This is a genomic window from Chthonomonas sp. (assembly GCA_016788425.1).
Lineage (GTDB): Bacteria > Armatimonadota > Fimbriimonadia > Fimbriimonadales > Fimbriimonadaceae > JAEURQ01.
Genome location: JAEURQ010000001.1, coordinates 226,069 through 282,751, shown reverse-complemented (window position 1 = coordinate 282,751; position 56,683 = coordinate 226,069). Strand labels below are relative to the sequence as shown.

The 56,683-nt window shown below is 60.6% G+C and carries 52 protein-coding genes (2 of these 52 running past the window's edge); 12 read left to right on the top strand and 40 right to left on the bottom strand.

Features of this window, described 5'->3' with window-relative positions; all coding sequences use genetic code 11:
* The 4 genes in view from JNJ45_01370 to recA are tightly spaced (each overlapping or abutting the next) and all read right to left on the bottom strand, a layout consistent with a single transcriptional unit that may run on beyond the window.
* Nucleotides 1-28, bottom strand: partial view of a TIGR00282 family metallophosphoesterase gene (locus tag JNJ45_01370; GenBank protein MBL8047308.1) — the 5' portion only. 764 nt of this gene lie to the left of the window's left edge; only the first 28 of its 792 coding nucleotides appear in the window; its start codon is at nt 26-28; its stop codon lies beyond the left edge, outside the window.
* A complete protein-coding gene (gene rny, locus JNJ45_01365; GenBank protein ID MBL8047307.1) occupies nt 25-1,368 on the bottom strand; it encodes a ribonuclease Y in 1,344 nt (447 codons plus the stop codon). Before rny ends, JNJ45_01370 begins: the two co-directional genes overlap by 4 nt.
* Nucleotides 1,358-1,756, bottom strand: a complete 399-nt coding sequence (locus JNJ45_01360) for a regulatory protein RecX (GenBank protein MBL8047306.1) — start codon at nt 1,754-1,756, stop codon at nt 1,358-1,360. Before JNJ45_01360 ends, rny begins: the two co-directional genes overlap by 11 nt.
* On the bottom strand, nt 1,753-2,808 hold the full coding sequence (gene recA / locus JNJ45_01355) for a recombinase RecA (protein ID MBL8047305.1): 1,056 nt from the start codon (nt 2,806-2,808) through the stop codon (nt 1,753-1,755). Before recA ends, JNJ45_01360 begins: the two co-directional genes overlap by 4 nt.
* Before the next feature lie 113 nt (nt 2,809-2,921).
* Here recA and JNJ45_01350 point away from each other — a divergent pair, with 113 nt between their 5' ends.
* Nucleotides 2,922-5,309 (top strand): extracellular solute-binding protein, encoded by a 2,388-nt coding sequence (locus JNJ45_01350; GenBank protein MBL8047304.1) that lies wholly within the window; start codon nt 2,922-2,924, stop codon nt 5,307-5,309.
* Here JNJ45_01350 and JNJ45_01345 read toward each other — a convergent pair.
* The 6 genes from JNJ45_01345 to rpsO form a co-directional block, all read right to left on the bottom strand.
* Nucleotides 5,251-5,943, bottom strand: a complete 693-nt coding sequence (locus JNJ45_01345; protein ID MBL8047303.1) for an ABC transporter ATP-binding protein — start codon at nt 5,941-5,943, stop codon at nt 5,251-5,253. The genes JNJ45_01350 and JNJ45_01345 overlap by 59 nt on opposite strands.
* Nucleotides 5,940-6,896 (bottom strand): ABC transporter permease, encoded by a 957-nt coding sequence (locus JNJ45_01340; GenBank protein MBL8047302.1) that lies wholly within the window; start codon nt 6,894-6,896, stop codon nt 5,940-5,942. The genes JNJ45_01345 and JNJ45_01340 overlap by 4 nt, the downstream gene beginning before the upstream one ends.
* A 36-nt stretch (nt 6,897-6,932) precedes the next feature.
* A complete protein-coding gene (locus tag JNJ45_01335) occupies nt 6,933-7,103 on the bottom strand; it encodes a hypothetical protein (protein ID MBL8047301.1) in 171 nt (56 codons plus the stop codon).
* A gap of 12 nt (nt 7,104-7,115) precedes the next feature.
* Entirely contained in the window at nt 7,116-8,375 is a 1,260-nt protein-coding gene (locus JNJ45_01330; GenBank protein ID MBL8047300.1) for a dihydrofolate reductase family protein, read from the bottom strand.
* A gap of 76 nt (nt 8,376-8,451) precedes the next feature.
* The gene (locus tag JNJ45_01325) at nt 8,452-10,791 is read right to left on the bottom strand and encodes a polyribonucleotide nucleotidyltransferase (protein ID MBL8047299.1); all 2,340 of its coding nucleotides are present in this window, start codon (nt 10,789-10,791) and stop codon (nt 8,452-8,454) included.
* Nucleotides 10,792-10,803: 12 nt separating this feature from the next.
* Nucleotides 10,804-11,085 (bottom strand): 30S ribosomal protein S15, encoded by a 282-nt coding sequence (gene rpsO / locus JNJ45_01320; protein MBL8047298.1) that lies wholly within the window; start codon nt 11,083-11,085, stop codon nt 10,804-10,806.
* 274 nt (nt 11,086-11,359) lie between these two features.
* Between rpsO and JNJ45_01315 the strand changes: the two genes are divergently transcribed.
* Together JNJ45_01315 and JNJ45_01310 are read left to right on the top strand one after the other, a co-directional pair.
* Nucleotides 11,360-11,662, top strand: a complete 303-nt coding sequence (locus JNJ45_01315) for a hypothetical protein (protein MBL8047297.1) — start codon at nt 11,360-11,362, stop codon at nt 11,660-11,662.
* Nucleotides 11,663-11,780: 118 nt separating this feature from the next.
* Nucleotides 11,781-12,569: a GTP cyclohydrolase I FolE2 gene (locus JNJ45_01310; protein MBL8047296.1), complete on the top strand. Its 789-nt coding sequence runs from the start codon at nt 11,781-11,783 to the stop codon at nt 12,567-12,569.
* Here the strand turns inward: JNJ45_01310 and JNJ45_01305 are convergent.
* The 3 genes from JNJ45_01305 to JNJ45_01295 are packed head-to-tail and all read right to left on the bottom strand — an operon-like array spanning nt 12,566 to nt 15,997.
* Nucleotides 12,566-13,198, bottom strand: a complete 633-nt coding sequence (locus JNJ45_01305; protein MBL8047295.1) for a hypothetical protein — start codon at nt 13,196-13,198, stop codon at nt 12,566-12,568. The genes JNJ45_01310 and JNJ45_01305 overlap by 4 nt on opposite strands.
* On the bottom strand, nt 13,195-14,085 hold the full coding sequence (prpB, locus tag JNJ45_01300) for a methylisocitrate lyase (GenBank protein MBL8047294.1): 891 nt from the start codon (nt 14,083-14,085) through the stop codon (nt 13,195-13,197). The genes JNJ45_01305 and prpB overlap by 4 nt, the downstream gene beginning before the upstream one ends.
* 10 nt (nt 14,086-14,095) lie before the next feature.
* Nucleotides 14,096-15,997 (bottom strand): 1-deoxy-D-xylulose-5-phosphate synthase, encoded by a 1,902-nt coding sequence (locus JNJ45_01295; GenBank protein MBL8047293.1) that lies wholly within the window; start codon nt 15,995-15,997, stop codon nt 14,096-14,098.
* Nucleotides 15,998-16,072: 75 nt separating this feature from the next.
* On the opposite strand from JNJ45_01295, the gene JNJ45_01290 reads away from it, so the two are divergent.
* Genes JNJ45_01290 through JNJ45_01280 form a run of 3 tightly spaced genes read left to right on the top strand, consistent with a single transcriptional unit; the run spans nt 16,073 to nt 19,382 of the window.
* On the top strand, nt 16,073-16,726 hold the full coding sequence (locus JNJ45_01290; protein ID MBL8047292.1) for a redoxin domain-containing protein: 654 nt from the start codon (nt 16,073-16,075) through the stop codon (nt 16,724-16,726).
* Nucleotides 16,726-17,133, top strand: a complete 408-nt coding sequence (locus JNJ45_01285; GenBank protein MBL8047291.1) for an SUF system NifU family Fe-S cluster assembly protein — start codon at nt 16,726-16,728, stop codon at nt 17,131-17,133. Before JNJ45_01290 ends, JNJ45_01285 begins: the two co-directional genes overlap by 1 nt.
* Before the next feature lie 8 nt (nt 17,134-17,141).
* Entirely contained in the window at nt 17,142-19,382 is a 2,241-nt protein-coding gene (locus tag JNJ45_01280; GenBank protein ID MBL8047290.1) for a right-handed parallel beta-helix repeat-containing protein, read from the top strand.
* Here the strand turns inward: JNJ45_01280 and JNJ45_01275 are convergent, their stop codons facing one another.
* From JNJ45_01275 to fabZ, 6 genes are all read right to left on the bottom strand, one after another.
* On the bottom strand, nt 19,383-20,141 hold the full coding sequence (locus tag JNJ45_01275) for a PspA/IM30 family protein (protein ID MBL8047289.1): 759 nt from the start codon (nt 20,139-20,141) through the stop codon (nt 19,383-19,385). It lies immediately after the preceding gene.
* A gap of 136 nt (nt 20,142-20,277) precedes the next feature.
* The gene (locus tag JNJ45_01270) at nt 20,278-20,826 is read right to left on the bottom strand and encodes a hypothetical protein (GenBank protein ID MBL8047288.1); all 549 of its coding nucleotides are present in this window, start codon (nt 20,824-20,826) and stop codon (nt 20,278-20,280) included.
* A 76-nt stretch (nt 20,827-20,902) separates the two neighbouring features.
* The gene (gene hflX, locus JNJ45_01265; GenBank protein MBL8047287.1) at nt 20,903-22,189 is read right to left on the bottom strand and encodes a GTPase HflX; all 1,287 of its coding nucleotides are present in this window, start codon (nt 22,187-22,189) and stop codon (nt 20,903-20,905) included.
* Between the two features lie 145 nt (nt 22,190-22,334).
* Nucleotides 22,335-23,435 carry a hypothetical protein gene (locus JNJ45_01260; protein ID MBL8047286.1) on the bottom strand — a complete coding sequence of 367 codons (1,101 nt, stop codon included), beginning with the start codon at nt 23,433-23,435 and terminating at the stop codon, nt 22,335-22,337.
* Nucleotides 23,432-24,217, bottom strand: a complete 786-nt coding sequence (gene lpxA / locus JNJ45_01255; protein ID MBL8047285.1) for an acyl-ACP--UDP-N-acetylglucosamine O-acyltransferase — start codon at nt 24,215-24,217, stop codon at nt 23,432-23,434. Before lpxA ends, JNJ45_01260 begins: the two co-directional genes overlap by 4 nt.
* Complete coding sequence (gene fabZ / locus JNJ45_01250) at nt 24,214-24,648, bottom strand: 3-hydroxyacyl-ACP dehydratase FabZ (protein MBL8047284.1); 435 nt, start codon at nt 24,646-24,648, stop codon at nt 24,214-24,216. Before fabZ ends, lpxA begins: the two co-directional genes overlap by 4 nt.
* A 114-nt stretch (nt 24,649-24,762) precedes the next feature.
* On the opposite strand from fabZ, the gene JNJ45_01245 reads away from it, so the two are divergent.
* From JNJ45_01245 to dapF, 3 genes are read left to right on the top strand one after another with little or no spacing between them, the layout of a single operon-like run.
* On the top strand, nt 24,763-25,368 hold the full coding sequence (locus tag JNJ45_01245) for a hypothetical protein (GenBank protein MBL8047283.1): 606 nt from the start codon (nt 24,763-24,765) through the stop codon (nt 25,366-25,368).
* Between the two features lie 37 nt (nt 25,369-25,405).
* Nucleotides 25,406-27,349, top strand: coding sequence for a hypothetical protein (locus JNJ45_01240; protein MBL8047282.1), 1,944 nt, complete (start codon nt 25,406-25,408; stop codon nt 27,347-27,349).
* Complete coding sequence (gene dapF, locus JNJ45_01235; protein ID MBL8047281.1) at nt 27,346-28,191, top strand: diaminopimelate epimerase; 846 nt, start codon at nt 27,346-27,348, stop codon at nt 28,189-28,191. The genes JNJ45_01240 and dapF overlap by 4 nt, the downstream gene beginning before the upstream one ends.
* Here dapF and uvrB read toward each other — a convergent pair.
* The 3 genes from uvrB to JNJ45_01220 all read right to left on the bottom strand — a co-directional run bounded on the left by uvrB (nt 28,172) and on the right by JNJ45_01220 (nt 33,197).
* Complete coding sequence (uvrB, locus tag JNJ45_01230) at nt 28,172-30,259, bottom strand: excinuclease ABC subunit UvrB (protein MBL8047280.1); 2,088 nt, start codon at nt 30,257-30,259, stop codon at nt 28,172-28,174. The genes dapF and uvrB overlap by 20 nt on opposite strands.
* 42 nt (nt 30,260-30,301) lie before the next feature.
* The gene (gene priA, locus JNJ45_01225; GenBank protein MBL8047279.1) at nt 30,302-32,716 is read right to left on the bottom strand and encodes a primosomal protein N'; all 2,415 of its coding nucleotides are present in this window, start codon (nt 32,714-32,716) and stop codon (nt 30,302-30,304) included.
* Between the two features lie 67 nt (nt 32,717-32,783).
* Nucleotides 32,784-33,197 carry a 30S ribosomal protein S18 gene (locus JNJ45_01220; GenBank protein ID MBL8047278.1) on the bottom strand — a complete coding sequence of 138 codons (414 nt, stop codon included), beginning with the start codon at nt 33,195-33,197 and terminating at the stop codon, nt 32,784-32,786.
* Between the two features lie 70 nt (nt 33,198-33,267).
* Between JNJ45_01220 and JNJ45_01215 the strand changes: the two genes are divergently transcribed.
* Nucleotides 33,268-34,365: an exo-alpha-sialidase gene (locus tag JNJ45_01215; protein MBL8047277.1), complete on the top strand. Its 1,098-nt coding sequence runs from the start codon at nt 33,268-33,270 to the stop codon at nt 34,363-34,365.
* 58 nt (nt 34,366-34,423) lie between these two features.
* On the opposite strand, the gene JNJ45_01210 is transcribed toward JNJ45_01215, so the two are convergent.
* From JNJ45_01210 to JNJ45_01180, 7 genes are read right to left on the bottom strand one after another with little or no spacing between them, the layout of a single operon-like run.
* Entirely contained in the window at nt 34,424-35,674 is a 1,251-nt protein-coding gene (locus JNJ45_01210) for a Glu/Leu/Phe/Val dehydrogenase (protein MBL8047276.1), read from the bottom strand.
* Nucleotides 35,675-35,694: 20 nt separating this feature from the next.
* On the bottom strand, nt 35,695-36,174 hold the full coding sequence (locus JNJ45_01205; GenBank protein MBL8047275.1) for a hypothetical protein: 480 nt from the start codon (nt 36,172-36,174) through the stop codon (nt 35,695-35,697).
* The gene (locus tag JNJ45_01200) at nt 36,171-36,950 is read right to left on the bottom strand and encodes a rod shape-determining protein MreC (protein ID MBL8047274.1); all 780 of its coding nucleotides are present in this window, start codon (nt 36,948-36,950) and stop codon (nt 36,171-36,173) included. Before JNJ45_01200 ends, JNJ45_01205 begins: the two co-directional genes overlap by 4 nt.
* A gap of 26 nt (nt 36,951-36,976) precedes the next feature.
* A complete protein-coding gene (locus JNJ45_01195) occupies nt 36,977-38,008 on the bottom strand; it encodes a rod shape-determining protein (protein MBL8047273.1) in 1,032 nt (343 codons plus the stop codon).
* A 9-nt stretch (nt 38,009-38,017) separates the two neighbouring features.
* The gene (locus JNJ45_01190; GenBank protein ID MBL8047272.1) at nt 38,018-38,302 is read right to left on the bottom strand and encodes a hypothetical protein; all 285 of its coding nucleotides are present in this window, start codon (nt 38,300-38,302) and stop codon (nt 38,018-38,020) included.
* 30 nt (nt 38,303-38,332) lie between these two features.
* A complete protein-coding gene (gene purH, locus JNJ45_01185) occupies nt 38,333-39,862 on the bottom strand; it encodes a bifunctional phosphoribosylaminoimidazolecarboxamide formyltransferase/IMP cyclohydrolase (protein ID MBL8047271.1) in 1,530 nt (509 codons plus the stop codon).
* On the bottom strand, nt 39,859-41,481 hold the full coding sequence (locus JNJ45_01180; protein ID MBL8047270.1) for a hypothetical protein: 1,623 nt from the start codon (nt 41,479-41,481) through the stop codon (nt 39,859-39,861). The genes purH and JNJ45_01180 overlap by 4 nt, the downstream gene beginning before the upstream one ends.
* Nucleotides 41,482-41,529: 48 nt before the next feature.
* Between JNJ45_01180 and JNJ45_01175 the strand changes: the two genes are divergently transcribed.
* The gene (locus JNJ45_01175) at nt 41,530-42,714 is read left to right on the top strand and encodes a hypothetical protein (protein ID MBL8047269.1); all 1,185 of its coding nucleotides are present in this window, start codon (nt 41,530-41,532) and stop codon (nt 42,712-42,714) included.
* Here the strand turns inward: JNJ45_01175 and JNJ45_01170 are convergent.
* The 3 genes from JNJ45_01170 to efp form a co-directional block, all read right to left on the bottom strand.
* On the bottom strand, nt 42,688-43,251 hold the full coding sequence (locus JNJ45_01170; protein ID MBL8047268.1) for a 5'-nucleotidase C-terminal domain-containing protein: 564 nt from the start codon (nt 43,249-43,251) through the stop codon (nt 42,688-42,690). The two genes, JNJ45_01175 and JNJ45_01170, sit on opposite strands and share 27 nt — an antisense overlap.
* Before the next feature lie 129 nt (nt 43,252-43,380).
* Entirely contained in the window at nt 43,381-43,806 is a 426-nt protein-coding gene (rplK, locus tag JNJ45_01165) for a 50S ribosomal protein L11 (GenBank protein MBL8047267.1), read from the bottom strand.
* An 87-nt stretch (nt 43,807-43,893) separates the two neighbouring features.
* On the bottom strand, nt 43,894-44,466 hold the full coding sequence (gene efp / locus JNJ45_01160; GenBank protein MBL8047266.1) for an elongation factor P: 573 nt from the start codon (nt 44,464-44,466) through the stop codon (nt 43,894-43,896).
* 70 nt (nt 44,467-44,536) lie between these two features.
* Between efp and JNJ45_01155 the strand changes: the two genes are divergently transcribed.
* Nucleotides 44,537-44,947 (top strand): hypothetical protein, encoded by a 411-nt coding sequence (locus JNJ45_01155; protein MBL8047265.1) that lies wholly within the window; start codon nt 44,537-44,539, stop codon nt 44,945-44,947.
* 6 nt (nt 44,948-44,953) lie between these two features.
* On the opposite strand, the gene JNJ45_01150 is transcribed toward JNJ45_01155, so the two are convergent.
* The 8 genes from JNJ45_01150 to pilO form a co-directional block, all read right to left on the bottom strand.
* Nucleotides 44,954-45,937: a TIM barrel protein gene (locus JNJ45_01150; GenBank protein MBL8047264.1), complete on the bottom strand. Its 984-nt coding sequence runs from the start codon at nt 45,935-45,937 to the stop codon at nt 44,954-44,956.
* Between the two features lie 2 nt (nt 45,938-45,939).
* Nucleotides 45,940-48,996, bottom strand: a complete 3,057-nt coding sequence (locus JNJ45_01145) for an SEC-C domain-containing protein (protein ID MBL8047263.1) — start codon at nt 48,994-48,996, stop codon at nt 45,940-45,942.
* A gap of 78 nt (nt 48,997-49,074) precedes the next feature.
* The gene (locus JNJ45_01140) at nt 49,075-49,359 is read right to left on the bottom strand and encodes a hypothetical protein (protein MBL8047262.1); all 285 of its coding nucleotides are present in this window, start codon (nt 49,357-49,359) and stop codon (nt 49,075-49,077) included.
* 60 nt (nt 49,360-49,419) lie between these two features.
* A complete protein-coding gene (locus JNJ45_01135) occupies nt 49,420-52,434 on the bottom strand; it encodes a hypothetical protein (protein MBL8047261.1) in 3,015 nt (1,004 codons plus the stop codon).
* Nucleotides 52,435-52,586: 152 nt separating this feature from the next.
* Nucleotides 52,587-53,300 carry a Spy/CpxP family protein refolding chaperone gene (locus tag JNJ45_01130; protein ID MBL8047260.1) on the bottom strand — a complete coding sequence of 238 codons (714 nt, stop codon included), beginning with the start codon at nt 53,298-53,300 and terminating at the stop codon, nt 52,587-52,589.
* A 46-nt stretch (nt 53,301-53,346) separates the two neighbouring features.
* Complete coding sequence (locus JNJ45_01125) at nt 53,347-55,938, bottom strand: hypothetical protein (protein ID MBL8047259.1); 2,592 nt, start codon at nt 55,936-55,938, stop codon at nt 53,347-53,349.
* Nucleotides 55,925-56,575, bottom strand: a complete 651-nt coding sequence (locus JNJ45_01120) for a hypothetical protein (GenBank protein MBL8047258.1) — start codon at nt 56,573-56,575, stop codon at nt 55,925-55,927. The genes JNJ45_01125 and JNJ45_01120 overlap by 14 nt, the downstream gene beginning before the upstream one ends.
* Nucleotides 56,568-56,683, bottom strand: the end of a protein-coding gene (gene pilO, locus JNJ45_01115) for a type 4a pilus biogenesis protein PilO (GenBank protein ID MBL8047257.1). 481 nt of this gene lie beyond the right edge of the window; 116 of the gene's 597 nt are visible here — the last part of the coding sequence; its start codon lies beyond the right edge, outside the window; it ends in the stop codon at nt 56,568-56,570. The genes JNJ45_01120 and pilO overlap by 8 nt, the downstream gene beginning before the upstream one ends.

Sequence of the window (56,683 nt, the reverse complement as noted above, 5' to 3'; positions counted from 1 at the left end):
CGAGAAAGAGAATTCGATAAGTTTCTATGTCGCGACCTCGCTATATCGGCTTTCGCGAATGATGGTCACCTTAATCTGTCCGGGATAGTTGAGTTCCTTTTCGATTTGCTTGGCAAGGTCGTGTGCAAGCGTTTGCGCAGCCTTATCGCTGATCGAATCCGGACGGACGAAGACGCGGATTTCGCGCCCCGCTTGCAGGGCGTAAGTGCGATCCACACCGGGGTGACGACCCGCGATGAGTTCGAGGTCCTTAATGCGCTGCAGGTAGGTATCGAGGTTCTCTCGTCGCGCTCCTCGCCGGGCCGCGCTGATCGAGTCGGCGATGGCCACCAGCTTGGCTTCGTTGGTGTCCTGCGGAATCTCTTCGTGGTGGGCACCAACCGCGAGGCAGATCGCCGGCGGCAGGCCGTGGTCTTCCAAAAACTTCATGCCGGCAAGGGCGTGAGGCCCATCATAAGGTGCGCTGAGCGACTTGCCGATATCATGTAACAGCCCCGCCGCGCGAACGATCGGGACACTTAGTCGCAACTCGTGCGCGAGTCGCGCGCCGATTTCAGCGGTTTCAACCGAATGGTTAAGAACGTTTTGACCGAGACTCGTGCGGAATCTTAGGTTGCCGAGCGCGAGCAACACTTCCGGCGGCAGGCCCGGCACCTTGGCCATCTCGGCCGCCTGCTCGCCCGATTCTCGGGCGACGCGTTCCAACTCGTGGTTGGCGGCTTCCACCGCCTCCTCAATACTGGCCGGATGGATGCGGCCATCGAACATTAGGTTCATGAGCGCGATCCGCGCGACCTCCCGACGAACCGGATCGAACGACGAGATCACGACCGTCTCGGGTCGTTCGTCAATGACCAAGTCCACGCCCGCGGCCTGTTCAAAGGCGCGAATATTACGTCCCTCGCGGCCGATAATTCGGCCCTTCATTTCTTCTGAAGGCAATAGCACCGCGGCCGCGGTTGCCTCGTTGACGATCGGCACATGGGATCGCTCAATAGAACTGAGGATGAGCTTGCGCGCCTGGTTGTCGGCGTCGAGTTTCGCCTCGCGCAGTGCTTCGCGGCGAGCCTCCTCGGCTTCCGCGGCGACGGCCTGGCGCATCTGCTCGCGAGCCTCGTCAACCGTCAGTTTGGACAACGCTTCAATGCGCTGTTGCCACACTCGCGACTGTTCGGCCACCTCGCGCTCGCTGTCATGCAGCTTCGCTTGCAGATCGGAGAGCTCCTTGTGCGCACGAATTGCGCCCTGTTGGTCGGCGAGTTGCTTTTCGAGGTGCAACTCCCGAATCCGACCGCGCAGAGTCGCCCAAACGACAACGCCGCCAACGGCGGCGCCCAGCCCGGGCAACAGAATCTGCTCAAACGTCATTGGCTTCCTCTATTATTGACGCAATCGTGTCCTCCGCGAATCCGCGTCCGGCGAGAAACCGCCCGACATGCTTAGGTCGCTTGCGCTCGATGGCCCGGCGCGCGCGGTCGAACTCACTGTTCAAACCGGACGCTTGCTCCAAACCTTTCTCAACCAATTGGTGAGAAACCCACGCATCGCTGCGACCACCCTCGTTCGCTTGTCGCGAGATTGCCTCGGCCACGCGGTTATCATTCAACAAGCCCTTGCTCACCAAATGGTTAACCACCGCTTCAACAAGCGCTCCGTGCTTAGCGAGTTTCGCGCGAAGTTCGTGCTCACTTAAACTGCGTTGGCTGAGGCGACGAATCGCCTCAGCCAACACTTCAGGGTCGGGTGACTGACTCACTCAGCCGGAGTAAGGTCCTTCGGCATTTCGACCACGGCCACCGTGTCGTTCTTAAAGAGCGCCCGCACCTTGGTGTCAATCTCAGCAAAGATTTCCGGATTTTCATCCAGGAAGTTACGCGCGTTATCGCGGCCCTGACCCAGGCGAGTGTCGCCGTAGTTGTAGTACGTGCCAGCGCGGCTAATGACGGCTTGCGCCAAAGCCATGTCGAGCAGATCGCCGGACTTGGAAATGCCTTCGCCGTAGATCATGTCGAACTCAGCCACGCGGAACGGCGGCGCCACCTTGTTCTTCACCACCTTCACCTTCGTTCGCGAACCGATCTGCTCGGTGCCGTTCTTGATCGCCTCGCCGCGACGAACTTCTAATCGGACCGACGCCCAGAACTTCAGCGCGCGACCGCCGGGAGTCGTCTCCGGGTTGCCGTACATCACACCGATCTTTTCGCGAAGCTGGTTGATGAAAATTGCGCTCGTGTTGGACTTGTTGATGCTGCCGCCGAGCTTCCGCAAGGCTTGGCTCATCATGCGAGCTTGCAGACCCACGAAAGAGTCGCCCATTTCGCCTTCGATTTCCGCCTTCGGAACCAACGCGGCCACCGAGTCGAGAACGACGATATCCACCGCGCCCGAGCTGATGATGCCGTCCATAATCTCCAGCGCTTCTTCGCCGTTGCTGGGCTGCGAGATATACAGCTTGTCGATATCCACGCCAAGGTTGCGCGCATATTCCGGATCAAGCGCGTGCTCGGCGTCTACATAAAGTGCGATTCCGCCTTTTCGCTGGGCTTCGGCCACGGTGTGCAGGGCAATGGTCGTTTTCCCGCTCGATTCCCCGCCGTAAATTTCGGTGATCCGGCCACGCGGCAAACCGCCAATACCCAGACAGATATCCAGGCTCAGGGAACCGGTGGAGATCGCCGGAATCTGCTCCTTGTTCTGCGAGCCCATGCGCATGATGGACCCCTTCCCATATTGCTTTTCAATCTGACTCAGCGCGTTCTCAAGGGCGCGTTCTCGATCGGCATTGTTATTCGTGTTAGGCGTTCTCATAATCGTCAAACCAGTTGTCGTATGTATACCATTCTAGTTTCCTGGTCTGGGGAATGACCACCGTATAATTACTAGGTTTACCCGGTCCCGGGAAAGTGCGACAATATAGCCCTATGCGAACTTGGCTTTTGGGGCTTGCCGCTTGTTTCGCGGCGGCAATCGCGGTTGCCCAGCCCGTTCAGGTTCGCATGATGGCGGGACCCAGCATGGGCATTCCGCCGAAAGAAGATACGAATCCGCGCTCCCAAGCGCGTCGCGCCGTGTTCGACGATTTCCGCGCCAAGAACCCCGACATCGAAGTGGTGAACGCAGGCGGCCTCGAAATGGTGGGCGACCGCGCCGAGTCCATGTTCCTCATGTCCATGGCCGGCGACAACGCGCCGGACGTGTTCTACGTCAACTTCCGGCAGTACTACAACTACATTGACCAAGGGTTTTGCCGCCCGCTCGATGACCTCGTCGCGAAGAACCCGGAGATTCTCGATCGCGCCAACCCCAAGGTTCTCGAGGTTCTGCGCAGCTACGATGGCAAGCTTTATGGCGTGCCCTGGTTTCAAGTGGCGCAAGGGCTCTATTACCGGCGCGACCACTTCGCCCAGGCGGGCCTCGACCCCAACCGACCGCCCCGCACGTGGGAAGAATTCAACGAGGTGTGCCGGCGATTGGTGCAGGCCGATCAGGGCCGATTTGGCTTCGGATTCGCCGGCCCCAGTTATTTCTGGGTGAACTTCCTTTGGCAAGCCGGCGGCGAGGTTGTCGTCCCGGCAGAAGAAGGCCGCTGGAAGTCGGCCATTGATTCGCCACAAGCCGCTCAGGCGCTCGATTTTTTCCGCACGGTCACAACCCAAAAGTGGCAGCACAACGGCAAGACGATCGGCCCCGCCGCGACCGTCACCGCCGACCTGAACGGCGACATTCGCACCGGCAAAATCAGCATGTGGTTTGCCTACACCAACGATGTCGTCGTCGCCTCAATGAACGATCTTTCGCCGTCGCTGGTGGGGGTCGCCGCGCTTCCGGCCGGTCCGGCCGGACGCGCCAACGAGATTAACGCCGGAATGTGGGCGATCAATGCCCGCATCAAGGATCCGCGCAAGCTCGAAGCCTGTTGGCGATTCATTCGCTATTTCGCCGGCGACCATGCCGCGCGCATCAACACCGAGCGTTTCGTCGAGCTGGGCCTGGCGAACCTGATCAACCCGGTTTGGCTCAAGAAGTTTGGCTATCCCGAGCTCGCCGCTCAGGTCGATCCGGCCTATGTCAAGGCGAGCGAAGACCTGTTTAAATCGGGTCACCCCGAGCCTTATGGCCGCAACTGCCAACAGGTGTATCGGGTTCTGGATTCGGCGCTCGATCGAGCTCGATTGGAACCCAACACGCCGAGCCGCGAAATCCTCGCCGGAGTCTCCCAGGAGATGGACAAAGTCCTCCTCGGATACGTCGAGCCGAAGGTTCTCGCCCACCGCCGCGCGGTGGCGCTTGGAGTTCTCATCGGGCTGAGCATCGCGCTGATCGGCGGATTCATTTGGGGGGCGCGCCGCGTGCGCCCGGTCCGCGACAAGTGGGTGGAGAAGCTTCCCGCCGGCACCAGCCCTCGCCGGGTTCGCGCGTTCATGGCATGGTGCCTATTGCCCGCGGTCGGCACCATCATGCTGTGGGCGTACTATCCCATCGCGCGCGGGTTGCTTATCGCGTTTCAGGACTATCGCATCGCGAAAGGCGTTCGCTGGGTGGGGCTGGACAACTTCGTGCAGGTGTTCTCGCAACCACTGTTCTACAAAAGCCTGGGCAACACTTTCTTGTACGTTGCGCTGACGATTGTGATCGGCTTCTTCGTGCCGATTTTCCTGGCGTTGATGCTCAACGAAATCCCTCGGTTCAAGGTGTTCTTCCGCACGCTGTTCTACCTCCCGGCCATGACCTCCTCGGTCGTCGTCGCATTGCTCTGGCGGCAACTTTACGATAAGACTGACAAGGGAATCTTGAACATATTCACCCGTCCGTTCTTCGATCTCTATGGCCGGGCGACCGGCCAAACCATCGGGCCGGTGGATTGGTTGGGCGACCCGAAGTGGGCCATGCTCGCCATCGTCATCCCAGGAATCTGGGCCGCCGCCGGACCCGGCTCGATGCTGTATCTGGCCGCGCTCAAAAACATCCCGGAGGAGCGCTACGAAGCCGCCGATTTGGATGGCGCGAGCTGGCGGCATAAGCTTCGGTTTATCACCTTGCCTGGGTTGCGCGCGCTCATGCTCATCAACTTGCTCGGCGTGTTTGTCGCCGGGTTCAAATCCATGGAAAGCGTGTTGTTGCTCACCGGTGGCGGCCCGCTGTACTCGACCCACACCATCGGCTACGAGATTTGGAGTCAGGCGTTCATGTTTCTGAACTTCGGCTACGCCACGGCGGCAGCCTGGATCATGGGCATCATCCTGGTTGGGTTCACGCTGGTTCAGATTCGCTCGCTCTTGCGGATGCGCTTCTCGACCGCTGGCCGGTGACCTCGCCATCCACAATCTCGATCACGTGATCGGCCTGGTCGATCATGGTCGGGTCGTGCGTGACCATGATCAAGGTGCCTTCGCCACGCAGTCGCTGCAGCAACTCGACTACCGCGTGGCCCGCCGTGTGGTCGAGGCTGGCGGTGGGCTCGTCGGCGAAAATAACCTCCGGCCGACCCAGCAAAGCCCGCGCGACGCAGGTGCGTTGACGCTCGCCGCCGCTCACCTCGTGCGGGAATCGGTGCATCTTATCCGCGAGCCCAAGCTCGCTTAACAATTGGGCGGCTTCCCCGCTAAAATCCGCCCCAGATCGGCCTGCGCAAACGTTTTCATGGAGGCTCAGGTAGCCGAGCAGATACGGAAACTGGAAGACAAACCCGAAGCTGCGTTGGCGAAGCTGCGCGCTGGCCAGGTCGTCCAGCTTGCCCAGCGGTTGGTCGCGGTACGTCACGTTGCCGCTACTGGGCGCCTTGAGCCCGCTGGCAAGATAGAGGAGCGACGACTTGCCCGAGCCGCTCGGCCCGAGGATGCCGTAGAACTGTCCCGGCAAAAATTCCAGGCTCGTCGGCGCGCAGGCGACTACCTCCTTGGCTTGCTCGCGGTACACCAAACTCGCCTGATCTAGCCGAATCATGCCGTCCTCCGTTCCAGAATTCCGATGGGGTCGAATTTACGGAAATTCCGGAGAATTGTATAGGATGCTGTCGCAAGAATTGCAATCGGAACCGGCAAAGTCGAGAGGTACGCCTGCCGATCGAGCAGGTCCAAAGCGAAGGCGCGGGGATACATGAGCACGGCATTCACGACGCTGAGCAAGCCATACGCCATAAAGCAACCCGCGACCCAGCCTCCGACGATGAGGATCGACATTTCCAGCAGTGAGCGCGTTACGAGTTGCTGCTTCGTGTAGCCGAGCGCCTGAAGCAACGCATATTCCTGCAGGCGCTGCGTCTGGTGGATGTTCATCAGCAGCGCCATCATGAACGTGATCACGACCACCAGCACACAGATGACGATGTTGAGAATGCGATAGAGAATCTCGAACATCTGATCGCTCTGCGCGAGGATATACGTGTACGAAAACACCTTTGCGTCAATGGTGGTGAAGCGCTGCAGGGCCCACGCATCAAACTCTTTTTGTCGCGCGGGGTCCTTCGTAAAGCAGAGATTGAGGTCAATCGGCGGCGAGTGGTAGGCGCGATGATAGTCGAGCGAGACATACGCGAAAAACACATCCGACGGCACAATGCCGACGATTTTCACCGGTTTTGGCGAGAAGCGTCCGTCCCACGACGGCTGCAGCAGGTTGTCGCCAAGGCCCTTTTTGAGGCTGCGCGCCACCGGGTCGCTGATCACCGCTTCGGGCATGCCGTCCACCACGTCGCGCCCCTTGATCCCGCCTCCCCGCATTTTGAGGCGGAAATACTCGCGGTCCGGTTTGTCCATCGCGATCACCGCGAACGGCCATTCACCGACCAAGCTGTTGATCTTGCTTTCAATTCCGCGGGCCGTAATCACCCGTTCGAGCGGCACCGGCGTTTCGGCCTCAATCGCGCTGCGAATCTGCGGCCCGACAAGCGGATTCACCCTGGCCGTGATGACGGTCTGTAACTCCAGATACTTTTAGATCGTGCGCACCGACAGCGGAATTGAGTTCATCAACGCGACGATGCCGACGATGAGCATGACCGCCACGGTGATGACGACCGCCACCGGAAAAGTCCGCCGCAGATTGCGCCGCAAAAAGGTGGCCGCGGAGAGGGGGCGGCGGGCGGAAGCGGGCTTGAGCGGCATGAACGTTCGAGTCTACGTGGCGGAGTCGGGCTTCGTCGCACGGCGGTAGCGCAGAAACACCTCGTCGCCGACCGCCTTGCTGCTCACCAACTCGAAGTTCAACAAGTCGGCGCGGGCGAGCGGTTCCCCGCCAGCCATGGTCGGGGTTTCGCGACCCAGCTTCACCTTGGGCGCGATCGTCCAGAAAATCTCGTCCACTAAATCTTCCCGCAGAAACTGGGCGTTGAGTTCGGAACCCCCTTCCAGCACGGCTCGCTCGACTTTGAGCTGCGCTAGGGCACTGGCCAACCCGTTGCTGCTGTCTATCCACGCGACTTCGGGCGGACATTGTCCCGGGCGCTTCGGCGAAAGCACGGCCACCGAGCCAGGATCAGTGAAGAATTTGTGCCCGAAATCGAGGTCGCCCGATTCCGTTGCGACGATTCTCACCAAATGGTGGGAAAAGGCAATCTTGGGTGTAGCGCGGAGCGTGCCCGCTCCAATGATCACCGCGTCCACTGCGCCCTCAATTTGCCGCAACGTCTGATGATCCAGCGGCGAGCCGAGGTCCATCACAGGTTCATTGCGATCGCCCGAGATGATCTTGCCATCAATCGAGGTGATCATGTTCATCACGATCGCGGGGCGCGAGTCGGTCGGCTTCGGCAGCCGAAGATCGTTGTAAACCGTTTGGTGAGAAATGGCCTTTGCCACCGCCTTCTGCAGAGTGGTGTAGGGTTGCTCGGCCAGCCGCTCGCCCTCGATAAAGTAGGTCGGCACGTTGTACACGCCGCTCGCATACGCGGCATCATCAAAGCCGACAATCTGATCGGCGTTGCGGCGGTTCTCGATGGCGCGGCGCAAGTCGTTGAGGCTCGGCACCAGTCCCTCGGCCAGCCGGAGGATGACCTCAAGGTCATTGATCTCCTCCCCGCGCAGCCAATATGCCTCGTAGAGTCTCTCCATCAGCGGCCAATCGTCGCCTGTCACCGCCTTGGCATGGAGCACGGCCAGGTGCGCATTGTGAGTGCGCATGTTTTCGGGGCGGCGCGAGGTCGGGTAGGGCACGCCCTCGGCGGCTACCGCCAGGGCAAACCGGCTAGGAGTCTTGGGGCGTTTGCTCGGCACCGGCTTGGGCGCGGGCTCTGGCCACGGCAGTTCCTCGGGGAACAGCTCGTAGGCGAGGAACTCGAAGCGAACATCGAATTCCATCCGCAGCCGCCGAATCTGCGACACCATAATCCAGCACCACGGACAGATGAAGTCGTGGGCAACGGGAATGGTGAGCGCCATTCCTCTATTTTGGCACCCCCAAAACCAGAGCGGGGCGAGCCGAAGCTCGCCCCGCCGGATTCCAATCCACCGACGCTTAGCGTCGCGGACGGAACTTGCTGCTCACTTCGTCGCCGTCACCGGACGACGGCGCGCTGGAGCCCGAACCTTCTTCGGTTCGGCGCGGACCGCGATCGCGGTCGCGATCCCCACGGAACCCGCCTCGATCGCCGCCTCGGCCACGATCTCGATCGCCGCCGCGTCCTCGGTCTCGGTCGCCGCCACGGCTCGGGCCTCGGCTAACAACCGCCTTTTGCGGGGCGTTTTCGTTATCAGCGAGAGCCGGGATGTCTTGCTTAATGCCAAGCGCGGTCAGGTTCACGCGACCTTGCGAGTCGACTTCGTACACCTTCACGTTCAGCACATCGCCTTCGGTCACCACGTCGTCGGGACGGCGCAGGTCTTGAGCGGCCAAGAGCTCGGTCGGCACCAGGCCTTCCTTGCCCGGCATGTACTCCACCATCGCGCCGCGACCCATCAAGCGGGTCACCTTGCCGGTGAATTCCATGCCAATTTCGGCGGTCATCGTGAGGCCACGAATCTGCTCGATGGCGTTGGCCACGGCGTGACCATTGTTGCTCGCGATGAGCACGCGACCGTCTTGTTGAACGTCGATTTCGACGCCGCATTCCGAGGTCAGGCGACGGATCGTCGCGCCACCGGGGCCGATGAGGGCACCGATCTTGGCCGGGTCGATGTTGATCGTCGTGACGCGCGGAGCGTTCGGATTGATTTCCGAGCGGTAAGCCGGAATTTCAGCTTCGATGACGTCGAGCAGCTCCATGCGCGCGCGCTTGGCTTGCGCCAGGGCGTCGGCCAGAACCTTTTCGGGAATCCCGTCGAGCTTCGTGTCGAGTTGCAGGGCGGTGATGCCATCGCGGGTTCCCGCAACCTTAAAGTCCATGTCGCCGCAGAAGTCTTCCATGCCTTGGATGTCGGTGAGAACCTTGAAGGTCTTCCCGTCGGACATGAGGCCCATGGCGATGCCGGCGACGGGAGCCTTAATCGGCACCCCGGCATCCATCAGCGCGAGGGTCGAACCGCAGACCGAAGCCATCGAGGTCGAACCGTTCGACTCGAGACATTCGGAGATCAGCAGCAGCGTGTACGGGAAGTTGGGATTGTCAAACGGGATGACCGACTTCAGCGCGCGCTCGGCGAGAGCACCGTGGCCGATTTCGCGGCGACCGGCACCACGCAACGGGCGGGTTTCGCCAACCGAGTAGGGCGGGAAGTTGTAGAAGTGCATGTAGCGCTTGTCCTCCACGTCTTCAATGCCGTCCATGGTTTGCGCGTCGCCGGGCATACCCATGGTCACCACCGTCATCACCTGCGTTTGACCGCGGGTGAAGAGGCCCGAACCGTGTACCTTCGGCAGCAAACCGGCCACTGCTTCCAGCGGGCGAATTTGGTCGAGGGCGCGGCCGTCGGGGCGCTTGTCTTCTTCGATAATCAGCTTGCGAACGGTCTTCTTGACCACCGAGTCCACGGCTTCCGGCAACTGCGCCAGGAGCGCGTCTTGGCCTTCGTACTTGGTGGCGTATTCGGCGATGATCTCCTTGACGAGTTCGTCGAGGCCCGATTCGCGGCTCATTTTGTCCGGATTCTGCAGCGTCTTGGCGATGTTCTTTTGCGAACCCGTCGTGATCGCCTTGATCAGGTCTTCGTCGATGAGCTTGAGGTCAACTTCGCGCTTCTTCTTGCCCGCCATCTTGACGAACTTTTCGATTTCGCCGCAGATGACCTTGATGGCGTCGTGCGCAAACTTGAGCGCCTTCACCATTTCTTCTTCGGTGATTTCGCTCGCGCCGGCTTCCACCATGCTGATCGCGTTCTTGTGACCCGCGACGCAAAGGTCGAGGTCGCCGGTGTTGATTTCGGCTTGAGTCGGATAGAGAACGAACTTGCCGTCGACCTTACCCACGCGAACGCCTGCAACCGGACCGTTGAACGGCACGTCGGAGATGGCGAGCGCGGCACCGGCGGCGGTGATGGCCAGCACGTCGGCGGGGTTGTCTTGGTCCACCGCAAACGGCATGGCGATGACTTGAACGTCATTGCGCAGACCCTTGGGGAACAACGGGCGCAACGGGCGGTCCATCAGACGCGAGGTCAGGATGGCGCGGTCCGACGGGCGTCCGCCTCGCTTGAGGAAGCCGCCAGGGATTTTGCCCACCGCATACTTGCGCTCTTCGAGATCGCAGGTGAGGGGGAGGAAGTCGATGCCCGGGCGCGGTGCCTTCGACATCGTCGCGGAGCAGAGGATGACGGTTTCGCCGCACCCTAAAAGAACAGCGCCGCCAGCTTGTTTGGCGACGCGTCCCGATTCTAGGCTGATGGTCTTCCCACCAACTTCAAATGTGTGTGTATGGATCATTGTTTTTCTCGTTTAGCGAGGCTTAACTTCGCGGATGCCGAGACTCTTGATCAGGGTTCGATATCGCTCAACGTCGCGATTTCGCAGATAGCCTTCCAGGCGGCGGCGCTTACCGACGAGCATCAAGAGCCCGCGTCGGCTGTGGTTGTCCTTCTTGTGCGTCTTCAGGTGCTCGGTGATTTGAGAAATTCGAGCTTGAAGAATGGCGATCTGCACTTCCGCAGATCCCGTGTCGCCGTCTTTGGTTGCGTACTTCACAACCGCTTCTGTCTTAACCTTTTGATCGAGTGGCATGGTTTTGTTTTGGCCTCGGTGATACATTTGAGCCATGGCGGCTCAAGTCAGACAAGTTCGGCGACCGCTCTAATGAATCTCCCTGGGGGGACTCAATACAACGGACGTCAAGATCATCCGACCGAGCGAGAAGAATACCTCAGCGACCACCGAAAAGTCAAAAGGCCCACCGATCGAACGCAACCGGTCTTTGTGCCAGTCTATTAGGCGTACGGTGGGATTCGACCAGCTTTGCATGGAACAGCCCACTCTGAGGAACATTGAAGCGATGACAATGAAGTTTCGCAAGCTGTACTGGGTAACCGAATCACTCTGTGAGGAAGGAAGCTCGGTGAACGGCGTTTACACTAGTTTCGTTGACCTGATGGGGAAAGGCTTGGCCAACGGTCCCTGCCCCATCCGCCTGAGCCTGTTTACGCTCGACACACCCGGCCATGGCCTAGGCACCTGGGACGCCAATAACGCCGCCCAGATCGTGACCGACCTGCAGCCCTTTGTCGAATCGGGCGAGTTTACGGTGGAAGACTGCCGTAACCTGCAAGAAGCGTTCACCAACACGGCGCTAGCCCCCGCGTAGCTCCTTTCGAGCTCCTGACGAGAATGCGATCGGCCCCCTTGGGCCGGTCGCATTTTTCTGTTTTTCAATCAGGGCGGGGCGAAATCGCGTAGAACAAGGGACAATGACTGGACCTTCCATGGAAACGACTTCGACGCTGCCCGACATGCAGAACTCCGCCGACGAGCGGAACATCGCCATCGACAAAGTTGGCGTGCGCAACGTGATGTATCCCATTTCGGTGCTCGATCGAGCCGCCGGAACCCAACGAAGCGTTGGCAATTTCCAGCTGACGGTGGACCTACCCAAGGAGTTTAAAGGCACCCACATGAGCCGCTTTCTGCTGGTGCTCAACGAGTACTCGCACGAGATTTCCGTGAAGGCGATTCCGGCGATGCTGCAAACTCTGCGCGAGCGGCTGAACGCCGCCTCGGCCCACATGGAAGTTTCCTTCCCGTTCTTTATGGAAAAGAAGGCGCCAGTGACGGGTCAGGCCGGCATGATGCAGTACAACTGCGGCTTCCGCGCCACGCAAAACGGCTCAACCGATTTCGAGATGGTGCTGGAAGTTCCGGTCACCACGCTCTGCCCGTGCAGCAAGGAGATCGCCGAGTATGGCGCGCACAACCAGCGCGGCTACGTTCGAGTGGTGGTCGGCACTCACGACCACGTTTGGCTGGAAGAGATTATCGAAATGATTGAGGAAGCCGGGTCGGCCCCACTGTATCCGGTGCTGAAGCGGCCGGACGAGAAGTTTGTGACCGAGCAAGCCTACGACAACCCCCGATTTGTAGAAGACATGGTCCGGGAAGTTGCACTTAGGTTTGATGCCGATGCGCGGATTTCGAAGTACTCCATCGAGGTGGAGAACCACGAATCGATCCACGCCCACAACGCCTACGCGTTTATCGAGCGGACCAAGGCTTAACGCGTTTCGCTGCGGAACTGGCCCTTGGCCGTCCACCACGGACGGAACTCGGCCTCGCCCAATGGCAGTTGCGCAACCGCTTGCGCAACTTCTTCCTGCGGCATCTTGCGGAAGATCAGCACGGTGCGAGCGTCGCGGCCCTTGGTCTTGCCCCAGAACAGCAGGTCGCCGCGGGCCGCCCAACTGAGGCGCAATCGATCGGCCACCGCTTGATCGCGGTCACTCGGCTTTTTCTTGGCTGGCTTGGCGGTGACGAACCAATACTCGCGCATCTCGAAAAGGCCATCAACCTTCACGAACTCGGCGGCATTTCCTTCCAGCGCAACCGCTTGCGCAAGCAGCTGACCTTTGCCGACCCAAGCGTCGGCCTCCATAATCTTTTCGGCGTTTTTGGCCGATCCAACATCCATGATGCAGAGGCCGCGGATGGCCGCGTTATCGCCAAATGGACCGCACACCAGGACCTTCCGCTCGCCCCAAAGCCGCTGCAAATTGTTCAAGTGTTCAGACTGAAGCTTATCGCTTTCTTCGTTCGGAAGCACCTTGCGGTCGGTTGGCGCAATGAAGTAGAGCAGTTGGAGACTCTTCACCTCCAGCACGGGTTCGACAAAGGCAATGGGAAAGATCATTTGTCCGCAAGTTTAGCCCACGCGGCGTCGGTGGACTCATATTCGGCATAGTCAATCGTGGCGTAAAGCTCTTTGCGGGTCCGCATCTGATCAATCCAACCCGCCTGCGTGCCGGTCGCGAGCAGATCCGCGTAAAACTCCTCGATCGCCTTGAGCATCACGCGCAGCGCGGTGACCGGGAAGATCACCATGTTGTAGCCGAGCTCACCAAACCGCGCGGCGGGAATCAGCGGGGTCTTGCCGAACTCGGTCATGTTGGCCAGCAGGGGCACTTTGACCCGCTCGCGAAACGCGGCAAACTCGGCTTCGTCGTGGAGGCCTTCGGGGAAAATGGCGTCGGCGCCCGCATCTGCGTAAGCGTTTGCACGATCAACCGCGGCCTCCAATCCCTCGACATTCCGGGCGTCCGTCCGGGCGATGATTAAGAAACTTGAGTCGCGCTTCGCTTCCACCGCCGCGCGCACTTTGCTGACCATGGCATCCCGCGCAATCACATCCTTGCCATCGAGGTGGCCACACCGCTTGGGGCTGACTTGGTCTTCCAAATGGATGCCGGCGAGGCCCGCCCGCTCCATCTCAATCACCGTGCGAACCACGTTCCACGTCTCACCGAAACCGGTATCGGCATCGCAGATCATGGGCACCGGCGCGGCTTGGCACGCCTGCGCCGCCACGCCTGCCATTTCGTTGAGCGTGGTCAGGGCGATATCGGGCAGGCCCAGAAGGTTATTGGTGATCGCGCCCCCGCTCAGGTAAACCGCTTGCGCACCCTGCTTGGCGGCGGCCAGAGCCGAAAGCGCGGAGAACGCCCCGGGCATCACGACAATGCCCTGCGCCATGAGGTCGCGCAGTTGCTGGCCGGGCCGGGCGAGTGGAGCATGGATCATGCTCGAAAGCCTACCCAAGCCGAGTTGCGAGCATGCCCTGAATACGGCTCAGTACCGCTTCGGCGCTGATCCCGGCTCCATGCCGAATGATCGGCTGCGTCCCGTGCTCGATAAACTCGTCCGGAAGCGAGATGATCTCCACCGCAATCCGCGGTTCGGCGGCGTGAACGGCGTCCAGCACCTGCTGCCCGAAGCCGCCCGTGCGAACATTCTCTTCGAGCGTGATGATGCGACCCGTGACGCGCCCATGCTGCAGAATCGTGGCGGAGTCCAGCGGTCGGACGAAGCGAGCGTTGATGACCTCGACCCCGATTCCGAGCTCGGCGGCCCGATTCGCGGCTTCCCAAGCCACTTCGACCATGCTACCAATGGCGACCAACGTCACCTGAGGTGTGCGATTGGATGGCGAGCCCAGCACCTCCGCGCGGCCATGCTGAATCGGCGTGCGGCTCTCCGGCAGGCGGTCGTCGCTCGCGCCTCTTGGGTAGCGCACGGCAATCGGATGCTGGTCATAGTTGGCGCAGTAACGCATCATCTCGCGAAGCTCGGTGGTGTCGCGCGGCGCCGCGATCACCAGGTTCGGAATGCACGAGAGGAAACTCAAATCGAACGCGCCATGGTGAGTCGGGCCGTCGTCGCCGACCAGTCCCGCGCGATCCAAGAAGAAGCGCACCGGCAGATTTTGGATGCAAACGTCGTGGAGGACTTGGTCGAAACCGCGCTGCAAAAAGGTCGAATAAATTGCGCAGAACGGCTTGAGACCGCCCGCCGCCAAGGCGGCGGCAAAGGTGACCGCGTGTTGCTCGGCAATGCCGGTGTCGTAATACCGTTCGGGAAACTGCTTCCCGAATCCGGTAAGGCCGGTTCCATCGGGCATGGCCGCGGTGATCGCGACGATCTTTTCGTCTTCGGCAGCGAGCTCGCAGGCCGCCTCGCCGAACGCCTGAGTGAAGGTGACAGGCCCGCTCGGCTTCACCATCTCGGCGCTCACGGCATCAAACGGGGTGACGCCGTGCCATTTGCGGGCGTCCTCCTCCGCCACCTCGTAGCCCTTACCCTTGACCGTGAGAGCATGCACAAACAGCGGCCCTTTGAGTTCGCGGACGTTGCGGAAAATCTCGAGCAGAGTCGGCAAATCGTGACCGTCAACCGGACCGATGTATTCGAAGCCAAACTCCTCAAAAATCGTGCCAGTTTCTTCGGGCGCAAAGTAGTGGGTGATGCCGTGGCGAACGCCCGCGGCGAACCGCGTCATGGGGCTGGGCATGCGCTCCACCACGCGCTTGGCCCGCTGCGCAAAATCCTGCACCATGGGGCGCGAGCGAAGCCGCGTAAAGTAGTTGGTAAGCGCGCCGACGTTCGGCGCAATGCTCATGCGGTTATCGTTCAGCACCACGCAGAGATCGGTGCCGAGGTCGCCGGCGTGGTTCAACGCTTCCCAGCTCATGCCACTGACAATCGCGGCGTCGCCGGTTACCGCGATCACGCGCTCTTGACTACCTAGCTGATCGCGAGCGACGGCAAAACCGAGAGCCGCGGAGATGGCCGTGCCGGCGTGTCCGGCCCCGAACACGTCGCACTCGTGCTCGTCGCGCTTCAAGAATCCGCTCAAGCCGCGATGCTTGCGCAGGGTGTCAAATCGATCGAAGCGGCCGGTCAGCATTTTGTGCGGATATGCCTGGTGGCCGGTGTCCCAAACGACCTTGTCGGGAGGCACGTCGTACGCCGCGTACATGGCGACCGTGAGTTCAACGGTGCCGAGATTCGAGCTAAAGTGGCCACCGGTTTGGCTCACCCGCTCGATGATTCCCTGCCTCACTTCCTGAGCGACTTCGAGCAATTCTTTATCGCTGAACTTCTTAAGATCGCGCGGGTCCACGATCTGGCGCAAAAATTGGTAGTTCTCGCTCATGTTGTTACTACGGAGTTGGTCCGCTACACGGTTCAACGGCGAACGGAAAAGGTCGGTTCCAGGTACGCTTTTGGCATGGCGCGTCGCCCTTGGCTAGCCGCGATTTTTCCCCTGACCCTGCTCGCGGGCTGTCAGGCCCCGCCGCCGCCGATCCACCCTAGTTTAGACCCGGCAAACGCCAAGATCGACCCGAGCAAGATACACCCCGTGACGCGCGAAATGAGCGCGGAAGCCGAGGCGATGTCCGCGAAGAAGCTGCCGGAGTTTCGCTTGCGATCCACCGACGGAACGGTGGTAACCAACGCTGATCTCGTCAAAATTCCCACGGTCCTCTACTTCGTGAACCTGGAGTGCCCCTGCTGCGTGGATTCGAACCCCCTGTTTCGTGACTTGGCGAAGGCGGGGATGCCCATCCGCGTCATCGGCGTGGCCGACGGTCCGCTGGACAAAGCCAAGAAGTGGGTGAAGGCGAACGAAACGGGCTACCCGGTGCTGGCCGACCCCCTGCAAACCCTCATGCGGGCTCTGAAAATACGCAACGGTGTGTACTTCGCCGTGATTTCACCAAATGGTTCAATATCGAAGATTGAACCGGGTGTGAGCGCCGACGTGATGGCGCAAACCGTGGCGCGCCTGGGCGAAATCGGCGAGTTCTCGGCACCCCGGTTGAACTGGGATAAGGCTCCCGAACGCCTCACCAGCGGTTGCGCCTTCAGCTGGACGGAGTGATGGACCCCGATCTTAACCTTTTGGTTGATCACGGTCGCTCACCGCGTCTTCGCGGGCGACTTCCCCACCCGGCCCACACCATGACGGTGACCAACCCGCTATGCCAGGACACGGTGACGGTTGACTTGTCAATAAAAGAGGGGGTGATTCAAGATTGCCGGACCGACGGCGAGGCCTGCGCCATCTGCACGGCGAGTGCCTCGATTATGGCGACCCGAATTCTGCACCTCTCCACCGAGCAGGCGATTGAGTTGGCGGCTACGATCCGCGATGCGATGACCAGCCCCGAGCCCGCTGACCTGGGTGATTTGAACGACCTGCTGGACATTCGTCAATATCCCATGCGCGTCAAATGCGTCACCTTGCCGTGGCACGCGATGGTCGGCGCGCTCGGCCAGACGTTATAGTAGTACCTATGCTCCGCGCCGTTTCTGCGCTTCTCGTGTTGCCCGCCCTCGCGGCTGCCCAAACCATCGAGATCACCACCTCGCAACGGGTGAAACTCCCCGAAGGCAAGCTAGTGAGCTCCAGCGTGGACAAACCGGCCATTCGCATTCGCGGCAATAACTTGTCGATCGACTTCGGCGGCCAGTCACTCACCAGCGGGCTCGAAAAAGAGCAAGCCACGGGGCTTGGAATTGAGGTGATCGGCAAGAACGTGACCATTAAGAACCTCAAGCTCTCGGGGTATCGGGTCGGTTTGCTCGCCAAGAACGCGCCCGGGCTAAAGCTGATCAACTGCCACCTCACCGACCTCTACAAGCCGCGCCTGCTGAGCACGCCCGAGGCGGAGGACCTGAGCGATTGGATGAGCTACCACCAAAACGAAAAGGGGGAATGGCTCGAAAAGGGGGCGGGGGTCGTCATCGACACCGCCGACAATGTGACGATTGAGGGGTGCTCCGTCACGGAATCACTGAACGGACTGATGCTCTCGCGTGTGCGGCAAGCTCGGGTCACGGGTTCCGACTTCTCCCGCAACAGCGGCGTCGGCATCGCTTTGTACCGAACTTCGGAGTCGGTCATCGCCAACAATCGGGTGGATTTCAACCTGCGCGGCTACTCGCATGGCATCTACAATCGCGGTCAGGATAGTGCGGGCATTCTCTTGTTTGAGCAGTGCAACGAGAACACCGTGGCGTTCAACTCGGTCACGCACAGCGGCGACGGGCTGTTCCTTTGGGCTGGCCAAACGACCATGGATTCGGGCGAAGGCGGCTGCAACGACAACATCTTTGCCTACAACGACTTTAGCCACGCGCCGACCAACGGAATCGAAGCCACGTTCAGCCGCAACCAGTTTGTCGGCAACTTGGTGATGGAGTGCTGGCATGGCGTGTGGGGCGGGTTTAGCTACGACAGCCTGATCTCCGGCAACATTTTCGCGTACAACGGGCAGGCCATCGCGATTGAACACGGACAGGACAACCGCATTGCCGGCAACAGCTTTTGGCGCGACGCCGAAGGCGTGGTCCTGTGGGCGAAAGCGGCCTTGCCCGCCGATTGGGGATACGCCAAAAAGCGCGACTGCCGCAGCCGCGACGCCAACATTGCGACGAACCGGTTTGAAGAGATCGCCGGGGCCGCGCTATCGTTGAGCCTCACCACCGGCGCGCAGATTCTGCAGAACCAGTTCGCCAGCGCTGGGCAAGTCCTCAAAGCCACGGCGGATTCCAGCTCAACCATGCGCGGCAACGCCGGGCGCGGCTTGCCCACCGAGAGCATCCAGAATCTGCCGGGCGGCACCAACGATTGGCAAACGAGTTCGCTGCCGATTCTTGCCTACTCCGACAAAAACGGAACCGACCTCGACCCCCTCGGCATGAGTTGGGAAGAGCGCAAGGTGTACGACCGTCGATGGGATCGTCCCCTTGCCGAGTTCCGGACGCTGCTCGCCTCGCCGGAAGCGAAGGACCTCGCGACCAAGCTCAAGGTGAAGGCCGAGGTGCCCAAACTCGCGGGGCCGCGCGGGCGCCGAGTGATGGTGGTGGGCGAGTGGGGGCCGGTGGCCACCAGCGCGACCACGATCGTCGCCCGCCCCAAGCGCGGCGCGCAGCACACTATCGAACTGCTGGGCAACGCCGCGCCGTGGAACCTCGTGCGCCAGGCTGGTGGACCGCCCGTGAAAGCCGCCGGCAACAAGCCCGAGTTAATCAAGTTTTCCGCGACCGAAGACCAGTGGGCGAAAATGGACTTCACGATTCGTACGGAAGAAGCCGAAGTGCGCTTCCGCGAAGGCTCAGTCGCGCTGCCCTGGGATGTGCAGTTTTTCCGCTGGGATAAGGATAGCGATCCGCGAACGGCGACCGCTGCATTCCGCCGCGTCCTAGGCGCAACCCCGCTCAAGACCGTAAAGCTTGATCGGCTCTGGCTAGGCACCAACGGCGCTCCGACCGAGGGCGTTCCCAGCGACTACTTCGCGACCGTCGCCACCGCCGATGTCAGCAAAATCGGCGGCGAGGTGGAGCTCAGCGTGACCGCGGACGACGGTGTGCGGGTGTGGCTCGACGACGACATGATCATGGACGAGTGGCGCTATCAGGGCCCGACCAACTTCCGCAAAACAATCAAGCTCGATGGCAAGAAGACCTTGCGCATCGAGCATTTCGAGATTGATGGTTACACCGCGCTGCAGGTGAAACTGCGGCGGCGCTAATTATTGACCCTGGTTTAGTCGCTTTTCGAGCTCGTCCAGTTGCGAATCCACGTCGGTGGTCGCCGCCGGAACTTCGGTCGTGGCGGCCGCCGGAGTGGCGAGCCCGAGTCGCTCTTCCAGCTTGGCGAGTTCGGCGTCGGCGGTCAGGTCCATGGCGGCGTCTTCCATCGCCATGATCTTGCCTTGCACGCTTTGGCCAAACATTTCCTGACGGGCAGACGCCTCCGCCTGCTTATCCTTAATGCGATCGCGCGCCGCGGCAAAGGAGCCTTCGTACTCGTTTTCGAACGTCAGGCCGTCGAGCGCCTTGGTGATGCTCGACTGAATCTGCGCGGTCTTCCACTGGGCCTTGAGCGCAAGCGCCTCAGCAACCTTCTTGCGGATTTCTTCCTCTTGGCGCTTAATGGCGATCTTCACCTGCTCCACCGTTTCGGTGGCGGCGGCGAGCGTCGGCTTCAGCGATTCAAGCGAGGCATCCGTGGTTGCCTTTTCGCGAATAAAGTTGCGGGCCAAATCGCGGTTGCCTTGCTTCAGCGCAGCGGCAGCCTGATTCTCCAGTTGCGCGGCCTTGCGGACCTGCTCGTCGTACATTGCCTGCAAGCGGTTGCGCTGGGCGATCGCCTGCACCGCCTTTTCGCGGTTCTGAATCAGCGCCTCTTGCATGTCGCGTTTGGCCTGATCGAGCATGATTTCTGGATCTTCCAGTTTGTCCATGCCCCGGTTGAAAAGGGCCTTTAGCCATCGAAAAAAGCGCTTCATATTGTTGTTTGAACCAAGCGGTTAACGCGCCAAGTATACACCGGGATGCACTACTTGCCGAAAGTCCTGAACCTAAGATAAGAAAAGCTCCTCGACGAGTGGCCGAGGAGCGGGTTGAAGTTCGTAAGAACGAACCTTACTTAACGAGGTCGCTGATGGCGGTCGAGAGGGCGCTGATGCCCGCCTTGTCGGCCTTCAGATTGACCATCTTGTTTTCGACCTTCCAATTCTTGTAGGCGAAAACGGTGTTCTTCACGTCGCTGCTGACGTTGAACTTGTACGCCTTCACCGCGCTGTCGTCCTTGCTGAGAACCGACATGGCGATGTTCTTGTAACCGGTCTTCTTGGCGATTTCGGCCACGGTCTTCTTGGTGGCGTCCACGTCGCTGGTCACGAAAACAACCATGGCCTTGAATTCGGCCTTGCTGTTATTGGAAACGGCGGCTTCCAGGGTCTTGGCGATGGTCGCCACGTTACCCATGTCGTCGCCATTCACCCAAACTTGAACCTGCGGACGGTTCTTGAAGGTGCAGGGGAAGCAGCTGCTGCTGTTGGCCAGCGGTCCGCTCACGTGGTAGGGGTGGAAAGCGGAAACGCTTTCGCCCTTCGCGAGGCCGGAGTTCACACCAGCAAAGGCAGCCATGGCCAAGCCGGCAATCAAAGTCGGAGCAAGAATCTTCTTCATATGTTTCACCTAGGTTTCTAGGAGGAGTCCCTCAAGTACGGTAATACCCGAACTCCTCCATTGGTTCCAACTATTTCTACTCGGCAACTCCGGCGTTTGTCTCCACATTAATTGTGTAGGGCGCCAGCAAACCGCGCATTTCGCGCACCAATTCGGCCATCACAAAGATGCCGTCGTCGCGATAGTCCACCTGATGCACACGGCCATATTGATAGCACTGATCGATGAGGCTGCTCTTGTCGTACGGCACCAGCGCGCGGACCCAGCCGAGGTGATCCTGCACCATCTTCTTGAGCGTCGCCATCAGGTCGGTCACGCCTTCGCCGGTTTTCGCCGAAAGCGCCACGCTGTTCGGATAGCTCGCCACCAACATGCTGAGTTCGGCTCGGTCCGGCAGCGCGTCAATCTTGTTGAACACCATCAGAATTGGTTGATCTTCGATGCCGATCATGGCCAAGGTTTCGTCCACCGCGTCGCGCTGAACTTCCCAATCTTCGGCGCTCAGGTCGATCACGTGGAGGAGAATGTCCGAGTAGGCGATTTCCTCCAAGGTGGCGCGGAACGCCGCGACCAAGTGCGTCGGCAGGTTCCGAATAAACCCGACCGTATCGGTGAGGAACAGCGAGTAGCCGTCCGGCAACTCCACCTTGCGAGTCGTCGGGTCGAGCGTGGCAAACGGCATCGCGTCGGCGAGCAGCTCGGTGCCACACAAGCGGTTCATCAAAGTGGACTTCCCCGCACTCGTATAGCCGACGATCGTGGCGAACGGGAACGGATATTTCCGCCGCTGCAACCGTTGGCTGGCGCGCTGCTTGCGCACTTCCTCGATGTCGCGCTTCAGGCGAGCGATCTTGTCGTCCACCATTCGGCGGTCGGATTCCAACTTGGTTTCCCCCGGGCCGCGCATCCCAATGCCGCCCTTTTGCCGTTCGAACTTGGTGTAGACGCTCATCAGGCGCGGCTTCAGATAGCTGAGCTGAGCCAGTTCCACCTGGAGCATCCCTTCTTTGGTGCGGGCGCGACGAGCGAAGATGTCGAGAATCAGCTGAGTGCGATCCACGAGCGGGCATTTGATGCCCTCTTGCACATTACGGCCCTGCACCCCGCTGAGCTCGCAATCAAAAATCACGAGGTCGGGCTTGGCGTCGGCGACGTGCGCGGCGAGTTCAATCACCTTGCCCGAGCCGAGGTACGTCGCCGTGGTCGGGCGATCCACGCGCTGACGCATGGAACCCACAACCTTCAGGTTCGCGCTCTCGCAAAGGCCCTCTAACTCCGCTTCGACGATTTCGTCGTCCGCGGCATCCTCATTTACATAGACAAGAAACACCTTGTCTTCAACTTTTTCCTGTTGTCCAGGCATAGAAAATCCTCCTAGTAAGGTACGTCAAGGTCGGGAAATTCGGGCAAGCGGAGTTGCCCAAGAAGGTCCAGACAGGAGTTGTTGACGAGCCCTCGCGAAGCGAGAACATGTTCGTCAAGAAACTAGACCTCCTTAAATCATGATGCTAGGAGGATACCTTCCGCGCCATCTGGAGCGCAAGTTCGGCGGTTTTTGTGATCGCATTCGGCGGTCCGCACGCCTCGCGAAGCTCGGCAAAACCCGCCAGTTGCGCGGCGCGCTGGTTGCCGCCGGGCACGATGTCTCGCAGCTCCTGGAGAATCCGCTCCTCGGTCGCGGCGTGCTGAATGAGTTCCGGCAGCAGACCGCGCTGCAACAAGATGTTGGGCAGGCTGATGAAGTCGAACTTGGGTTTGCGGATTCTGTACTCAATCTCCATGAGCTTGGATCCGCGATACACCACCACGCAGGGCGTGTCGCAGAGCGCCGCCTCCAGGGTCGCGGTGCCGCTACACACCAGGGCCGCGACCGCCCGCTTGAGGACGCCACTCGTGTCGTTTTGGGTCAGAGTCACCGGATGATCGCCGACCGCTTGTCGCCAAATCTGTTGCACAACTTTGGGGTCGAGGCTGCTGGCGACCGCGATCTCGGCGGGCATGCCTACCTCGCGCACGACCCGAGCCAAGATCGGCAGATTGTAGGCGAGTTCATGTTCGCGGCTGCCCGGCAAAAGGGCGATTCCGGCGCGCTCGGGTGGAGTCGGAGTTTGGGCGAGCATCTCGACAAGCGGATGCCCAAACCAGTGCGCGCTCACGCCTTGGCGAGCAAACGCTTCGGCCGACCACGGGAACGGCGTCACAATCTCGTGGCTCACTTGCCCGAGTTGCGGATTCGGGTCGCGACGTCGCCAACTTCCGGGCGGCACAAAGTAAAGCACGCGCCAACCCCGCGCCTTGGCGGCCGCGGTTAGTTTGACGTTCACAAAACCAAAGTCAATCGGAACGAAAACGCCGGGCTCGCCCGACTTGAGTTCGCGCAGCATGGCGTTGCGACCGCGAATCACCCGCGGCGCGACCAGCGCGGCCTCGATGATGCCCATGGCGCCATAACGCGAGGAATCGGCCACCAACCGACCCACCGCTCCGAGCCGACGTCCGCCCATACCGGCGATTTTCGCCGAAGGGTCGGCGGCGAGAATGCGTTCGGCCAGCGCGGCGGCATAAGCGTCGCCGCTCGCCTCACCGGCGCTGAACAAAAACCGGCTCACGGCTGGTCGCCGCGACCGTTCTTGCCCTTAAAAAGCCGCTCCATAAACGCGATGAGCGTTTCTACTTCGTCGGTGTTTTTGACCTCGCGACGCACGACTTCCAACGCGTGCGTCAGTCCGAGTTGGGACTTGAAAATGAACTTGGCCGCCTTGTGCAGCGCCATCCGCGATTCGCTCGTGATGCCGATGCGGCGCAAGCCCACCGCATTGATGTCTTGCACCTCGTTGTCGCCTTTCACGATCATAAACGGAGGCACATCCTTTACAATCCGGCTCATTCCGCCGACCATCGCGACTTGGCCAATGCGGACGAATTGGTGCACGCCGGTCATTCCGCCGATCGTCACGAGCCGCTCGACCGTCACGTGCCCCGAACAGCCGGCGTTGTTGGCCATCGTCACGTCGTCGTGCAGCACACAGTTGTGGCCCAGGTGGCAGAACGCCATGAGAAAGCAGTTGTTGCCGACGATCGTGGTGTTGCCCTCGCCGGTCGCGCGGTGAATCGTCACGAACTCGCGGAACGTGTTGTCGTCCCCGATCTTAAGGAACGTGGGCTCGCCTTTGAACTTACGATCTTGCGGGTCGCCACCAATGACCGCGCCCTGCCCCATAAAGTTGCGCGCGCCGAGCGTGGTGTTGAGCTTCACCGTGACGTGGCTATCCAAGCGGCAACCGTCGCCGAGCACCGCCCCCGCCTCGACATAGCTAAACGGGCCAACAACGACGCCCTCGCCGAGTTCGGCCTTGGGGTCCACCACGGCGGTGGGGTGGATCGTGGTCAAGCCGAAATCTCCACGAGCTTGAACGTAAGCTCTAGGCTGACGGCGAGTTCCTCATCCACGCGGCCCTCACACTTGATGCGGCCAATGCCGCTTTTGATCCAGAGCAATTCGATTTCGCTGATGAGCTGGTCGCCCGGTACGATTTGACGCTTAAACTTGACGTTATCAATGGCGCCAATCACCGGGATTCGGCCCTGATAAGTGGGGTCGGCGAGCAGAATCACCGCGCCGGCTTGGGCCATCGCCTCGATAATGAGAACACCCGGCATGATGGGGCGCCCAGGGTAGTGACCCTGGAAAAACTCCTCGTTCATGGTCACGTTTTTGAGGCCCTTGACCCGCTTGCCCGGCTCGAATTCCAGAATGCGGTCCACCAGCAACATCGGGTAGCGATGGGGCAAGTACTCCATGATCTCGGTGATCGTTTTCATCAGGTTGTGACCAAGGGTACCCGCCCCAAAACCTACACAAAGAAATTTCGCAATCCGCAACCGCATGATGGGGTTCACGACCCTGCCGCTTGCGGCCATAATAGGGGAACCGCAATGAGCGACTTGGCGACAATTTGGCAGACCGTCCTTCCCGAAGTACGGAACGGCGTAACCGGCGTGGGGGTTTGGACCGCGCTGAACGCCGCCGAGCCGGTCGCGCTCGAAGAGAACAAGTTTGTTCTCGGTCTTCCCCACGGGTTTAGCGACCTGAGTGGCCACCTTAAAATGCACGCCACCAAGCTGTTGATTGAGCGCATGCTCACGCAGCAAATGGGTCGCCCCATCGAGTGCCGCGTGATTGATGGCACCACCGAAGGCGATTGGGAAATGACCAAGCGCAAGGAGCAAGAGGCGCGCAAACTCCAAGAGCAAGCGATCACTCGGGCTCGCGCTGAACTCGAAGCCAAAACCACGTGGGATAGCGTGTTCGAAGGCCTGTCCCGCCGCAACGCGCAGGTCGAAAATAAATCATTGCCGCAAAATCGGGCCCGCTTTTACTCGGATGCGGTGGACCTGATTGTCACCGCGCTGAAGGAAAATCCGGTCACCAGCGACCTCGACGAGCGCAATTTTGCCCGCGTCATTGAGCGCCTTTCGCAGTACGCCGAAGTCCCCAGCGTGCTAGTGGCGCAAGCCGTCCTGGAAAAAGCAAAGTCCTAGAGACACATCGCCCGTCGGCGGGCGTAGAACCACTGTTATGGCCAACCGCGACACCCAAGCTGCAGTTTTGGGCGAACTCGCGCGCTTGGTTCCCAGCGATATTCCCTTCCTTGCCCTCGGGCAAACCGCATTTTGGGATGAGCCGCTGAAGATCGGCGTAGCCGACCAAGCAGCCGACCTCGGTTTCGCGCGGTCGCTCGTGGCCGGCGTCCACGACACCGACTACTTCGCCAAGTTGGTCGGTGCTTCCAAATCGAGCCGCGATCGCTATGTCGCGTTGCCGCACAACGACACCACGACGCGCGACCTTTGGAGTGCGGCGGGCGAGTTCAGCAGCCTGTTCGGCTCCGAAACTGTCGTCACGCGGGAGTTCTTAACCCAACACGGGGCCAAGCTCGGCAAGCTCTTGCGGTCGCGACCCTCGATGCTGGACCAAGCCACCGAAGCTTTCGGCTGGCGCGGCGTGGTGGCGACCGACGACCACCAGGCCATTACCAGCGAAACTCCGCTCGGGCCGCTGCTCGATCCGCTCCGCAACACGTTCAAACGCATGGTCGAGGATACGCTCATGTGTCTGCCGGGACAGTGTAACGAGCGTGCGGAAACGGTGGCCCACGACCTGATCGCCCTGAGCTGCGATGTCTCCGAGCCGCCGGTCCGCACGCTGGCCGACTACTACGAAAACCTTCTTCCGGCGCTCCATCGCCACGTGGGTGGACGCCAAACCGCGACCGTCTCGCGCACCACTCAGCTTCTGCGGATCAACTCCCAGACCGCACAACTTCCCCGATTTAGTCTCGTCGACTTCTTCCTGGCCCATCCGGAGGCGAACCAGGCATACAACCAAGTGGTGCAGGGAACCGAGATTTACCCAGTTTCGCGCTTCGGCTCCTGGGCGATCCCCTTTGAGTTGGCCGTTCCCGGTCATGGCCGCGGCACCCTGCGGATCGCCCCCCGTGCGGTGATCATCATGACGCCGAAACCGCTCTTCATCTCGACCAAAACCCAGGTGCGGAGCGTGGCCGAGCTGGCCGCCCTCATTGAGCGCAAATTTGGTGAGGAGTGCACGCTCATTGGCAAGGCCGTGACGCTGATTGGCATGCTCGCCAGCGAGTTCGTGTTCATGTTCCACGAGGGCGCGAGCGGCTACGTTCGGCACTCGCGACGGCTGCATCAGGCGCTCGGCGAGATGGGTTGGACAGTGCCGCTGCACCCCATCCTGCGCGTGAAGTATCCGACTTGGGAGGCGATTGGAGCGGTGCCGACCTGGCTGAGGTTGCCGAGCCCCCTGGCCCGCGCCTTTGGTGTGGATGAACTGTGCGCCGCCTCGTTTGCCGCGCGGTTGCCCGACGTGCAACAAGCGCAAACCGAGCTCTTGGCCGAAATCGCGCGCCGTCCGAGCAGCATGGAGTTCATCCGATATCTTGCTTCGCAGCGAATCGGCGCATGGGCGCGCTTGGAGCAGGATTACGAAGAAGCGCGCGGGCACATGGGTCGCTTGCACGAAGAGATCAAGAGGCTGCGAACCCGCCGCCGCGAGTTGACGACCGAGATTCGGACGGCCAAAGCCACGCGCAACGCCACCGAGCACGCCAAGGGCGAGCACTGGCGTGAGAAGATTTTCGAGCGCACACCCACCGATGCCGATTGGACGCGGCGGGAAGAATTCACCGCATCCCTGAAAAAGACCGACGACGAGATTCGCGACCTGACCGCAAAGTGGCAAGCCTTGCTCGCCGAGCAAAACGCCCTGGTGGCGAGCGCCGACGTGCGTGAGGCGAAAGACCTTTATCAGAACCTTGAACTGGAAGCCGAGATCAAACGCGTTGGCATGATTCGCGACGCGCGCATTGTCACCAAGGGGCTAACGCAGGCGAGCCTGCGGCCCTCGGCTTGGTGGTTCCCCGTTGTTTCACCAAATGGTGAATGGTTCCGGCAGGTGATGGCCCGAGCCGAGTACTCTCTTGAATTCCTCCGATGAGCGTCCCCTTTGCCAAAGTTCAGGCGATTGGGAATGACTTTGTGTTATTCCAAGCCGCCGACGTTGTAGATTTCGATCTCGCGACCCTCGCCATTGAAGCCTGCGAGCGCCGATACGGCATCGGCGCCGACGGCATGCTCGTGCTCGATGTGTTGACGCCGAACTTCGCTCAGCTTCGGATGTTCAACGCCGACGGCACCGAGGACTTCTGCGGCAACGGTCTGCGGTGCGCGGTGAACTATGCTGTTAACCATATGGATAGTAACCGCTCGTTCGTGGTGGAACAAATGGAGCGACAAGTCCGGTGCACCTACGAGCCTGGCAATATCCAAGTGGAGTTGCCCGCCGCCTCGTTCGCTCCGCGCGACGTGCCAACCGTGCTCGACGAAGAAGTCTGGGATGTTAACCAAACGGTTGACGACCGCGAATTCGCGCTCTCCGCGCTCAGCACTGGCAGCACGCACACGATCATTTTTGTCAACGAGCTGCCGGACGACGCGACATTCTTGCGCTACAGCCCGATCATCGAAAACCACGAATGGTTCCCCGAACGCACGAGCGTGATGTGGACGCAAGTCATGGCGGGCGACCACCTGCGCATCCGCATTTGGGAGCGCGGCGTCGGCGAGACCCTTGGCTGTGGCACCGGATCAACCGCGGCGGCGGTCGCTTATCTGCGCCGCGAAGGGCGCGGCGGCGCGGTGCGGGTCGAGAATCCGGGCGGCGCGGTGACCGTTTCGGCCGAGTCTTGGGATAGCCCACTAACCCTAGCGGGCGATGCGCAGACGGTTTACCAAGGCGAACTTCGCCTGCGGCAGCCGCTTACTTCATTCGTTTCCTAACCATGTCAGGACGCTTGCGCTTGTCCTGACCGATCGCGCCGCCGCTCACCCCGATGATCTCGCGCAGCCGCACGATCTCGTCGCGGACACCGGCCGCGCGTTCGAACTCCATGGACTTAGCGAGGTCCTTCATTTCCTTTTCTAGCGAGGCGATGAGGAGCGGAATATCTTCCACGCGAATTGGCGAATCGTCGCCGCCGATCTTGGCCATGGCCTCTTCGTCGTACTGCGAAATCACCTCGGCGACGGCGTCGTAACTGCGCACTGTTTCGTGCACCTTCTTGTGCACGGTCGTCGGCTCCACCCCGTTTTTCTCGTTGTATTCCATTTGGATCGCGCGGCGGCGCTCCGTTTCTTCGATGGCAAACTTCATCGAGTCGGTCATGTTGTCGGCGTACATCAGCACCCGACCGTTGACGTTCCGCGCGGCGCGACCAATGGTCTGAATCAGCGAGGTTCCGCTACGCAGGAAGCCTTCCTTGTCGGCGTCGAGAATCGCCACGAGCGACACCTCCGGCAAGTCCAAACCTTCCCGCAGGAGGTTGACGCCAACCACGACATCGTAGCGCCCGAGCCGCAGATCGCGGAGTACTTCAGGCCGCTCCAGTGAGTGGACTTCCGAGTGGATGTAGTTGACTTTGATGTCAATTTCCTGCATGTAGCGGGTCAAATCCTCGGCCATCCGCTTGGTCAGCGTGGTCACCAAGACGCGCTCGCCCTTGGCGATCGTGGCCTGAATCTCTTTGAGCAAGTGGTCAATCTGCCCCTTCGTCGGCACCACGGTAACTGGAGGATCGAGCAGGTAGGTCGGGCGGATAATCTGCTGCACCGTCGCGCTGCTGTTGTCGCGCTCAAACGGGCCGGGAGTCGCACTCACGAAAACGATTTGCGGGGCGCGCTCCAGAAACTCGTCGAACTGCAACGGACGATTGTCCAAGGCGCTCGGGAGCCGGAATCCGTAATCCACCAGCACCGACTTGCGTTGGCGGTCGCCGTTGTACATCGCCCGAATCTGCGGAATCGTGACGTGCGATTCATCAATAAACACGATCGAATCGCTGGGCAAGAAGTCGAGCAAAGTGTACGGCGGAGTGCCCGGGGCGCGGCCATCGAAGTAGCTGCTGTAGTTCTCAATGCCGTTGCAGTAACCCACCTCGCGAATCATTTCGAGGTCAAAATCCACGCGCTGGCGCAAGCGCTGAGCCTCGAGCAGTTTGTCGTTGGCGCGGAAGAAATCCACTTGCCGCTGGGCGTCCTCCTCAATCTGCGCCACCACCGATTCGATGCGCTCAAACGGCGTGACGTAGTGGGTCGCCGGGAAAACCGAACACTTGGTCGGCTCGTCAATCACGTGCTGCGTCAACGGATCCACCAGGCGAATGCGCTCGATGGTGTCGCCGAAAAACTCGATCCGCGTGACCAGTTCCTCGTCCTTCGGTTGAATCTCCAGCGTGTCGCCGCGCACCCGAAACGCGCCTCGCTCCAGCACCATCTCGTTGCGCGTAAAGTACATCCGTACGAGTTGCTGCAAGGCCGCATCGAGGTCGAACTGCGCGCCTTTCTCAAAGGTAATCACGTTCTCGGCGTAAGTATCCGGCGAGCCCAGCCCGTAGATGCACGAAACCGAGGCGATGATCACGACATCGCGCCGCTCCATCAGCGATTGAGTCGCCGCGTGGCGCAGCCGCTCAATTTCTTCGTTCACGCTCGAATCCTTCTCGATGTAAAGGTCCGAACCCGGCACATAGGCTTCCGGCTGGTAGTAGTCGTAATAGCTGATAAAGTACTGAACCGAGTTGTCGCGGAAGAACGAACGAAACTCTTGGCAAAGCTGCGCGGCCAGGGTTTTGTTGTGCGCGATGATGAGGGCCGGGCGATTGCTCCGGGCGATCATGCTCGCCATGGTAAACGTCTTCCCCGTTCCGGTGGCACCCAGCAAAGTCTGGTAACGAAATCCCGAATCTAGGCCGTCGAGCAATCCAGAAATCGCTCCTTCCTGATCGCCTTTGGGCACAAAAGCGTCGCTCAGTTGGAATGTAGAGTCGTATTGAACGATGCTGCTGGCCATGAGAGTATGTTACTCTACGTCTACCCTTTTGGCGCGGTTTCGTTAAATCATGCTGTACGGATCGACATCGATGGTGATGCTCGCGCCGCTCGGCACATCAATCCCGCTGAGCGCATCGGTGATGAACCACTTGGGCATTTCGCGCGGCATTTTCACCAAGGCGTGAACCCGGTGAACGTCGCGCAGCTTGGCGAGCGCGCACTCCACCGGCCCCTTCACTTCGATGCCATCCACGTAGGTTTGAAGCTGCGTCACCACCCGCGAGGCCAGCAGGTTGGCCTCGCTCAGGTCGGAGCTGGTGAACGTGATGTTGACCAAGTCGCAGAACGGCGGGTAGTTCGCGTCGTCGCGCTCGGCGATCAGCTGCTTATAAAGGCCGTGAAAGTCGTGGTCCGCCGCGCGTTGAATCGCCGGGTGGTTCGGGCTAAATGTTTGGATAATCACCCGGCCCGGATGCTGGCCACGCCCCGCCCGACCCGCCACTTGCGAGAGCAATTGGAAGGTGCGTTCGCTCGCGCGGAAGTCCGGCATGTTCAGCGAAGTGTCGGCGGCGATCACGCCCACCAGAGTTACGCGCGGGAAGTCCAGCCCTTTGGCGACCATTTGCGTGCCGACGAGCACGTCAATTTCGCCGGTGCGGAAGTTCGCGAGAATCTCCTCCAGGCTTCCCTTGCGTTGCACCACGTCGCGATCGAGCCGCGCGACTCGCGCGTTGCCGAGCAGTTCGCGAACGGCCTCCTCCACGCGTTCGGTGCCGATGCCAAACGGCCCAACCTTAGTCCCGCCGCATTGAGGGCACGATTCCGGAACATGTTCGCGGTAGTCGCAGTGGTGGCACTTCAGCAAGTTCGCCCGCTGGTGGTAGCTCAGCGAGACCGAGCAGTGAACGCACTGGAACGTGTGCCCGCAATGCCGGCATTGCAAAAACGGCGCGTAGGCGCGGCGATTCAGGAAGAGAATCGCCTGGTCGCCGCGCGTCATCGTCGCGATCAATTCTTCCTGCAGCTCATCGCTAAACACTGCCGCTTTCTTCTCGGCGTACATCAGCGTCAAGTCGACAATCTGTACGTGCGGAAGCTGGGCTTCAGCGGTGCGGTATGGCAGCGTGAGCAACTTGTAGTCGCCGACTTCGGCCGCGTAGGCGCTTTCCAGACTCGGCGTGGCCGAACCTAGCACGACCGGGCACTGGTGAACCCGCCCCAAAAACTGCGCCACCGTGCGGGTGTTGTAGCGCGGGGCCGATTCCTGCTTATAGCTCGGCTCGTGCTCTTCGTCCAGAATAATGAGACCGACATTCTCGAGCGGCGCAAACAGGGCACTCCGCGCTCCCAGCACCACCGCGGCCTCGCCGCTGCGCGCGCGAAACCAGCTTTGCAGGCGCTCGGTCGGCGTCATGTTGCTGTGCATGACCGCCACCGACTTGCCGAATCGCTCGCGCAGTTTGCCGATCACTTGCGGCGTCAGGCTGATTTCCGGCACCAGATAGAGCACCTGCCGTCCGGTGCGAATCGCCTCGCTGGCGGTGCGCAAAAACACCTCGGTTTTGCCGCTGCCGGTGACGCCGTACAGCAGATAGGTGTCCGGGCGATGCTCGCGCACCGCGCCGATGATCTCTTCAATCGCGATCGCTTGCTGGGGGTTTGGCGTGGGAGGAGGCGGCGGAATCGGCTCCAACTCCTCCACCTCAACCAGCAGTCCGGCGGTCATCAAGCCCTTGATTGTTTGGTCGGTCGCCCCCGACATCGTCTTGATTTCGTGCGCTTCAAACGTCGTGGATTCCGCGCCTTGCATCGTCATGAGCAAGTGCACTTGCGCCGGACGACGCTTGCCCGAGCCAGCGAGGAACGCCTCGATTTTGCCGGTGTCCGGGGTCAGTTGCAGCTTCTGCGAAAGGCGATGCTTCTCCGCCGCGAGCACCAGCGAAAGGGTTTCGCGAACCATGCCGAGGTCGCGCAAGTTGCGCAGCGTCTTCTTGACCGGGCTCGTCAGCGGCGCCGACTTGCGGTCCAAAATCTTGCCGCCTTGGGCGACCATCACACGAAGAGTTTCGCTTTGGCTGGGCGTGAGCTTGGCGGTGTTCTGGTTGAGATCGCCCAGTTCCCAAGTCGTCACCAGGCGATCTTTGAGGCCCGGCGGCACCGCCGCGATGAGCGCCGCGCTGGTCGAACACAGATACTCCTTGGTGATGAAGTCCACCATCTTCATCACGGGGTCAGGAAGCACGACGTCGGCGATGGCGGCCACCGGTGAGCGCAGACTCGTGACCGGAAACTCCAGATCTTCGGCGGGGCGAGAAAGCTGCTCGACCACAAAACCAACCACTTGCCGCGTGCCGAGCGGCACCAACGCCGCCTGACCCACCACGTAGCCGCCCGGGTCGCGGTAGGTGTAAGTCGCCTCGGCGCCACCCGTCCGGGCGTCGATCGCGACTTGCAATACCGGGACGTGGGTGCTCATGGCCAATGGAAAAGAGGCATTACCGCGCGGGCAATGCCTCTCTTATTATCCTTGTTGTCGAGGTGGATTAGTCGCGATGCGAATTTTCTTCGTCGCGTCGTCCGCCTTCGCGCTTCGGTCGCGTAAAGCGATCGGAGTTGAATTCGTTGATCACGAACGGCAGCAGTGCCATTTCGCGAGCGCGCTTGATCGCGATGGTGATCATGCGTTGCTGCTTGGCCGTGTTGCCGCTAATCTTCGTCGGCACGATCTTGCCGTGCTCGTTCAAGAATCGCTTGAGCAAGTTCACGTCCTTGTAGTCGACGTGATGAATCTTGTTCATGGTCAGGTAGCTGACCTTCTTGCGTCCGCGCTTGCGGATAGGTCGGTCGCCGGTGATCGCGCCAAGCGAATCCTTGTCCAGGATTCGTTTCCCGTGTTCACCACCGGGAATCGAGGCGGCTTCGGGATTAGCCTGCGTCGTAGTGGTTTCTTCACTCATAAGTTTCACATTTGTCCGAAGACGAGCGGTAAGTATGGCATAAAACCCTTGAAGCAAGGTACGGCAACGGATGGCAGAACCCGCAATTCAGCTCACTTGGCAGCCAAGTACGGCCTCAAATCGGTCGTATCGCGAGGGCACGCACGCGCGCCTGCCGTTGGTGCGCACCACGCTTTACCGCCCGCACCAGACTTGGACGTACAACAATCACCCGTTCATTACCGAGTGGGAAGGCACGTTCGTGGCGATGTGGTCCAACGGCCAACGCGACGAAGACGAGGTCGGGCAACGGGTTCTGGTCGCGACTTCGGGCAACGGCACCGAGTGGACCGAGCCGCGGGTGCTCGCCGAGCCGTTCGGCAAACGAGTGCTGACGGCGGGCGGATTCTTCGTCTCGCCACACGGCTTGGTGGCGTTGTATTCCGACTACAACGAGGATGTCGCCGACACCAAACTCTACGCCAAGGTCACCAAAGATGGGCTGCACTGGTCGCGCCCGTTGCCGCTGGGTCCGAAGCTGTGCAGCAATCAAAACGCCTTGCGCCTGGCCAGCGGACGACTGATTTTGGCGGGCAACTTCGCGATGCCGTTTACCGATGATCCGACGGGGCTCGCCGGTTGGCGCTGGAGTAGCATCGCGCCGAGCTTTGCCGAAGAGGACAACCCGTGGACCTTTTGGCAAGTGCGTCGCCAATCGCAGTCGGCGGCCGACCTTTGCGAGGCGTCGGTGGTAGAGCTCGCCGACGGCCAGTTGGTCAGCTACTTCCGCGCGACGGGCCAAGACTACAACGGATTTTTGTGGCAGAGCGTGAGCACCGACCGCGGCACCAGCTGGTCGCGACCGCACGCGAGCGACTTCACCGACAACGACGCCAAGTTCCAGTTTGGTCGCCTCGATGAGAGCCGCTGGTTCTATTGCGGCTGCCCCGACCTCAACGTCGGCAAGCGCAATCCGCTCGTGTTTTCGACCAGCCGCGACGGGTTCCGGTTCGACCGACACTGGGTGGTCTCGGACGAACCGCACCGCATCAACTGGCCCGGCAAGCACAAGTCCGGCGACTACAGCTACCCGAATGTGCTCATCCGCGATGGACGCGCTTACGTGATCGTCGCGCGGCAGAAAGAGGACATCGAGGTCCTCAGCTTCGCGCTCAGCGACCTGCGCTAAAACAAAAAATGACCCGAGAGCGGTTGCCCTCGGGTCTTTTTCGTGTCTTCGGCCTGGCTTACGGGAAGATGCCGCGTCGAACGGTGGCGTCGGCCACGCGACGAACCGCGATGATGAGCGCCGCCGTGCGCATGTCGGTCTTGTGCTCGGCCGCGGTGCGGGCCACATCACCGTAGGCGCGCTTCATGATGCGGGTGAGCTTGTTGTTGATCTCTTCCTCTTCCCAGAAGAAGTTTTGCAGGTCTTGCACCCACTCGAAGTAGCTGACGATGACACCGCCCGCATTGGCGAGAATGTCCGGAATCACCTGAATTCCCTTGTCGTGGAAGATCGCGTCCGCTTCGGTGGTGGTCGGGCCGTTCGCGCCTTCGGCGATGATCGTTGCCTTCACCTTATTCGCGTTGTCCTTGTGCAATTGCTGCGCAATTGCCGCCGGAATCAGCACGTCGCAATCCAGTTCAAGCAGTTCTTCGTTCGAAATCTGGTCGCAATCCTTGAATTCCTTGATGCCGCCATCCTTGCCGGAGTAGCGATCGTAGAGTTCGCGAATCGGCAGGCCCTTGGCGTTGTAGATCGCACCGCGCGCATCGCTAACTCCCACGATCGTGGCGCCTTCGCGTTCGGCAAGGAGCGCGGCGACCGAGCCAACGTTACCAAAGCCTTGCACCACAACCTTCGTGCCTTCCCACTGCTTGCTTTGGGCCTTCAACGCTTCGCTGGCGGCGACGATCACGCCGCGGCCCGTGGCTTCGACGCGACCTTCCGAGCCGCCGAGATCCACCGGCTTACCGGTGACGACGCCCGGGACGGTGTAGCCGGCTTGCATGGAAACAGTGTCCATGATCCACGCCATGACTTGAGCGTTGGTGCCGATATCCGGGGCGGGAATGTCGCCGCGCTCGCCAATGACGATGTTGATTTCGGTGGCGAAGCGGCGCGTAAGCTTTTCGAGTTCACGCGGAGAAAGCGTTTTGGTGTCCACCTTGACCGAGCCTTTGGCCCCGCCGTAAGGCAGGTTGGCCACGGCGCACTTCCAGGTCATCCACATGGCCAACGCGGTCGTCTCTTCGACGTCCACGTCTTGGTGATAGCGGATGCCGCCCTTGGTGGGACCGCGCGAGGTGTTGTGCTGAACGCGATAGCCTTCGTACACTTCCACTCGCCCGTCGTCCATGACGACCGGGAAGTTGACGATCAGGGCCCGCTTGGGGCGTTGGAGTACGGCGTGAAGACCTTCGTCGAGGTCCAGGTGTTTGACGGCGTGACCCAGTTGCTCACGCGCCATATCGAGAACTAGTTTTCCGCTCATGGCCAGTTTTCCGAGATTGCTTAGCGTGAGCTCTGACGACCGGCGACGCCAAACAGCGCACAGAACGGAGTCGCGATCACGCCATTGTAAATCGCTGACGTAATTGTACTACCCAACGCAGAACTTAGGTCAGGGCGGGGGGCGAGAAAAATCAGCACGAGATTGGCGACAAGCGACGCCGCAAACACGGCCACGAACCCAACTCCGGCCCGAACCACCACACCGACGCGCGGCACAAAGCTGAGCGCGAACCCCGCGATGGTGCGCGAAATCCCGTACGCGACCATGTTCGCCCCCGCCAAGGCACCCTGCAAAATCCCGCTCGCCGCGCCCGCGGTGGCTCCACCGGCGGGGCTGCCAAAGAGCGCAAACACCAGCCCGGTGGTGAGCAGAAACTGCGGTTCCACGCCAAAAATCGCGAAGCGGTGGGCGTTCATTTCCAAGATCGCGGCCAAGTAGTAGGCCGGAATCGCGATGAGAAAGCGAGTGAGACTGCTCATGGCAAGATCACCCAGACCTCACGGACATCGGCCAGATTCTCGACCGGCACGACCTTGGCGCGCGACGCGCCGAACTCGGGCGAGCTTTCGCTACGCTCGACATAACCAATGAGCACGCCGGGCGGAATCGTGTCGGAAAGCCCGTTGGTCACGACGCGTTGGCCGGACGCCATCGGACGGTCGGTGACGTTGGTTTCGAACACGAGCCGCACACTCGTCTCGCCCTTAATGAGGCCGACGACCGGCGGCGACGTGTTGATTTTTGCGCCGAGGCGACAACTGGACGAGGAGATCAGAAGCACTTGCGAGGTCTTCGCGCTGACCGTTTGGACAATGCCAAGGAGCCCGGCGTTGCCCACCACCGCGGCCCCCGGGACGATGCCTTGCGCCTTGCCGACGTTGAGGGTCGCGCGATCTTCGTACACGTGGTAGCCGCTCACCCGCGCCAACACCTTGGTCCCGGCGAGGCTGGACTTGGTGCCGAGAAGCTGTTCGAGGTTCTGCACGCGGCGACTCAGTTCCGCCTCGCGATCGGAATACAGAAGAAGGTGCGCATTCTCGCCGCGCAGGCGACGCACTTCCTCGCGCAGAGTCCCTGCGCTGGTGAAACCGCTCCAAAAGTCGGTGAGTCCGTCCAGTCGCGCGCCCAGCCACTGACTTGGTGGGGCGACGACTTGCCGCACGACGCTCGTCACGGGATCGGTGGCGCTGTTTTTCCGCGCCCGGTTCTGCTGAGTGCCGACGAAAACGGCCACCGCCACGCAGACGATGGGCACCAGCGTATCAACGCGGCGTAGAGGTTCTACCCTTGGGATGAGCGTTCCAACATTCGACGCATGTTGGGATTATCATGCAGCATCTCGAGCATGCGCCCGGTGCCAATGACCACGCAGTCGAGCGGATCGTTCGCAATCCGCACCGGCATCCCCGTTTCCTGAGTAATCAAAGTATCGAGCCCGCGAATGAGCGCGCCGCCACCCGCCAGCACAATGCCGTTGTTCATGGCATCGGCGGCCAACTCGGGAGGAGTCGTTTCCAGCGTCATCTTGATCGCTTCGATAATGGAATTGATGGGTTCGGCGATCGCGGCGCGAATTTCCTCGCTGCTGATCGTCGCGCTACGCGGCAACCCGGCAACCATGTCGCGGCCCTTCACCGACATGCTGAGTTCCTGCTGCAACCGGTAAGCGCTGCCCAGCTCAATCTTGATCTGTTCGGCCGTCCGCTCGCCAATGTAAAGGTTGTAGGCGCGGCGCACATAGTTGGCGATCGCTTCGTCGATCTCATCTCCCGCGATGCGCACGGAGTTGGCGGTGACGATGCCGCCCAAACTGATCATCGCGACTTCGGTGGTACCGCCGCCGATGTCAACGATCATGTTGCCGATCGGCTCTTCGACGGGCATTCCCGCGCCGATCGCCGCGGCCATCGGCTCTTCCAGCACGTAGGCGCGTTGGGCACCCGACTTGCGCGAGGCTTCAATAACGGCGAGACGCTCGACTTCGGTGACGCCGCTCGGAATGCCGACGACCACGGTGACGAAGTAACTCGGCACCCCGCGCGTGGCGCGCTTGATGAAGTCGCTGAGCATCTTCTCCGTCTGATCGTAGTCGGCGATGACGCCGTCCTTGAGCGGACGAGTGGCGATGATGTTGGCGGGCGTGCGGCCCAGCATCCGCTTGGCGTTCTCGCCGACGGCGTACACCGCGCCGGTATCGCGCTCAATGGCGACGACGCTCGGTTCACGTAGAATAATGCCACGCCCGTTCAAATGAACGAGCGTGTTTGCCGTACCGAGGTCAATACCAATATCCCGAATGAAGCGGGAGAACAGTCCGCGCACTTACTTCCCAGCTCGGGTGGGTGCTCCGGCGCCGCCAGGAAGCGGGGGTCCGCCGCCGCCAAATGGCGCTCCGCCACCACCGCCACCACCGCCGTTGCTGTCGCCGGCCGGCAGTTCATTCTTATAGGTGATCGCCGGAGTGGGCAGGGCAACCTTCCCGAGCGGAGGCTTCTCTGGCTCGGGCGGGGAAATCGGTTCGCGGGCACCAAAGATGCTGTAGCAAATCACGCCAATGGCGATGACAGCGAAAACACCGCGGATAATCCATTCAGTCTGATTCTTCATTACCGGTTGCTCCTATTCTACTTCTAATTCTTAGTGTCGGAAGTGTCGATATCCAGTTAGAACCATGGCGATCCCTTTTTCGTTCGCCGCGGCAATGACATCGCCATCTTTCTTGCTTCCGCCGGGTTGGATAATCGCGCGGATTCCCGCCGCGGCCGCCGTCTCGATGCTATCCGGGAACGGGAAAAAGGCGTCGCTCGCAAGCACCGCGCCCCCAACCCGATCGCCCGCTTGCTCAATGGCGAGGCGCACGCTTTGCACGCGATTCATTTGACCGGCACCCACGCCGAGTAGGCGCTGCGCATCACCGACGACAATCGCGTTGCTTTTGACGTGCTTGACGATCCACCACATGAGGTGAAGCGCGTTCCATTCTTCGCCGGTTGGCTTGCTTTCGGTGACCAGTTCCCACCGGGTTTCTGGCTCTTCGTCGGCCTCTTGCACCAGCATGCCGCCGCGAATGCTGCGGTAGGTAAGGTCGCGTTCGTTGGTGGGGAGCGGCGCGGCGAGCAGACGAACGTCTTGCCCCCAGCCCGCGCGATTCTTGAAAATCTCCACCGCTTCTGGCGTGAAACTCGTGCCAATGACGACCTCCAGGAAGTTGCCTTTCGCCGTCATCGCCTCAGCGACGGCAAGGTCAATTTCGCCGTTAAATGCGGCGATCCCTCCGAACGCGCTGATCGGATCGCTCTTACGAGCCTCGGCGTAGCTGTCGGCGAAGTTGCCCATGATCGCCGCGCCGCACGGGTTGCCGTGCTTGATGATGGCGCATGCGCCCGGATCCAGGTCGGCCACAAGCTCCCAGGCGGCATCGCCATCAAGGATGTTGTTGTAGCCGAGCGGTTTGCCCCACAATTGCTCGGCTTGCGCGAGCCCCTTAGCGCCGAGCGTATCGACGTAGAACGCTCCCGCTTGGTGAGGGTTTTCTCCGTAGCGCATGCTCTCCTTGAGCTTCAGCCCGGTGGTCAGTTCGCTGGCAAACGTGTCGCCACCGAACACCCGCGTAAAGTACGTCGAGATTTTGGAATCGTAGTAGGCCGTGTGCCGAAACGCACTCGCCATGAGCTCGGGCCGGAGCTTCGCGACCGAGCCGTCGGCGATGGCCGCGAGCACGCGCTCGTAGTCGCTCGGGTTCACCACGACGGTGACGTGCTGAAAGTTCTTGCTGGCCGCGCGGATCATCGCCGGGCCGCCAATGTCAATGCTCTCGACCGCCTCGGCCAGCGTGTGCGGTTGGGTCACCGTGGCTTCAAACGCATACAGGTTCACGGCGAGAAGGTCAATCGGCTGAATCCCGGCTTCCGACATTTGGCTCACGTGATCGGCCTTGCTGACGTCACCAAGGAGACCGCCGTGAATCGCCGGGTGCAGCGTCTTGACGCGGCCTTCGAGCATCTCGGGGAAGTTGGTCACTTCGGCCACATCGGTCACCGTGAGACCCGCCTCACGAAGCGCGCGCGCGGTTCCGCCAGTGCTCAGAATCTCGTAGCCATGGTCAATGAGGCCGCGAGCGAACTCGACGACACCGGTTTTGTCAGTAACGGATAGCAGGGCTCTCATGCGGTGGGTTCAGTGGTTTTGGGCTTCTCGATCGGGGTGGAAGTCGGCGCCGTCTTGGGCTTGGTCGCGTCGTCATCGGCGGGCGAGACCGGGCCATCGGGCGTAGGCTTGGGTTCCACCGGCTTTTTGACCTTGACGCGGGTTGTCTCGACCACCTTGTTGCCCTCGGAGTCGAAGAGGGTGAGCGTGATGGTGGTGTTCTCCGAGGGCGAAAGCACCATGGTGCCGGTCGCGCTCACGGTTTTGGTCTCCTTGCCATCGCTGAGTTCGGCGCGGACGGTGCCCGTGCTCTGCCAATCGAGCGTAATGGACTCGCCAAGATTGATCTCCTTCTTGTCGATTTTGAAGGCGATGAGCTTGGCCAAAGTTTCTTTGAACACCGTGATTTTGGCGACCTTGCTCTGGGTGAGGCCATCCGACGATTCGGCCACCAGCGTGTATTCGATCTCGCCTTCTTGCGTGGCCGTGACCTGGATGGACTCGCGTTTCGGATCCAGAATTTGGCCGAGGGGCGCGAGGGTCGCGCGCGACACGTTCGGGCCGAGTTTGTACGTGATGGTCACGGTGCCGCCCTTGGGGCAACGCTCGGGGCTGGCCGAGAACTCAAGGATTTCGGGCGCGATGGCTTCCGGCTTGGGGTTCACGACGAGCTGCTGGCGGCGCTCATCGGATTGCTTGCCGTCAATCGCCCGGCCCACGACTTCGTAAGTCCCGGGATCGGCCATCGGAATCAGCACGAAACCGGTGCCGTCCAGGCTTCGCTTAACAACTTTGCCGTTGATCAGGACCTCGAATGCGGTCGCATGTTCTGACCGCCAATCCACGCGAAGCGATGCTCCGGCCGTGATCTGCGAATCCACAACGAGATCGAGCACCTTGGGCGGCTTGGGGAACGCGTAGAGCCAGGCACCTGCCAGGGTCAGCAATGCAACCCCACCGACGACGGTGCCCGGGGTGAGAGCGGCCCGTTCTTCGAGTTGCGCCTGCGAACTCGCCATGAGTCCCGGCAGCTCGGTGCTGCGCGCGGTGACCGAAAACCCGTGCAAACGCGCGGCCGTGACCAGCTTCTTTTTGCCCGATCCGGCGGTCATGCCGACGGTGCGTTGCTGACCGGGCGCGAGCGTCACGCGATCCATGTCGAATTCGAACACGCACTGATCGTCCACGTCCGTGGCGTAAAGCTGGATTGAGGCTTCCTGGTTCCCCAGATTCATCACCGTAAGTTCAAACTTGGCCTTGGGCTGGGTCGGGCTGACCGTCGCCTTCTTCGGGTTCACATCCACGTTGATGTTGTGGTACGGCTTGATCTCGAGAATTCCTTGCTGCTCGCGCGATTCGCCAGTCGCCAAGCTGCGCACACTGATGACGAAGGGATAGAGCCCAGCGCGGGAATCGGTTTCGCGCGGCATGCGCAAGAGGAGGCGTTCGGTGCGCGAGCCGGTCGGCTCGATCTCGAAACTTGGCACGGGAATCGCGACCCAAGTGGAGTCAATTCCCTTCACTGCAAGTTCAAAACTTTCGACCTCGTCGCCCTCGTGATTCACGGTCACCGAGAGCGGTTGGGCGTTGCCCGGTTCGACCGCGAGGTGGTCGGTGCTCAGGCTGATTCGAAAGCTCATGCGGGAGTATTTTAGCATTTTCACCAGGTGTTCCGATACAATCGAAGCATGATTGGACTCGCTTGGGTGCTTTTGGCGGGTTCAAATTTGGAGTTCACCACCGGCTACGCGGCGCTCACTCCGCCCGAGCCGCTGCCCCTGGGCGGCTACACCGAACGAAAGGGCGCAAACCTGCAGCCCGGCGGCGAAGAGTTGGGCGTGCGCGTTCTCGGCTTGCGGCAAGGTCGAACCATGTTTGTCGCCTCGTGCGATTTGCTCACCATCCCCGAGTCGTTGCGGGCGGCGGTGGCTGAGCGCCTCCCCGCTGGCACCACGCTGTTTCTCCACGCGACGCATACTCACTGCGCGCCAGATTCGCAGATGCTAAACGATCGGATGACGATCCCGATTCCCGGCATCGCGACGTTCCGAAAGCGCTGGATGACGTGGTACGCCGAGCGGATTGCGGCCTCGATTCTGGCCGCCGACAAAGGGTGGCAGCCCGTTCGGTCGGCCGAGGTGTTGACGTGGCGGATGGCGCGGAATCGGGGTCGCCGCAAGTTTGCCCAGCCCGACACCCTGGCGACCATGATTCAGCTGAATGGCCGCAACATCTGGTTCAACTACGCCGCTCATCCGGTGAACTACGACCCGACCGAGTTGCAAACTCGGCGCGATTGGCCCAGCGCGGTAGACGCTCAGATTATCTCGCAGGGCGCGCTCGGCGATGTCTCACCGGCAATGCCAGGCCCTACTCCCGAAGCTCGGATTCAGCAGTTTCGGCGGGACGTCCGCGGTGGGCTGGCACGAGCAAGTCGCGCCCCCCTTGACCTGAAGTTTGATATTTTTGACCAGCCATACGACTGCGCCAAACCGCAGCCTCACAAGAACTTTGCGAAAGAGTACGGCGTGACGCCGGAGCTGGCGCAAACGGTGGTGAACCGCTTCGCGCCGCCGCAAGGCCGAATCACCGGATTTCGCCTCGGCAAGCTCGCGGTGATTGGCGTCGGCGGCGAGCCCAGCGCCGAACTGGGCCGCCAGATTGCTCGGCAGGGCCGAGTGCTTGGATTCACTTGGACGCTCCCCGTCGCTCATGTGAACGGATGGATCGGTTATGTGCTTTCCCCGGAGGATTACGACCGAGGGGGATACGAGGCGAACCTCCAGTTGCACGGACGCGATTCGGGCACGCAAATGGTGGAGCGGGTAGCGCAGGCGTTGAACGCCTTAGCTCATCCGCCAGCGCGGCGCTGAGCCAGCGGCGGCTTTGCCCTTGACCACGGATTCGAGCGTGATGCCGTTGAGCGTCTTCTTGATCTGGTTCTTATCCCAGATGCGGAAGAAGCCGAGGCCCCCGCGTGCGAGTGTGGCCGGCATCGCAACTTGGTAGCTACGCTTATCGTCGAGGCGCTGGCCGCCCAAGTTGGCGAATTCCAGCCGAGCGTCCGGCGACGCCGACTTTTTGAAGCTCGCGTCCATGTTGCTCAGCTGCAAAAAGCTATCGTACGGACTTGGATACAGCGACACGGACTTGGCCAAGGCTTGGCGAATCTGTGAACCCTTGAGTTCGACGACCGCGATTTCGTCGGTCGGATAGCGGAGAAACGTGGCGAGGTCGCTGCTCTGGCCCTCCTTGATCATTCCGGCCGCGATGATGGCGGCTTCGGCTCCGGCGGCCTCACGAATGAGGTCGGCGATGTCTTGCGAGGGGCCGTGCGCTTCCTTATCCGGGTCGGCATAAGCCAATCCGAACCCACCAAGACAGGTTGCCAGGAGCAAAAGTGATCGCACGTTTTTCATTGTATAGACGGGTGAACTCGTCGAATGAGTCATCCCCGTTTATTGGAATTCCAAAGAAACTTTTGGGTTCAAAAAAGGGGAACATGGACCTAGTTCCACGTTCCCCTTCGGAAAGACCGATTAGTCTTCGATTTTGACGCCCATGGAACGGGCGGTACCGGCGAGAATGCGCATGGCCATTTCTTCGTCGTCGGTGTTGAAGTCTCGCATTTTGACCTTGGCGACTTCGCGGAGTTTGTCCTTGCTGAGGGTTCCGGCCTTGTCGGTCAGCGGGTTGCTGGCGCCCTTGTCGATGCCGGCGGCTCGCTTAATGAGGTCGCTCGAAAGCGGGGCCTTGACGATGAAGGAGTAGCTTCGGTCTTCGAAAACCGTGATTTCAACGGGAACCGTGTAGCCCATTTGCGGGGCGGTCATTTCGTTGAACTTCTTGAGAAATTCCATCATGTTGATCCCGGCTTGACCGAGTGCGGGTCCAACCGGGGGAGCGGGGGTTCCCTTCCCAGCCGCGATATTCAACTTGATAATGCTTGTGACTTTCTTTGCCATCGTTGTGATCCTATAAAGGTCGCACTAGAGGGAAGCTTAGGCGACAGAAGCGTGAGTATACCTCACGCCGCTGGCCCAGCCCTCGAATTACTTACGGTTGACGCGTTCCAGGTACGACTCGCTGCGCGTGTCCACCTTAATCACATCGCCTTCCTTGATGTGATACGGCACCTGGATGTTGGCGCCGGTTTCCAGCACCGCGTTCTTCATGCTGCTGCCGCTCACCGTGTCGCCCTTGTAGCCGGGGTCGCAGCTGGTGATTTCCAGCTCGACAAAGTTCGGCACTTCGTAGCCGATCGCGACGTCGTCCACCAGCATGCCCGTGACTTCCGCTTCTTCTTTGAGGAACTTCATGCCCGAGCCGAGCGCGGTGGCATCCACGGCGACCTGCTCGTAGGTGTCCATGTCCATCAGCGTCACTTCGTCGCCGGCCTTGTAGAGGTACTGAAACTTCTTCTTCTCCAGGTACGCCGAGTCAAACTTTTCGCCGGAGCGGAAAGTCTTTTCGATCGTCGAATCGTTCTTCAACCGGCGGAGCTTGGTGCGGACAAATGCGCCGCCCTTGCCTGGCTTGACATGCTGAAACTCAATGATCTGGTACACGTCGCCATCGATGTAGATCGCTAAGCCATTTTTGAAGTCGCTGGTATCAATTGCCATAGGAAGTTCGCCCCTAAGGGTACCCGAATCGAAACTTTTGACCGGCCAATTTCGTTTCCGAATGTGACCTATGCTGCGCCGACTCCTGCCGCTCGTACTCCTCACCGGATGCGCGTTCAACTCCTCGCCGTTTGTCGGCAAGTGGGAAGCGATCCTCGACGCCAACGAGAGTGTGCCGTTTATGCTGCGCGCGGCTCTAAAAACCCAGCTGCCCACCGTGCGCCTGAACATGGAGTTGCGGACCGACAAAACGTTCACCCTGAACCTGCCGGTAGTCGGCGAAGTCGCCGGCACGTGGAGCACCTTGCCGAGCGGCAACCTGGAGCTGAAGGTTTCGTCCGGCAAGAACGAGCAGATGCGCGGCTCGCTAGAGGGACTTCAGCTTAAGCCGAGCGACGACAACAAGAAGCTCACCCTCATCGCTCCGGAAGGCTCGATGATCGGCAGCCTGCTGCTCTTTACGCGCGCCGACGGAAAGTAGGCTCGCTTAGTCGCGAGCCCAAAACATCGGTCCGGCGGATTCGGTGATCACGGCTTGCTTGAGCGTGCCGATCGCGGCGCGGAGGCCTTCCATCGTGCTCATCAGCCCGTCTTCGTGCTCAATGCTCAGCACGTGGTCGTAGCCAAACGTGCGAAGCGTGCTCACAAAACTGCGCCACCACTCCACGCCATGCCCGAATCCGCACGAGCGGAACACCCACGAACGCGCATGGATGGCACCATACGATTTGGTGTCGAGGTTGCCGTTGCGACCGGAATTCAGCGGATCAATGGTTAGGTCCTTGGCGTGAACGTGGAAGACGGCTCGCTCTTCCAGCAATTCGCGCACCGCGAGTAGCGGGTCCACGCCTTGCCACCACAGGTGGCTGGGGTCGAAGTTCGCGCCGATCCAGCGGCCATTGTCGCCGAGCCCGCGGCGCAGCTTCAACAGCGTGTCGTTGTTGTAGACCACAAAACCGGGATGCATTTCGATGCCGAACTCCACCTCGTGCTGAGCGAGGAGCTTCGCCTGCTCGGACCAGTACGGCATGACGGATTGGTTCCACTGCCAATCCAAAATGTCGCGAAACTCGTCCGGCCAAGCGCAGGTCACCCAGTTCGGGTTTGTTGCGTTCGGACCATCGCCGGGGCAGCCGCTAAAGCCGTTGAGCTTGCGCACGCCGAGCGCGGCGGCAAGTTCGACGCCCTGAACAAACGCATCGTGGTGAGCCCGAGCGATTTCGCCGTTCGGGTGAATCGGGTTCCCGTGCACACTGATCGCCGAGATGCTCAGGCCGTGGTCGGCCAACTTGCCCAACAGACGGTCACGCGCCTCGCTGGAGCTCAGCAGTTCGTCCACGTTCAGGTGCGCGTTGCCGGGGTAGGCACCCGCCCCGATCTCCACGGCTTGCAGTCCTTCGGCAGCACAAATCTGCAAAGCCTCGTCCAGCGATTTATCGCCGAACAAGGCCAAAAACAGACCGAGTTTCACGCTTAGATCGTCCCCTTTTCGCGGAAGATCGCGTAGTGGCACGCTTTGAATTTCAAGCCGCTGCCGCACGGGCAGGTCTCGTTGCGACCGACGAACTTGGGGTCCACCGAATCCGGCCATTCGCCGGGCTTGCCTTCGCTGCTCGGCGGCGACGAAAGCGCGCCGAGGACTTCGGCGGCGGAGAGCGCTTCTTCCTCAGGGAACTCTTGCGGACGGCGCAGTTCGGCGCGGAACAACAGCTTTACCGACTCTTCGCGGATGTGGCGCAGGGTCGCTTGGAACAAGTCGTACGTTTCGCGCTTGTAGGCCACGAGCGGGTCCACTTGACCGTAGCCGCGCAAGCCGATGCCCTCGCGGATGTAGTCGAGCATCTGCAAGTGGTCTTGCCACTGGTCGTTCACAACCTGCAGCATCACGCGCTGAGCCAGGAGCTTGAAGTCGTCCTCGCCCATGCTCGCCTCGCGCTTGGCCATCGCGTCGTGAGCGATGTCGGTGACGGCTTGGATCAGTTCCTCGCCGGTGCCGTGTTGCTCCAGTTCGTTAATGGTCGCGTAGTCCACGAGCGGGAACAGCGTGTTCAGCTCTTCGTACATGTACTCCCAGTTGAACACGACGCGGCCGTCTTCATCCACCGAATTGGCGTTGACGACGGTTTCGCGGACCAGGCTATCCAGCCCTTCCTTGATGTCCTCGCGAGTATCGCGGCCCAGCAGAACTTCGCGGCGGACGCCGTAAATGTGCTCGCGCTGCGAGTTCAACACGTCGTCGTACTCCAGAACGTTCTTACGCGCTTCGAAGAAGTGCGACTCGATGCGTTCTTGGGTCTTGCGGATCATGCTGGAGAGGAAGCCAGCCTTGACTTCTTCCATCGGCGGCCACAGCTTGAGGGTCGGATTCTCCAGCATCTTCTGGTTGAAAATCTTCCAGAGTTGGTCTTCCAAGCTCACGTAGAATCGGCTTTCGCCCGGATCGCCTTGACGGCCCGATCGCCCGCGCAACTGGTTATCAATGCGGCGGCTCTCGTGGCGCTCGGTCCCGAGGATGTAAAGACCACCCAGGGCACGAACTTCGTCGGCGAGACCGCGACGCTCTTGGTCGTCCAGCGGAAGCGGCGGCGCGGCGCGTTCGACACCACCACGGCGGAAACTTGCAAACGTGTTGGCGTACTGCTCGGCGAACTTGTTGCCATCGCGCTGCTCTTCTTCTTGAGCTTGCTTGATGACATCGTCGGCGACGCGACCGCCAAGCAAGATGTCCACCCCGCGACCGGCCATGTTGGTGGCGATGGTCAGCGCGCCCTTGCGGCCCGCCTCACTAATGATCAACGCTTCGCGTTCGTGATACTTCGCGTTCAACACGTTGTGCGGAATCCCGTGCTTGAGGGCTTCGTCAAAGTACTCGCGGTTAGCGTCCGTGAACCCGTGCTTCTTGCTGAAGTACGTCCAGTGGTCGGCGTTCAGAGCGTCGCCGCTGAACCCGGCTTGGGCGCAAACCGCGCTCAGCGTGTCTCGCGAGATTTCGGCGAGCGGCATGTTAACCACTTCTTCGGCGGCCTTAAGCGCGGCGCGGTCGCCCTTCTTTTCTTCCTTGAAATCGTACAGCCGAGTCGCGAGGAGCAGGCGTTGAAGCATGTCCGGCGTCAGTCGCTCGGAGACGACTTCCGTCATTTCGATCGAGCGGGTCCCGACGAGCACCGGTTGTTGCTTGACGTACAGGCGCATGAGTTCGTTGGCGATGCCGCGCATCTTGCCCTCGAGCGTCTTGTAGATCACGTCGTCGTGGTCCACGCGTTGACTATCGCGGTGGGTCGGAATCGTGACGACATCGAGGCCGTAAATCTTGCGGAATTCGTCTTCTTCGGTCTTCGCCGTACCGGTCATCCCGGCCAGCTTTCCGTAAAGGCGGAAGAGGTTTTGGAACGTAATGACAGCCACCGTTTGGCTTTCGCGTTGCACCTGCACGCCTTCCTTGGCTTCCAAGGCTTGGTGCAGGCCATCGCTGTAGCGGCGACCGTGCATGATGCGCCCGGTGTTCTCGTCGACAATGGCGACCTCGTTGCCGCGAACGACGTAGTCCACGTCGCGTTGGAACAGGGCGTGCGCCTTGAGACACGCGTTTACGTGGTGGAAAATCCGCGGGTCGCTGGCGATGTTCGGCAGGTTCAGCTGCTCTTCCACATAGTCCATGCCCTCTTCGGTGAGGCTGGCCGAGTGGTTCTTCTTGTCGGCGGTGTAGTGAAGCTCGTTTTGCAGGGTCTTCACCACCTCGTTGACCATCTTGTATTGGCTGACATCTTCGCTCGACGCGCCGCTGATGATGTGCGGCGTGCGCGCTTCGTCCACGAGGATCGAGTCGACTTCGTCGATGATCGCGTAGTTGAGATCGCTCATGCTGAGCTGATCCATCTCGTAAGCCATGTTGTCGCGAAGGTAATCGAATCCGAACTCGTGGTTGGTGCCGTAAGTCACGTCGCACAGGTAAGCCTCGCGGCGACTGCACGGGCGCAGGCGCGCATAGCGCGGGTCTTCGTCCACATACTCGGGATCGTATATGTAGCTACCGCCACGCTCGTCGTTTTCATCGGACTGGCCTTGAACAACCCCGACGCTCACGCCGAGGAAGTTGTAGATCGGGCCCATCCAAGCCGCGTCGCGACGGGCGAGGTAGTCGTTGGCCGTGACGAGGTGCGCGCCCTTGCCGCCGAGCGAATTGAGATACAGCGGAGCAACGGCGACGAGGGTCTTCCCTTCACCGGTGCGCATTTCCGAGATGCGGCCCTGGTGCAGGACCATGCCGCCGACCAGTTGCACGTCGAAGTGGCGCATGTGCAGCAATCGCTTCGATACTTCGCGGACCACCGCGAAGGCTTCGGGCAGCATGTCGTCCAGGCTGGTACCGCTGGCGAGCATGTCTTTGAAGTGCTGGGTTTTGCCGCGCAGAGCTTCGTCGCTGAGCGTGGACACCGCTTCTTCGAGGCCGTTGATAAGCTCGACCGTGGGCAGCAGCGCACGGACGTCCTTATCGGAACTGTCGAACATCTTTCGTAAAAACTTAATCATGGTTGGAAGGTGGACCCTTGGGTCACGGGAACGGGCCGTAGCAAAACGCTACTGCCGAGCGGCAAAACCGGGTGGGGTTTAGGCCGATAAGGGTCCGGCGCGAGTTCGGGTGAACACGCGCGGAGCGGCGACGATCGCCGGGGCGCTGACTCGCCAGCGCAAGTTGGAACTTGCGACCGACTTGGTCGGCGCGGTTTGCGGCTGGGCCGCGGTTTCTTGGTCTTGCCAAACTTGGCAAACCAACGCGATTTCGCGCGCGAAGGCGCTTTGTGCGAGGGCTCGTTCAACGGCTCGCGCCGACGCATCCCCAGCAAGGGATCCGTGGAGCAAAAACAGCACCAGGGCGGGCAGGAAGTTGAACATTAAACGCTTAACTTCATTATAGACGCCCAGCCCCGTTGCCGTAGTCCTCGCCGCGAAAAATTAGAAGCGAGGAGTGGTCACCGACTTGCGGACACTGAACCGAGTGACGCTACCCGCGCCGGTGCCGATGGCCCCCGCCACGCGCACCCGAGTGCCGTTTACGCTGGTCGTGGCGCTCACCGGATTGTCGTTGATAAACGCTTGGCCTAGCTTAAACCCGCTCGGGAGCTTAAAGTAGATTTCGGCGTTCACCGCGTTGCCCGTGATGTTTTGCACTTCCACCGTGAGCGTGCTCGCGCTGTTAGCGACCTTCACGTTCATGCGGTGTTGGCCAAGGCGCACGTTGCGGAACGTGGCGGTTGGCCAGGCGCTCGGCAATTTGGGCGAGATCCGCAAGGTGTTACCGGCGGCATCGGGGCGGTAATCCAGGAACGCCATCAGCGAATCCACGAAGGTGGACATGGATTCCCATGCGTTCGGCCACGCGGCCTGCAGCTTGAATCCGGAGTACAGCTCGCTGTTGTTCGGCGCAATCTGCTCAGCGCCAAATCCGGCCGGACCGAGTCGCTGAATCAGCAGGTCGAGTTTGGTCTTGTGACCATCCACGTCGGTGAATCCGGCCACTTCGTCGGCGCGCTCCATTTGGGCGAGGCCGTACCACATGGTCGAAAGGAACCAGGGGCCGCCGTTCCAATAGGTATCGCCAAAGTAGCGATCGACGAGGCCGTTCCACTCGCCAGACGTGCGCACGAGCGGCTTGATATTCCCCCAGCGATCGCCTTCGGTGCCGTTCATGCGGTTGAAGATTTTCACCATCTTCGGATTGCTTGCGGTCAGGACGTTGAACGGATAGATCAATCCGAGCTGCGAGATGTCGGTGTTTTCGCCATTCCAATCCAGGCGGCCATTAATGCCTCCCAGAATGCTGGCGGCGCGACCATTGAAGGTGCTCTGATCGGTCACCGCGCCCTGGGTACCGGCGATCCACGCGGCATCCACCAAGCCCTTGTAAACGTTCGCGTTTGAGTACAGGAAGTCGTCGAAGCTATCTTCCCACACGTTCATCGAGTTCATCAAATTGTTCGGATCATCGAAGAATAGACGCGAGTCGATACTGGAATCTTGGCTGCTAGCGAAGCCCGCGTCGCGGACCATCGGCCAGTTTTGCGAGAGCACGCTGCCTTCGCCAGTGACCTCGTATTGGTAGCGAACGGCCCACGGCACGACCGAGGTCTCGTCCACCTGCGGCGCGCTCCAAATGATGTAGCCGTCGGTGGTGTACTTTTGGTACCAGAAGCCCTTGCCGCCCCAGGTTTCGTTGGCGCGGTAGGTCACCTCGCGGAGCCAGCGCAACACCTCGCTCGATTCGAACGAGTGCCCGGCGCGGGCGAGCGTCACCGCCGCATAAGCCGCGTCGCGCGGCCACACGTAGGGGTACGCGCCGTTGTGGTAGCCAGCCACCACGCCGCCATTTTTGGCGTCGAAGTGGATCATCGTGCCGAGCAATCCGCGCTTAAACAGATTGGTGTAAGTCGGCGCGCTCGGCACTTCCATCGTCGTGCCGCTCGCCAGCCAGTTCTGCCAATACGTGTTGGTGGCGTTTTGCACGGAGTTCATGCTGTTGGCCATGAACCAATCAACCACCGGCGCGAGTTGGAAATCGTAGGTACCAGTGGCGTTGCCGAAGCTATCAAATCCGCCGGCGACGAGCACGTCGACCTCGACCGTGGCGCCCGCGGCGATGTTGATCGTCGAAGCCATCCAGCCTTGACCGGCGTCGTTACTGGTTTCGCGCCAGTTGTCGGTGGCCGTCGCGCCCGAGGAGCCTCCGACCGAGCCAAGCACCTTCATCGTCGTCGCGAAGTACACACTGACATTCTTGGTGTAATCGCTAAACGTGGTCGGGTTGTATTCGCCGCTCGCTGCCGCTTGGCGCGGAGTGATGTCGCGCGCGACCATGACCTTGCGCGTGTTGTCCCAGTAGACGTCGTCGAAGTTGTCGCCGCCGTTAATCGCCCAGTCGGCATAGTAGTAGAACGTGGCGCGGCGAGTGCTGCTGCCGGTGTTGGTGACCAGGTAGCGCTTGACAAACATCCCCCGCTGAGGCGTGCCGCCCAGGTCGTTGGGGAACGTGATGCCGGCGGGCATGAAGTCGTATTGCTGGACTGTGAGGTCCTTACCGGTGAGCGTGGTGCTGCCCGCGACCGTGTTGGAATCGCCCTGGTAGCCCTGGCTCACGTTGGAATAGCCGACGCCGTTTTGATTGCTCAGCCAGTAGGTGGTGCCGTCCACGCGGAGACCCGCCATGGCTTGGTTGAGGTGCATTTGACCGCGATTGCCGAGCGGCAGTCCGGGCGGGAACGTGTCGAGTCCGCCGACGTAGCCCTCGTTCTTGGTGCCGACGCCATTGACGCCGCCGGGGGTCGGGAAGTACACGTCGTAGAGCGTCCCGTTTTGGTCCACCATGGCCGCGCCGTAGTTGTTGCCGACCATGGCTTCTTCTTTCCAAAAGCTCACAGGCGGATAGCCAACTTGCGGGTTTGGCGATCCGGCGCCCGCGCCCGGCCAAGCCGCCTTCACAAGGTACTGGTAGTCGGTGGGCAGGTTGCTGCAGCCACCGCCCGAGCAGCCGTAGTTGTTCGAGAAAATTTCGGGTCCGCCGCCACTGGCCCAGGCTCCGATGCGGTAGTTGATGACCTGACCGGCTTCGCGGGTGCCCGCCGGAAGGGTGACCTTCCACCAATCTTGGTTGCCGCCGCCACTGCCTTCGTTGCGGACAAAGGTGGGTCGGACGACTTGGGTTGCGCCGCTACCAACGCCTCGCGATCCGCCCGGGAAGGTGCCGTTGGTGGTGTAGTATATGGCGACGTCGCTGTAGTAGAAGCTGTATCCGATCTTAACCCAGAGGGTGACGGCGTCGCCGTCGCGCGGGACCGATGGGCTGCGCATGGTGGTTCCGCTGGCCTCGCCAAACACCTGGTTCGCCGGGATGTGCTCCACAAACTCGGGCGTCGCTTGCACCAAGGTCGCGGCCAAACATATCAGGCCCAGGAGCATAAATCGGAGAGTTTTCATGAGGATATTCAGCGGTGAATACGTATTCTCATTATACAAGAAGGGGTGTCCGAAAACGAAAGTTTTGCGCCCAGTATGTTTACTGGTTCTTTTGCGGACGCAAAAAATGCCCGAGCAAAAACTGCCCGGGCATTTCCAGTTCTTTGCGAGACTTAGCGTCCGCCGCCACGTCGGCCGAAACCGCCGCGATTAGCTTCTTCCGGATCGGCCTTGAATTCAGCGCCGCCCATCTTCTTCAGCTGAGCCTTTTGCTCGGCCGTGAGAACCTTGGCGTACTCGTCGTTCAGCGCCTTGCGGTTGTTTTGCATGGCTTCCATCGCGCCTTCGCGCTCCAGTTCGCCATCGCGCATTCGCTGCATGATCGAGGCGTTGGCGTCGTTCATACCTTGCTGTAGCGACTTCACCTTGGTAATTTGCGCCTCGGTCATTTTCAGCGTCTTCTGCATTTCCACGTCGGTCACGATGCCGTTGCCCGCGATTTGGATGCGGATTTCGCCAAGGCGATCCCATTGAGCCGTGGTAAGAACCTTCTTCACCGCCGCTTCGGATTCCTTTTGCATGGCTGTCATCTTTTCCATGCGCGCCTTCATTTCTTCTTCGCTCGGTCGTTCGCCGCCACCGCCGCCACCGCCGGGGCCACCGCCGCCGAACATGTCGCGCATCTTGGTCATGCTTTCGTCTTGAATCTTTTGGATCGCATCTTTTTGCTCGTCCGTCAGCTTCAGATCAGCCTTGACGTCGTTGCGGTTCAGAAGCATCGCCGGCGATTGTTGACCGCCGCGTTGCATCATGCCGCCACGTCCTTGACCGCCGCGACCTTGACCGCCTTGGGCCAGGGCCAGAGCGCCGACGGCCAAGGCCGCCACTACCATTGTCAGTTTGAGATTTTTCATGTTGAGTCCCTCCTCGGGGTTAATTTGGTTTCGTTTGGGTTTCGCCGCCCGTGCCGCCCTTCTTGTCGTCCTTCTTTTCGTCTTTCTTGACGTCCTTCATGTCCTTGACTTCAAGCTTGGGCCCGGTGGATTTCTTCACCGTACCGTCGAGCGTCTTTTGGGTTGGCTTGCTTAGGCGGTTGACTTCGTCTTCCTTGAGCTTGCGGGCTTCGTCCTCGTTGCGCACGACGCGCGGAGTGAGGAAGACCAGCAGTTCCGTCTTCACGTTCGACTTGTCCGTCGACTTGAACAGGTTGCCCAGCAGCGGGATATCGCCCAGCAGCGGAATCTTCTTCACCGTGCTGGTGACCGAGTTGCGGATGATGCCGCCGAGAATAATGGTCTCGCCGTCCTTCACGCTCACGGTCGTATCGGCTTCGCGCTGATTGATAATCGGCGCGTTGAAGTCAGTAAACCCTTGCAGGTCGTTTGCCGTTTGGTTCACTTCCATCGTCACGTAACCGTTGCTCGTAATGCGCGGCGTGACGGTGAGGATGATCCCCACGTCTTCGAAGGCGTACGTGAACGTCAGGTTGTTGTTCGCGTCGGTTCGCGAACTCAGCACGTACGGCACACGCTGGCTGATGTTGATCTGAGCTTGCGCGTTGTTCGAGGTGAAGATGCGCGGTGTGGACAGCACTTGGAACTTCTTGTCCGTCGCGAGCGCGTTCATGAAGCCAGTGAGCGCGCCACCGGTCAGGGTGTAGCGGAACCCTTGCAGGGCCGGACTCGCGTTTTGCAAGCCGAATGCACCCGCGGCGTTGCCGTTGGTGCCCGGCGTGCCGAACGGTCGGGACTGCGAGAAGTTCCACTCAATACCCAGCTTGCTGCTGGCGTCGAGCGTGGCTTCCACAATCACGGTCTCGATCATCACCTGCTCAGGAATCCGGTCGAGCTGATTCAAGATTTGCTTGATCAGTTCCACTTGGTCCGGCGACGAAACGATGATGAGGCTGTTCGTGTTTTGATCGGGAATAACCGTGATCTGGTTGGTCAAGTCGTTGACGTTGACCAAGCGACCCTGGGCATCGCGACCGGTCGTTTGGCGACCCTGGTTTTGCTGACGATTTTGGCCACCGCCACCTTGTTGGAAGAAGTTGAATCCGCCGCCCTGTTGCACGGCCACGACCGGAACGAACTCGCCGGTTTCGGGGTCAATCTGTCCTTCCAGATTCAGCGCGCCCGAACTCATTTCGTCGTCCGACGGAACGTATTCGCGCGAGCGTCCCGTTCCGCCGCCACCACCGTTGTTTCCGGTGTTCAAGCGGTTTTGGGTTTGCGGGCTGCGACCAACCGTGTTCGTGTTGCGGTTCCCGGTGCCGGTCCCAGATCGCGTGCCGAACGTTTGGTTCAGCAACTGAGCCACAAGGTCGGCGCGAGCGTTGTTAAGCGGCACGACAAAGGTGCTGCTTTGCAATTCAATCGGGCGATCCAGTTCCTTGAGCACCGCCGTGATCAGTTCGTGGTTGTCCTCGGTCGCGGTCACGACGAGGCTATTGGTGCGCACATCGGCGACCACTGTACCAAACGCAGCTTGCGCGTTTCCAAAGCGAGCAGCTTGCTGGAAGCGCTGCTCAATCGGAACGTTTTGCGAGCTTGCGCCGCCGCGTCCGCGCGGTGCGTTGGTCGTCAGCACGTTTTGAACGGCCACCGAAACATCGGATGCCGCGGCGTATTCCAGGCGGTACACGACGGGCTTGAGCGGCTGCTCGGTTTCCTTATCAATTTGCTTGAGCAGGGCTTCCACTTGGCGCTGATCCGCGCTGGGCGCGTTGACGATCACCGAGTTCGAGTAGTCGTCCGAGGAAGCGCGCACGGTTTGCGTGCTACCGCCAAATCCCATGCGTCCAAATCCGCCGCGACCACCGCCGCCCTGGTTGCGACCGCCGCCCGTGAACGGATTGTTGCCGCCGCCCTGGCCTTGACGTCCGCCTTGGTTGCCAAATCCTTGGTTGCCGCCGAAGCCGGACATGCCGCCCGTGCCCATTTGCTGCATGAACTGGTCAAACGGACTCTGAGACCCGGCGAAGACTTCGTTCACCACGCGCGCGGCTTGACTTGCGTTGGCGTTCTTGAGCGGATAAACCTTGAGTTCGTTACGGCTGTTGCCGCCGAACATTTGCGACATCTGCTCCATGTTCATGCCGCCAAAACCAGAGTTGCCCTGACCCTGTGTACCGCCACCCCAGCCGCCGCGATTATCTTGCCGCTTTTGCCGAATGACAATCGCTTTGCCTTCCTTCTTCATTTCGAAGTTCTTCAGGTCCAGCGTCAACTTGAGCATCGCGAACGCATCGCTCAGCGAGAGCGAGTTCGGGCTGGTCAGCGTGAGGCTACCGGTGAGCGCCGGATCCTTGATGATCGTGACGCCCGAGGTCTTGCTGAAGTAAGAGATGATGCTGTCCACCGATGCGTTTCGGAAGTCGAGCTTCACGCGCGTCTTGGCGTTCAACTTGAACTCTTCCCACGATTCCTTCGCCGGTTCTCGCGAACCGCCGCCGAAGTCAAATTGGGCAGTGGCAACCACCGGAAGGAGGGCCATCGCCAGGAATAATCGCTTATCGAGTTTCATTCGTAATCTCTGCTCGCGCGGAGCGGTTGGGCCCATTGCTGGGCGTAATTTCAAATCGGTTGCCAATGGGGCCACTGAGCGTAGGGTTCATCGGTTCATTCCCCCGCGCAATGCTCACATTCGGCAAAACACTGTCGCCATCGTTCAATCGAAGAACCCTCATGTTGCCGTCGGGGCCGCTGATAGACAGCGTGGCCGAGCCGATCGACTCCACAGTTAGATCCTTCCATTTTTCGCCCTCACCAAGGAAAACGCTTGCTCCGCTCCCTTTGTTCTCCAAAAGTGCTTCGGTTTTTCCGTTTGTGTCAACGATGCCAGTGAAGGTCCATCCCGATTCGCCAGCGGCGAACCCAGCCGGAATCACGTCGGGAGCCACGGTTTGGTTAAAGTCACTGCGTCGCGACTCGCGTTTAACGAGCGGTTGGAACGCGTCTTTCGGCGTTTGATTCAGGGGCTCGAACTTGGCATCGATGTCGGCCTGGGTAATTCCATCGGCGTACACCTTGGTCTGCGAGGACGCCGTCGGGCGCTTTCGCGTCTGGCGTTCGGGCACGGCTTCCTCGCTGGTCGCCATGTACGTGATTCCAATGAGCGCTCCGGCGACAAGAATCTGGGTCGGTCGACTGATCTTAGGCATCTTTCTTCACCCCTTTTTCAACTTTCTCCACGGCGGGTTTGTCCGTGGCCGGCTTGGTCGGCTCCTTGCTTACAACCGCGGGTTTCGCTTCCCGATCGCGCACCGCGA

What these genes read in the sequence shown, in the direction of transcription:
- rny (MBL8047307.1), bottom strand. Translation starts at nt 1,368, where the DNA reads ATGACGTTTGAGCAGATTCTGTTGCCCGGGCTGGGCGCCGCCGTTGGC.
- recA (MBL8047305.1), bottom strand. Translation starts at nt 2,808, where the DNA reads ATGAGAACGCCTAACACGAATAACAATGCCGATCGAGAACGCGCCCTT.
- JNJ45_01350 (MBL8047304.1), top strand. Translation starts at nt 2,922, where the DNA reads ATGCGAACTTGGCTTTTGGGGCTTGCCGCTTGTTTCGCGGCGGCAATC.
- JNJ45_01345 (MBL8047303.1), bottom strand. Translation starts at nt 5,943, where the DNA reads ATGATTCGGCTAGATCAGGCGAGTTTGGTGTACCGCGAGCAAGCCAAG.
- JNJ45_01335 (MBL8047301.1), bottom strand. Translation starts at nt 7,103, where the DNA reads ATGCCGCTCAAGCCCGCTTCCGCCCGCCGCCCCCTCTCCGCGGCCACC.
- JNJ45_01330 (MBL8047300.1), bottom strand. Translation starts at nt 8,375, where the DNA reads ATGGCGCTCACCATTCCCGTTGCCCACGACTTCATCTGTCCGTGGTGC.
- JNJ45_01325 (MBL8047299.1), bottom strand. Translation starts at nt 10,791, where the DNA reads ATGATCCATACACACACATTTGAAGTTGGTGGGAAGACCATCAGCCTA.
- rpsO (MBL8047298.1), bottom strand. Translation starts at nt 11,085, where the DNA reads ATGCCACTCGATCAAAAGGTTAAGACAGAAGCGGTTGTGAAGTACGCA.
- JNJ45_01315 (MBL8047297.1), top strand. Translation starts at nt 11,360, where the DNA reads ATGAAGTTTCGCAAGCTGTACTGGGTAACCGAATCACTCTGTGAGGAA.
- JNJ45_01310 (MBL8047296.1), top strand. Translation starts at nt 11,781, where the DNA reads ATGGAAACGACTTCGACGCTGCCCGACATGCAGAACTCCGCCGACGAG.
- JNJ45_01305 (MBL8047295.1), bottom strand. Translation starts at nt 13,198, where the DNA reads ATGATCTTTCCCATTGCCTTTGTCGAACCCGTGCTGGAGGTGAAGAGT.
- prpB (MBL8047294.1), bottom strand. Translation starts at nt 14,085, where the DNA reads ATGATCCATGCTCCACTCGCCCGGCCCGGCCAGCAACTGCGCGACCTC.
- JNJ45_01295 (MBL8047293.1), bottom strand. Translation starts at nt 15,997, where the DNA reads ATGAGCGAGAACTACCAATTTTTGCGCCAGATCGTGGACCCGCGCGAT.
- JNJ45_01290 (MBL8047292.1), top strand. Translation starts at nt 16,073, where the DNA reads ATGGCGCGTCGCCCTTGGCTAGCCGCGATTTTTCCCCTGACCCTGCTC.
- JNJ45_01285 (MBL8047291.1), top strand. Translation starts at nt 16,726, where the DNA reads ATGGACCCCGATCTTAACCTTTTGGTTGATCACGGTCGCTCACCGCGT.
- JNJ45_01280 (MBL8047290.1), top strand. Translation starts at nt 17,142, where the DNA reads ATGCTCCGCGCCGTTTCTGCGCTTCTCGTGTTGCCCGCCCTCGCGGCT.
- JNJ45_01275 (MBL8047289.1), bottom strand. Translation starts at nt 20,141, where the DNA reads ATGAAGCGCTTTTTTCGATGGCTAAAGGCCCTTTTCAACCGGGGCATG.
- JNJ45_01270 (MBL8047288.1), bottom strand. Translation starts at nt 20,826, where the DNA reads ATGAAGAAGATTCTTGCTCCGACTTTGATTGCCGGCTTGGCCATGGCT.
- hflX (MBL8047287.1), bottom strand. Translation starts at nt 22,189, where the DNA reads ATGCCTGGACAACAGGAAAAAGTTGAAGACAAGGTGTTTCTTGTCTAT.
- fabZ (MBL8047284.1), bottom strand. Translation starts at nt 24,648, where the DNA reads ATGAAAACGATCACCGAGATCATGGAGTACTTGCCCCATCGCTACCCG.
- JNJ45_01245 (MBL8047283.1), top strand. Translation starts at nt 24,763, where the DNA reads ATGAGCGACTTGGCGACAATTTGGCAGACCGTCCTTCCCGAAGTACGG.
- JNJ45_01240 (MBL8047282.1), top strand. Translation starts at nt 25,406, where the DNA reads ATGGCCAACCGCGACACCCAAGCTGCAGTTTTGGGCGAACTCGCGCGC.
- dapF (MBL8047281.1), top strand. Translation starts at nt 27,346, where the DNA reads ATGAGCGTCCCCTTTGCCAAAGTTCAGGCGATTGGGAATGACTTTGTG.
- uvrB (MBL8047280.1), bottom strand. Translation starts at nt 30,259, where the DNA reads ATGGCCAGCAGCATCGTTCAATACGACTCTACATTCCAACTGAGCGAC.
- priA (MBL8047279.1), bottom strand. Translation starts at nt 32,716, where the DNA reads ATGAGCACCCACGTCCCGGTATTGCAAGTCGCGATCGACGCCCGGACG.
- JNJ45_01220 (MBL8047278.1), bottom strand. Translation starts at nt 33,197, where the DNA reads ATGAGTGAAGAAACCACTACGACGCAGGCTAATCCCGAAGCCGCCTCG.
- JNJ45_01215 (MBL8047277.1), top strand. Translation starts at nt 33,268, where the DNA reads ATGGCAGAACCCGCAATTCAGCTCACTTGGCAGCCAAGTACGGCCTCA.
- JNJ45_01210 (MBL8047276.1), bottom strand. Translation starts at nt 35,674, where the DNA reads ATGAGCGGAAAACTAGTTCTCGATATGGCGCGTGAGCAACTGGGTCAC.
- JNJ45_01205 (MBL8047275.1), bottom strand. Translation starts at nt 36,174, where the DNA reads ATGAGCAGTCTCACTCGCTTTCTCATCGCGATTCCGGCCTACTACTTG.
- JNJ45_01190 (MBL8047272.1), bottom strand. Translation starts at nt 38,302, where the DNA reads ATGAAGAATCAGACTGAATGGATTATCCGCGGTGTTTTCGCTGTCATC.
- purH (MBL8047271.1), bottom strand. Translation starts at nt 39,862, where the DNA reads ATGAGAGCCCTGCTATCCGTTACTGACAAAACCGGTGTCGTCGAGTTC.
- JNJ45_01180 (MBL8047270.1), bottom strand. Translation starts at nt 41,481, where the DNA reads ATGAGCTTTCGAATCAGCCTGAGCACCGACCACCTCGCGGTCGAACCG.
- JNJ45_01175 (MBL8047269.1), top strand. Translation starts at nt 41,530, where the DNA reads ATGATTGGACTCGCTTGGGTGCTTTTGGCGGGTTCAAATTTGGAGTTC.
- rplK (MBL8047267.1), bottom strand. Translation starts at nt 43,806, where the DNA reads ATGGCAAAGAAAGTCACAAGCATTATCAAGTTGAATATCGCGGCTGGG.
- efp (MBL8047266.1), bottom strand. Translation starts at nt 44,466, where the DNA reads ATGGCAATTGATACCAGCGACTTCAAAAATGGCTTAGCGATCTACATC.
- JNJ45_01155 (MBL8047265.1), top strand. Translation starts at nt 44,537, where the DNA reads ATGCTGCGCCGACTCCTGCCGCTCGTACTCCTCACCGGATGCGCGTTC.
- JNJ45_01145 (MBL8047263.1), bottom strand. Translation starts at nt 48,996, where the DNA reads ATGATTAAGTTTTTACGAAAGATGTTCGACAGTTCCGATAAGGACGTC.
- JNJ45_01140 (MBL8047262.1), bottom strand. Translation starts at nt 49,359, where the DNA reads ATGTTCAACTTCCTGCCCGCCCTGGTGCTGTTTTTGCTCCACGGATCC.
- JNJ45_01135 (MBL8047261.1), bottom strand. Translation starts at nt 52,434, where the DNA reads ATGAAAACTCTCCGATTTATGCTCCTGGGCCTGATATGTTTGGCCGCG.
- JNJ45_01125 (MBL8047259.1), bottom strand. Translation starts at nt 55,938, where the DNA reads ATGAAACTCGATAAGCGATTATTCCTGGCGATGGCCCTCCTTCCGGTG.
- JNJ45_01120 (MBL8047258.1), bottom strand. Translation starts at nt 56,575, where the DNA reads ATGCCTAAGATCAGTCGACCGACCCAGATTCTTGTCGCCGGAGCGCTC.